The organism is Vibrio eleionomae (genome assembly GCF_009874545.1).
Taxonomy (GTDB): domain Bacteria; phylum Pseudomonadota; class Gammaproteobacteria; order Enterobacterales; family Vibrionaceae; genus Vibrio; species Vibrio nitrifigilis.
Genome location: NZ_WEKT01000027.1, coordinates 1 through 57,671, shown reverse-complemented (window position 1 = coordinate 57,671; position 57,671 = coordinate 1). Strand labels below are relative to the sequence as shown.

Genomic DNA, 57,671 nt, shown 5'->3' with positions numbered 1-57,671 from the left:
TTGGGTCATTGTTGATTTCGTGTCATAGTATGAGTATGCCCAAGCAGACGACAAAAGCTTGGGTATGACTGCCCATGTATGGATACTGAGAGGTTGTTATGAAAATCATTAATGCTCGCCTGCGTCATCAACCAGAGCTGTTTACTATTATCTGTGAAGATGGCTATTTTTCGCAGATCACTGCTCAATCCCAAACCATTCACGAACATGCGGATATAGACGCACAAGGAAAGCTGCTGTGTGCACCGTTTGTGGAACCTCATATTCACCTCGATGCCGTCATGACGGTCGGAGAGCCGCGCTGGAATGAAAGCGGCACGCTCTTTGAAGGTATCGCTTGTTGGGCTGAACGCAAACCCATGCTGACCACAGAAGATGTGCAACACCGCGTAATGAAAGCCGCCCGCCTATTAGCCGATAATGGTGTACAGCATGTCCGCACTCATATTGACGTTACCGATCCTAAGTTAATTGCGTTAAAAGCGATTGTGCCGTTGAAGAAAAAACTGGCACCGTGGATGGATTTACAAATCGTCGCATTTCCTCAAGAAGGCATTCTCTCTTACCCTAACGGTAAAGAGCTAATGAAACTTGCGGTGGAGATAGGTGCCGATGTTATCGGTGGTATCCCTCATTTTGAGTTCACCCGTGAATATGGCGTGGAATCGATGCGCTGGGTGATGGATTTCGCCCGTCAAAACAACAAATTGGTGGATGTACACTGCGACGAAATTGACGATGAAGCTTCGCGTTTTTTAGAAGTGCTTGCGACTGCAGCATTAGAATCTGGTATGGGGAACCGCGTCACCGCAAGCCATACAACCGCCATGCATTCATACAATAACGCCTATTGCTCGAAACTATTTCGCTTGTTGAAGATGTCTAACATCAACTTTGTTTCTTGCCCAACCTCCAACATTCATCTGCAGGGTCGATTTGATACGCTACCTAAACGCCGTGGCATTACTCGCATTAAAGAACTGACTGAGGCAGGCATGAATGTCGCGTTAGCCCAAGATTCCATTCAAGATCCTTGGTATAGCCTTGGTAACGGCAAATTATTACGCGAGCTCGACTTCGCGTTACATGCTTGTCATATGATGGGGTATCAAGATTTCAATCATGGACTCGATTTTATCACCGACAACGGCGCAAAAGTGCTTCATATCAGTGAACAATATGGTATCGAGGTAGGCAAACCTGCCAACTTTATTATCTTAGATGGAGCTGATGATGTAGAAGTGATTCGCGAACAAGCTGAGGTATTGTGGTCAGTGCGTCATGGCGAACTGCTGCTTTCGCGTACTCCTTCGCAAATAAACCACAGACTCACTCTCTAATTGAGCAGCCCCCATTTCAAAGTGGTAATCACAGACACATTCGTTGCCAAGATTACCACTTTACTCAATTCTGTCGGTGGGCGTTAGAGCTTGAAACTTGCTTACTGCCGAAGTTCGTTTCTATTGTGACGATAAAGTTCGGAACTTACTTTGGACAAAGGTGAGTTTGTGAAAGGAAATCAGGCATAGCTCTGGATTTAAGTAAGCATGAATTAGTCGTCCTGACTAAGAAGGTAGGTAGTTTTTATCAAAGCTCGTAGATTAAAGTCTTAGATACTCACAACACTAATTTGTACTAATTCACTTTCATTGATGACTGCACGCACACTTTTACTGTGTTTCGTAACTGATTTGTTTACTTACGTTCTTTAGTTGCACCCCTACCTTATTAAACGCCTTTTGGACAGTTGTTGAGACGTGCTGGCGGCCTTCCCCCTCTAAAAAGTTTGCTCTATCTTGATTCGTTTCGAATACGCAGACTATTTCTAAGCTTTGTGGAAAAGAAGAGAATTTGACCGTATGAGTCACCCAAAGGAAACCATCGTAGCCTTTTAACGTATCTTCACAAACTTCGGTCAACACCTCTCTAATTAGGTTCTCGACCTTCTTATCTGATTTGCGCATGAAGCAAACTTCCTAATTAACACCTTTAAAACGGCTTTATTCTACATTGTCTTAAACGTTAATGTCATCATTCTAATCTTTAATATCTACCAACATTCCTCTTACTCTATTTCAGGTTCAATAGCTTTTGGGTTACAGGTAACCTTCCTAACCAAAAGATGATGTCGTGACGCAAGATATCAAAATTAACCATTTAAAATCAATAATTTAAAAACAAATCGATAGTTAACAGACCTTTTGACCACCAGCAACCCTTCCTAAACAGGAACCTAATGGTGCACAAAAAAAGGGTATGAGGTAGGAGGAGAATTGGTAAAGAAAAGCGATAAGAAAAAAGCAAAGGTATGCAGTTATGTATGGGGTGACAAAAGGCTAAAAGCGACACTCAACTCTGTCATTAGGGGGAGGCGAAAGCAGAGTGCCACTTACCCTGAAATAGGGAACATAGCCAAATTACTCATTATCAAAAAGTTGTACTAATTCGTGAACTAACCAAGAAGAGGCCAGCAGATCAGCACTGCCACCAGGACTTAGGTGCTTGGCGATCAAATCCTTATCAAACGCCATCAGTTCACTCTCTATATTATGGTATCGATACCCGCCTAATTCCAGTAATTGGCTTGCTCTATTCTGAACAAATCGTAAACCCGCGATACCACCGCGATTTACCAAGTTACTGTCATCATTATTGGCCATGATAACCAGCAATGTATGCCACAACGCTTGCTCAGTAGAAACGCCTTCACTTAGGCATTCACGATACGCTGGCAGTGCGTGATTCATAACAGTACTAAGACCAGATGCAGCTTCACCACGAGCACCAGTCAAACCGTATTGCTGATACATTTTCTCTCCAGCCGTTGCCGCTTCACGCTGAGTACATGCTTTTAGCTCATCGTAAACTAAGAACTGGCAAGACTGACGAATCACCTCTTTGATATGCAGCTCATCGACTTTTAAATTTTTACCTTTTAGCCAACCCACAGCGCCGCAAATTAAGCCCAAGTTGAAAATCATCCCTTTATGCGTATTCACACCGTTGGTAGCTTTAAACATAGCTCGTTCGGCTTCAATACCCACTGGGCGTAACACACTCAGTAAATCGGTAACAGGGGTATGGGCATGATGGGAACCTGAAGCAACAAAACGTTCAAGGTAAGGCACAATTGCATCTGCGCTCGCAACGAACGTAGCTAACGTCATATCATCGTGAGAGCCGTTATTGACGGTATCAACAAGACCCGGTTTTGGCGTGAGGTGCACCTCAAGCATCATCGCGTGATATGCCAGATGCGAGACAAGTTTGGGTAAGCTGAATGCCCGTTTACTTGGTGAAGGAGCAGCCACGGTCACCTCTTGGGGAAAGTCTATCAATAACTCAAGCGTAGCATTCATAGTCATGGGTCATTTCCTCAATTTTCGCTAACAGCGTGGCTAAATCATGACGACGTGAACGAGCGCACACTTTAGCATCCTCGTTGCATATGAGACATCGACGTCTTGCCATCTGTGTCCCTTCGCGAGAGATAATTTTTCCATCAACATCAATAACATCGAGATCCATCAACCGACCTAACGGGTGATTAGACTCAATATTCATCATGGCTTTTTTTAGGAGGGAAGCCGAAGGCGCCTGAATAGAGAAGAAAGCTTCTGGTCCGGTGTTTTCAATCACTTTTTGGCTACCAACAATTGTCCAACCTTGCTGTTGGCACATAGACTTGATCGCTTCTAACCCGGTATTCATCACAATCCGGCTGGATTGATTCATTTTTACAGGACCGGGCATATTGACAGTAAATGAAACAATGGGAAGAGAGTGGCGTTTAAGCCACTCTTGTTGTTGTTTCACCCGAGTCTCTTTACGGTCAAGCATTTCATTTAAGCTCACCTCAGAATCGGTTGAAAATGTCATTACTCTTTTACCTGCTTGATTACATCAATGATAGAACCATCACGGTAGTGAACGAAAGCAACAGTACGTTCTTCAAACTCTAAAGGTTCTGGTTTACCTGTTAGCAGTTCAGCGCGTTGTTGTAGTTCAGCCACTTCCATTACTGGTAGACCAGCCGCAATTAAGCGCTCTTTTACTTCAGGGCGGTTAGGGTTAACTGCAATACCTTGGTCAGTCACCAATACATCGATTGTTGAACCTGGAGTCACAACGTTAGTCACTTTTTCAACGACTGTTGGAATACGACCACGAACTAACGGACAAACGATAACAGCTAGATTAGCGGCAGCTGCAGTATCACTGTGGCCACCTGATGCACCGCGGATTACGCCATCAGAACCAGTAATAACGTTTACGTTAAATTGAGTATCGATTTCTAGAGCACTCAAGATAACCACGTCTAGGCGATCCACAACCGCACCTTTTGAAGATGGGTTAGCGTATTCGTTCGCTGAGATCTCGATGTGGTGAGGGTTACGAGACAATGATTCAGCCGCAACAGAGTCAAAACACTGAACGTCTAACAAATTCTCGATCAAACCTTCTTCATGTAGGTCAACCATCGTTGCAGTGATGCCACCTAGAGCAAATGATGCGCGAATATCTTGACGAATCATTTTTTCTTTTAGGAAACGAGTCACAGCCAGTGATGCACCGCCTGAACCGGTTTGCATAGAGAAACCATTGTTGAAGTAACCAGAGTTTTCGATGACGTCTGCACAGTATTTTGCAATAAGAAGTTCACGAGGGTTTTTGGTCATACGAGTGGCATCGCCACCAATTTTGCTTGGGTCGCCAACTTCTTCAACTTGAACAACAGCATCTACGTTGTCTTGGTGAATTGATGCTGGGTACGCAGGATACTCAACCAAAGATTCAGTCAGCATAACCACTTTATCCGCGTACTCTGAGTCTACTTTTGCGTAGCCTAGAGAACCACAGATAGATTTACCTTTGAAGCCATTTGCGTTACCAAACTCATCACAACAAGGTACGCCGATAAAGGCCATATCAATGTGGATTTCGCCAGATTGAACCAGGTGTACACGACCACCGTGTGAGTGAATGTGTACAGGCTCTTCTAAAAGACCACGAGAGATTTCGTCAGCCAATTCACCACGAATACCAGAGGTGTAAATTTTAGACACCACACCATTTTTGATGTGTTTTACTAACGGTGCATGAACGGAAGTTAATGAACTTGATGCTAACGTTAGGTTTTTAAGGCCCAACTCTGCAATCACATCCATAACCATATTGATGGTTTTGTCGCCGCCACGGAATGCGTGGTGGAAAGAGATCGTCATGCCATCTTTTAAGCCAAGATCTTTAATTGCTTCAGCGAGAGAAGCTTTCATTTTACGGCTTTTTTTATCTGACTCATTCGCCAAGTGCGGAGTCAACTTCAGAGCTTCAGTGTAAGGAGTTAAAGAATAACGTTCCATCTCTTCAGCAGTGAGGGGATTATTTAAAGTACTAACACTCATGACACTACCTTACTGTTTGATACCAGATTCAGCACGTTGAAGTGTCCAGCGTGCGCGTTCAATGATTGGGCTATCGACCATTTTGCCGTTAAGAGAAACCACACCTAAACCATTAGCTGCTGCTTCTTCTGCTGCTTCAATCACAGCATTTGCGTAATCCACTTCTTTTTGACTAGGTGCAAAAACGTTGTGAACCATGTCGATTTGACGAGGGTTAATCAAAGATTTACCGTCAAAGCCCAGCTGTTTAATGAGTTCAGCTTCTTTTAGGAAGCCTTCTTCGTTATTAGCGTCTGAATAAACAGTATCAAATGCCATGATGCCAGCAGAGCGAGCGGCTTGGAGAATAGAACAACGAGCAAATAACAACTCAATCCCTTCAGGCGAGCGTTGAGTTCTTAAATCGCGAACATAGTCCTCCGCGCCGAGTGCAATACCAATCAAACGTTTTGAGCTGTGGGCAATGTCCACACAGTTATTGATACCTTGTGCGCTTTCAATAGCTGCCAATAGTTTGGTGCTACCGACTTCACGGCCACAAGCAATCTCAATCTGTTCAATGGCTTTTTCCATTTCGATGATGTCATTTGGACCGTCTGTTTTTGGCAAACGAACACAATCAGCACCACCGCGAACAACAGCGTTCAAGTCTTTTAGACCAAATTCTGATTCAAGAGGGTTAACACGAACCACTGTTTCGATGTCTTGGTACATTGGGTGTTGAAGAGCATGGAAAACCAACATACGTGCGGTGTCTTTTTCACGTAGAGACACAGAGTCTTCCAAGTCGAACATTAGCGAGTCTGGCTTATAGATGAAAGTGTTGCTCAGCATTGCTGCGTTAGCGCCAGGAACAAACAGCATACTGCGACGAAGTTTAATCATTACATGAGGCTCCAATCGATCTCTTGTTCAGCACAAGCACGTAACACGGCAGCTTGCACGCGCGCTTTGATTACACAATCTAACGCACCCTTATCTTCGATAATGATCTTGGCATCTTCTACTTTCATGTTAGAAAGAGTTTCCAATACAACATTTCGAATCGCTTTACCAAACTGCTGCTCGACGGTACTGTCTAGAGACAAATCAATACCGCCACTCACATTAGGTTCGATACGGACCTGAAGATCACTGGATTCCAGTGTTCCCGCAAACGCGGGGTGAGAAATTTTCATTGGTTCGACCTTGATGAATAGTTTGTAAAAAAAACAACCAGCACTACGTTCACAAAAGCATTAGTGACTAAACGGAGACACAATTCGCTGCATTTTGCGTCGGGGCGATGTAGTGCTGATTGATGTACGAATACGTCGTTTGTGGCACAAGACTTCGCACTGCAGGAATGTCTGCCGTACGCAGTAGGTCACGAACTCTTGACGCCGAAATAGGTTCAGCCCCTTGCTGACACCGTTCTATTTCCACCACTTCGATAGCAGGTCCCCCCTTTTCTTCTAGATCTTTTTCCAACCATTGACGCATGGCCTGATTGTAATGACGGGTCACAGGACACAATGGCTCACTACCCACGAAACGATGAGTAATACCAAGCGCAGGTGCAATCGCGTTACGGAAAATTTTAAGATCAAGCGCCGTGTGGGCGTAATTGATCACTTGTTGATCTTTTATGAAGTAAGTGGGGAATGTTACTTTCGAAATAATGTAATCAGAACCGGTGTGAATTGTCAGGTTTTTAAGATGCTCAGTGCCCGCACGAATCATGGCTAGTCGACCGTCAAAGGAGAATTCATTACCTTCTTCTTTAACGGCAAACAGATGAACCCAATCACACTGCTGACACGCTTTCTCAACCAAGTATTGATGACCTAGAGTAAATGGATTGGCATTCATCACAATGCCACCAATGGTATTCCCTTCCACTCTTTTTGCTGAGAGTTCCTGACAATAGGTTTTAAGACGCGAAGAACTGTTTTCCATTAACGCCACATTAGGCTCTACTTTTTCGACTAAGTAAAAACCACATTGGCTGAACATAGGAACATTAGTGGGTTTGGTAAATAAGAACAGATTGAACCGACCTAGCTCGTAAGCCAAATTCGTTAATTCACTCATTAATGTTAAAGCAAACCCTGTGCCTTGCAGTTCGGGGGAAATGGCGATTGACTTCAAAACATTACCTGCCAATCCACCACAGGCAATAATGGTCATATCTTCCTGATAAGCCACTACAAATCGTTCCACATCTTCATCAATCCCTAGATCATGTAGAGACAAAAATTGCCTAACAGCCTGCATTCGTTTGCTCTGCTTGATGGATATCCTAGAAAAAGTGTAACTCTCCAACATCACGTGCCTCACCTATCTCTTTACGGCAGCAATAGTGCTCGGTTTGGACAATAAAAATATCGAGCCGAATCACTTTATTATTCAGAATAAAAGTACTTTATGATTTTAATGTTTTTAATTTTTAAGATACTGAAAAATAAACAAAAATTAATTAAAAACCATAAAAGTCATTGAGACTTTAAACGCCACTTTAATCAATGACAGTTTTCACAAATATCGGGAAATTAATCCCATACATTGAATAGGTGTTATTAACCTGCTGGATAATAAAAATGAACGAAAAAACCCTACATATAAATACAAATGCATCTGCTTCAAGCGGATTTTCATTAAAAGACAGTAAAGTGTTCGGCGTACCTCTACCACTCTTTGCTGTATTAGCCGCTATTATAGCAATTGCACATTTTACCGATACCCTTCCAAGCAATATTGTCGGCGGTTTTGGCTTTATGTTTGTTGTGGGCGCTATATTTGGCGAAATAGGTAAACGACTACCTATTTTTAATAAATATATCGGTGGCGCTCCGGTTATGATTTTCTTAGTCGCCGCTTGGTTTGTCCAAATGGGTTGGCTACATCAAAATGAAATCACGACTGTTAGCCATGTGATGAAAAAAACCGGCTTTTTAAACCTTTTTATTGCCGTTTTAATCACCGGTTCTATTCTTGCGGTTAACCGTAAACTGTTACTTCGCTCTTTAGCTGGCTACATTCCAACCATCCTTGCTGCTGTTGCTGGTGCTTCTTTACTTGGCATACTAGGTGGTTGGGTTTTTGGTATCAGCCCAGCGAAAATGATGATGATGTACGTACTGCCTATCATGGGTGGTGGTAACGGTGCTGGCGCCATTCCTTTGTCTGAAATTTATGCCTCTGTAACCGGTGGTTCAAAAGAACAATATTACTCTGTCGCTATTGCAATTCTAACGATTGCAAACGTCATTGCGATTGTTGCTGCTGCTGTTTTGAATGGGTTAGGCCAAAGATACCCAACAATAACAGGTAACGGTGAATTAATTCGTAATTCAAGCTTTGATGTTAAATCAGAAGAAAAAAGCGTTAACGTAACCCCACGTGAAATTGCAATTGGCTTAATGCTAGCCACTTGTATTTATACGTTCTCTTCTTCTTTATCAAAAGATATTTTGCCAGGTTTTGGTGACGTAAAAATTCATACATTCGCTTATATGGTTATTATCGTCGCTATTATAAACGCGCTTGGCTTATGCTCAGACGAAATCAAAGAGGGTGCAAAACGCTTATCAGCTTTCTTCTCTAAACAACTTCTCTGGGTATTAATGGTGGGGGTTGGTATTGCTTATACTGATCTAGGTGCTGTTATTAGTGCTATCTCTTTCACTAACGTCATTCTAGCTGGCCTAATCGTTGTTGGCGCTATCCTTGGTGCTTCTCTAGGTGGCTGGGCTATGGGCTTCTACCCTGTTGAATCCTCAATCACTGCTGGCCTATGTATGGCTAACCGCGGTGGTTCTGGTGACTTGGAAGTACTGGCTGCTTCTAACCGTATGAGCCTTCTATCTTACGCTCAAATTTCCTCCCGTCTTGGTGGCGGTATCGTATTGGTTATCGCGAGCGTGGTATTTGGCATGTTGATGTAATCACCCCCTTGCTCCACTGGCGCGCTTTGCGCGCCTTTTCTCTCTGTCGGAAAACTTGATATGCAAGAAACATCGTTACTTATGGAAGGCGTTAACCTACTCACCCTCGGGATGGGTTTTGTCTTTATCTTCCTAATCTTTTTAGTCTTTGCGATCACGGTAATGTCTAAGTGTGTTGCGCGTTATGCGCCGCCACCAGCTGCGCCAAAATCGAAAACAAAAACTCAGTCTGCTCCTGTATCTAATCCCGCACAAGATGATCAATTGATCGCAGTATTAACTGCCGCGGTACATCACCACAGAGCTCAAAGACAAGCTAATTAAAAAATACAACAAAGGAGAATTTTGAGATGACTCAGGCAACCAAGCGTGTTGGTATTACTGACGTCGTATTACGCGATGCCCACCAATCTCTTTTTGCAACTCGTCTTCGTCTTGAAGACATGCTTCCTATTGCGGAACAACTCGATGATATCGGTTACTGGTCTCTAGAGTGCTGGGGCGGTGCAACCTTCGATAGTTGTATTCGCTTCCTTGGCGAAGATCCATGGGAACGCCTACGTGCATTAAAGAAAGCAATGCCAAAAACGCCACTACAAATGTTACTACGTGGTCAAAACCTTTTGGGTTACCGTCATTATGCTGATGACGTAGTTGATACATTTGTTGAACGTGCAGTGAAAAACGGCATGGATGTGTTCCGCGTCTTCGATGCGATGAATGACCCTCGTAACATGCAACAAGCCATTCGTGCGGTGAAAAAACAAGGCGCGCATGCACAAGGTACTTTGAGCTACACCACCAGCCCTGCTCACGATTTACAAACATGGGTAAACGTAGCACAAGAGTTAGCTGAAGAAGGTGTTGATTCTATTGCAATTAAAGACATGTCAGGCATTTTAACGCCTTACAAAGCTGCAGAATTAGTCTCTACCCTGAAAAAACAAGTTGATGTTGAATTACACCTTCACTGTCACTCAACAACTGGCATGGCAGATATGACTCTGCTTAAAGCCATCGAAGCAGGTGTCGACCGTGTTGATACCGCTATTTCAAGCATGAGTGGTACTTATGGTCACCCAGCAACTGAATCTTTGGTTGCGACTCTGCAAGGTTCAGGCTACGACACTGGCTTAGATCTGCACAAGCTAGAAAAAATTGCGGCTTACTTCCGTGAAGCGCGCAAAAAATATCATGAATTCGAAGGCATGATGAAAGGCTCTGACTCACGTATTTTGATTGCTCAAGTACCGGGCGGCATGTTAACCAACATGGAAGGCCAGCTAAAACAACAAAATGCCTTGGATAAATTGGATCAAGTACTCGAAGAAATCCCTCGCGTGCGTGAAGATCTTGGTTATATCCCATTGGTCACTCCAACCTCGCAAATTGTCGGTACACAATCTGTTATCAACGTCTTAATGGGTGAGCGTTACAAAACCATCACCAAAGAAACGGCGGGGATTTTAAAAGGTGAATACGGCCGTACTCCTGCACCAGTGAATACCGCTCTTCAAGAACGTGTTCTTGACGGCGGCGAAGCGATCACTTGTCGCCCAGCAGATAAACTGGCACCTGAGATAGTTGAGCTACAACAAAGCGTTATTCAACAAGCCAAAGAAAAAGGCATCCAACTTAGCGACAACGTAATTGATGACGTATTGATGGTCGCTCTATTTGATCAGGTGGCGTGGAAATTCCTCGCAAACCGCAACAACCCAGATGCATTCGAACCTGTACCGCAAGCTAAAACTAAGGAAGAAAAAACCGTGGCGAACTCTAAAGCTCCTGCTGATAACGGCGTTTACACCATTACTGTTAACAACCAAAGCTATGTGGTGAAAGTGACTGAAGGTGGTGATATCAGCCAAGTTTCAGCGGCTCCAGCGGCAGCACCAGTTGCGGCCCCCGCTCCAGCAGCCCCAGTAGGTGCAGGTGAAACAATGAATGCACCTCTTGCTGGTAACATCTGGAAAATTAAAGCAAAACCTGGCGAACAAGTGGCTGAAGGTGATGTATTGTTAATTCTTGAAGCGATGAAAATGGAAACCGAAATCCGCGCACCTCACGCAGGAACTGTAAGCAGTGTTGACGTAAGCGAAGGCGATTCTGTTCAAGTTGGAGATTCTCTGCTGGTTTTAGCGTAATTTAAGGTGAGGTAGTTACCACTATGATGGATAATATCATCGCAATGGTGAATGACTTTGGCTTTTTCCACCTTAATTGGGGTCAAGCCATCATGATAGTGATTGGGCTCGTATTGCTCTATCTTGCTATCGTGAAACAATTCGAACCATTGCTTCTCGTTCCAATCGGTTTTGGCGGCATCTTGTCAAACTTGCCAGATGCAGGCCTTGCCATGTCAGCCGTTGAAAACGCACTATATGCAGCCAAACCAGATGTGTTAGCCGCATTTGCTCACGTATTAAATGTGGGTGCAACAAGCAGCGTGGCTGTATTGAAAGAAGCGATTCATTCAGCAACACCAACACAGTTGGCGAACTTGCATCTTCTCGCTGAACAGTACTCATACACTGATGGTATGTTGCACCAATTCTATAGCGTGATCATCGCATCAGGCGCAGGCCCATTAGTAATCTTTATGGGGGTGGGTGCAATGACAGACTTTGGTCCGCTATTGGCTAACCCTAAAACGTTACTGCTCGGTGCTGCTGCGCAATTTGGTATCTTTACCACTATCTTAGGTGCATTAAGTTTAAGCTCTTTAGGGGTGATGAACTTTAGCGTCGCTCAAGCGGCTGCTATCGGTATCATTGGTGGTGCAGATGGCCCAACCGCGATTTATGTTTCTAGCTTACTATCACCAGAACTACTTGGTGCCATTGCAGTAGCGGCATACTCGTACATGGCTTTGGTGCCTATGATTCAACCGCCAATCATGCGTGCACTAACCACGGATGCTGAGCGTCAAATCAAAATGAGCCAGTTACGCCAAGTAAACAAATTGGAAAAGATCATTTTCCCATTAATGTTATTGGTACTGATCGCCATGTTACTGCCTTCAGCAACACCTCTACTTGGTATGTTCTGTTTCGGTAACTTGATGCGTGAATGTGGTGTAGTAGAACGTCTTTCTGATACAGCGCAAAATGCGTTAATCAATATCGTGACCATCTTCTTGGGCCTTTCTGTTGGTTCTAAATTGATGGCAGATAAGTTCTTGCAACCACAAACCATCGGTATTTTGTGCTTGGGCATTATTGCTTTCTGCGTTGGCACTGCAGCCGGTGTTTTAATGGCCAAACTGCTTAACCGCGTCAGTAAAGATCCAATTAACCCATTGATTGGTTCTGCTGGGGTTTCTGCTGTTCCTATGGCCGCTCGCGTATCCAATAAAATTGGTTTAGAAGCTAACAGTCAAAACTTCTTATTAATGCATGCGATGGGTCCAAACGTCGCTGGTGTTATCGGTTCTGCTGTTGCCGCTGGCGTGATGATCAAATACGTATTAGGCTAATAAATTCAATAGCTTTTTGAGTATTTTGTAAATTTGATTGGGGTTTTAGACCCCAATCAATTTTTATATTTTCTAACCACCGTATACTCCCCTTATGGCATACAATCTTTCGTCTTTTTTGCATAAAACTATCTGTCGTAACCTTTCTTTTCAGCAAAGGGTATTTTTATTACTTCTTGCTGTTGTCGCTACTCAGCTATTTTTGGTGGCTGGATTCTTTCACCAATCGTTAAGTAGCAGCCTTGAACATCAGGTTACAACCAAAGCCCTGATCCAAGCGAAAGAAATTGCTAGTGACCCGAACTTTGTCGCATTACTTGAAGAGAAAAATATCCATAAAATTCAGAAATATGTAGACAGACTTCAGAAAATCACTGATGCTGATTTTATTGTTATTGGTAATAAGAAGGGAATTCGACTCGTTCACCCTGAAAAAGACAAAATTGGGATGCCAATGATCGGGGGCGATAATATTAAAGCCCTCAAATATGGCACAAGTTACACCACCATGAAGAAAGGAAGCCTCGGCATTTCCATTCGTGGTAAGGCAGGAATAAAATCGCCGGACGGAAAAATCATTGGCGTGGTGTCTGTCGGGTATTTACTCGATAGCGTAAGTTATTGGCTAATGTTCTATTCCTACCCGGTAATATTCGCGCTGATTGTACTCATGATTTTTTCTTCGCTCGGCGCATGGCTATTTACCCGCCATATTAAGCAACAAATGTTTGATATGGAGCCAGAAGAAATTGCCATGAATTTGCATTTACAAAACTCTATATTGCAAAGTGTGTACGAAGGAACCATTGCAGTGAGCCGGCAAGGTGAAATTCTTTCGGTCAATACCAAGGCATTAGATACGCTAGGTATTCCGCATCCACCGCAGTTTTTAATTGGCCGTTCTATTCAAGAATATGTCACACCTTGTGAGTTTTTCCTTGGTGCTAATGCCTTCGGTGAGTATGAGTCTAAAGCAGAAGAGCTCATGCAAGATGAGTTGATCACCTGTAATGGTGAAACGTTAGTCGCGAATCGAGTTAATATTGAAGACGGCGACTCCCATATAGGCTGGGTGGTTAGCTTTAGAAAGCGCAATGATTTCAATACACTAACATCACAGATATCACAAATCCGCCAGCACAATGAAAGCTTAAGAGTCATGAGCCATGAGTTTGCAAACCGACTTTCGGTGATTGGAGGATTAATACAAATTGGTGCTTATGATCAAGCGATTAACACCATTCGTAAAGAAACACAGCAACAGCAACAATTGGTCGACTTTATCGCCCAAACCTTTCAATCCAAGGTAGTTGCAGGACTGTTACTAGGGAAATATACCCGAGCTAAAGAGTTAGGGTTGACTCTAGAATTTGATCCAACCTGCCAATTAGAGCAGGAACCTACATGTATGACCCCAGATGAGTTAGCGGCTATTTTAGGTAACTTATTGGATAATGCATTTGAAGCGACACTGAAAAACCCGCAAAGTAATAAGGTGATTACTTTACTGTTAACCGATTCAGGAGAAGAGCTAGTGATGGAAGTGGCAGACAATGGCACTGGTATTCCTCACGAAATCTCTGACACGCTTTTCTCTAAAGGTGTATCCAGTAAAAATCAGCCAGGTCACGGCATCGGACTGTACTTAGTCCATCAATATGTGACCCAAGCGGAAGGTACCATATTAATAGATGAAGCTGAGCCTCAAGGAACAATATTTTCAATTTTTATACCCAATAAGAGCTGAACATGATGGAACACATTGATGTACTTATCGTCGAAGATGAACCAAATATCGCCGAAGTACATAACTTTTACTTACAGCGTATGAATCGATTTAGACCCGTCGGTGTTGCTACAACTGTCGCCGAAGCTCGTAACATGATTCGTATTCTTAAGCCTAAGCTGATTTTACTTGATAACTTTTTACCAGACGGTAAAGGGATAGAATTATTAAAAGAACTGACATCAGTGACTCATCCTGCGGATGTGATATTTATTACCGCAGCCTCAGATATGGATACCGTGCGCGAAGCGGTGCGCTGTGGTGTGTTTGACTATTTACTTAAGCCGATAGCTTATGATCGAATGGAAGACTCTTTAGAGCGTTATTTGAAATACATTAGCTCTCTTAGAGCAAGTGATAACGTCAATCAACGCCATGTCGATGAACTGTTTAATTTCCAAGCCAAAACTCAACATCTCGAAGCCTTGCCCAAAGGTATTGATGAGTTAACTTTAGAAAAACTAAAAGAAATTTATTTACAACATGATCAAGCCTATACCGCAGAATCTCTCGGTAAAGCTATCGGTATCAGTAAAACGACCGCCCGTCGCTATCTAGAATACTGCGTAACTAGTGGTTTCCTAGAAGCGCAAATCCTACATGGTAAGGTTGGTCGTCCAGAGCGTATCTACCAAAAAAGACGTTAAGCCATCATTCGTCTCTCGTGGTATACAATTCAAACACTCACAACGTAAGATCGCAGGGGATCGCTTCAGTTTGATCCCCTATTTCTAACGTACCGGTGAGATTCTTGCAGTGCGCTTCACATAGCGGTATCACAAATATCTTACCTTTATCAGGCCCTGACACACATTGAACCAGCACACCATCTGAAGCGGGTTCTAAACAGTGCGCTTCAGAACAATATACATCGTGGCCTTTGCTGTAATGCTGCCAATACTCCAACCATAGTTCACGTACTTCATGTGTTTTTAAGTCTTCGGATACTTTTTTTACTATCATGGTTCACCACTACTTTAGCAGGTAAATACGTTTTTCTATTAAACGCTTTTTACCCACTAAGAAGTATGCTGAAACTCAAATTTCCTTATGGTCTATAGCTATTTTTTAATTTTTAATTGTTTAATTAAAAAACACTTACCCCATCACAACATGATGAGATTTTAACCGTTATGGCTATTAGCGATTGTTGATAATTTATCAATTAGAGTAATTTCTTCTTCAATCACATTAATACGTTCGTGAGTTTCATGAGCACGTTGTATATCTTGCTCAGCCGTTGCCGCTGTTTGTTCCGAACTTTGCGACATAATGGTTAACTCAGAGCTGAACTTTTCAGAATCGGTTTCAACTTTGCTCAGTACAGTATTAATGCTATCAATGCCTTTATTAATGTCTGAGATAGAATCCGTCACTTCTTCAATCGTTTCGCCTGTTTCCTGCACACTCGTTTGAGTACGTTTTGATAAAGCACGAACCTCATCAGCCACCACAGCAAACCCTCGTCCAGCTTCACCAGCTCGAGCGGCTTCTATGGCTGCGTTCAGAGCTAATAAGTTCGTTTGCTCCGCAATACCACTGATCGACTGAATGATGTTCACAATGCGATCAGCACTGTCTTTCAGCTTATCCATACCTTGCATTAAGTTCTGCCGCTGAGACTGCTGCTGAGCAATCTGAGTCATAAAGGCTTGGAATTGACCGCCAAGCTCTTTCTGTTGAGCTGCCGCACTGGAAGCTTGAGAAGCACTACCTTCTAACTGCGCAGTTGCCGCTTGTAGCATTGGATGAATCTGACTCATATGACTAATAACACTGGCTTGCAATGTATTAATCTTCTTCGTACTCACTAATCTTGAATGCAGGTAATAGCTTGCAAATGAAGCCAAATAGAATGGGAAGTTATCCGCATATTCATCGCGAAAATTATCGTTTTCTCCGACTTTAAAGAACGCAATAGAGGTCACAGTCTGGTTTTGGTGCAGACCTAGAAACTCCCCAAACGTTGAAAAACCAGAGAGGCAGACCCCGGAAAATGTATCAACTTTGCCAAGACTGTCAGCATTATTTAAACGCCTTAAAATACAGTCATTGGCCACCATAGCAACAGGCTGACCTGGTTTGCCATCCATAAATCGCTTGTAATCTGACGTCGTCGTTTGGCTGAAATCTTTGGCTTTAACTAAAAATAGCCGCTCACCAAAAGCAAAATCCCCAAAGAAGCTAATACTGCCATCGGGATTAATCGCCGCGACGGAGCGAATGAATAGCTCACCATTAATATCAATACCAAAAGAGTACTTACCTAATTTGTCACCCACCTGTTCAGGCCCGCATTTAAAATGACGAGCTAACCAATCAACCGGTGACATCAAATCCATACTGTCATCAAGAACAGAATGCAACGTTCGTGTGAATGGGTTGAAATCAACCACATCAAATCCACGCGAAGTGTTCTCAAAGTTGTGGCTTTTAAATATTCCGTAACGATATTCAGGCGCTATTTTGCTAAAGCAGACGAGCACTCGATTGGCTTGTACTTGTCCATCGAAGGCTATTTTGGCACTTTGGAAATCCAACTTACCACCCGCACTTCCCCCAATGAAATAACAGGGGAATTTACGTGTTTTATAGAGTGCTTGGGTAAAGAAATCCTCACTTGCAGTCAAACCGTCAAAGTAAGTAAATGCAATTGTATCGTGGCTATCGACCGAAAAAGGCACTCTAATTTTATTAATCTCGCTGGCTATCTTAGCAATACGATTTTCAGACTGAGTATATAGATTGCTACCACTGGGCGTTTCATTGTTGAAGAGTGGAATGGAATGAATGGAGAGTTTTTTCAAAAGGCGTTTACTAAAAGCGTGAACAACAATCCCATCCCAAGTATTTGGGGTGTCGTGATACAACTTAGTACCCCCCCCCAGCTCACCCGCGGTCATAATGCCAATAACGTGTTCGGCAAAAGGTGTTGCTTGTTTCAGCTTGCTATTGACTGAATTGAAGTCGCAGTGTGGAGAAATAAAGGCAATAACGAGAGCGGTTCCACCAGCTAAGTTAAACGGAGCCATACTCGCTTCAGTAATATCCTTGCTGCTTATCGTTTTCGAGATCGACACTTGGGCAGATTCTGCTAACGTCTTTGCTTGTTGATTCTTTCTAAAAAACATCCCGACTCCCCTTAACACAGTAGGTCGCTCTTTACGTTATGAGTATTGTGCATGTGATACATCACTTCACTTTGAGCATAATAGATAAATAAAACTTATCCTGTGTGGGGGTAATTTTTTATACTCTATAGATATAATTTTCACTCAAGCTGTTAACGGGATCTCATCTACTTCCTATCGATCAGCGAAAAACATACACATTTATGAGTCTTACTGCATTTTTATACTTAACTAACCTAAAGCTTCTGTTTCAGCAACAATGTATTTGTTCTTAGTCACTGATTTGAAAATAGAGTCGTCGTTCAAGAAAACGATCACTTCCATTTATTCTAAAAAAAGTTCGCAATATCGTTCGGACAAGAATAATTTACTAACAAAGCATTAACCTGTCTCATAAGCGACTAAATAGCGTCAAACGACAGCTTTCAACCGATAAAAAATGGCAGAAATCAGCATATCATTCCAATCAAATTTTATTTTCTAGATATAAACCCCAAACATAAAGTCACAGATAAATAGTTTAGCTAGCTTAATACTGGTAATACAATATATCGCTTCAAATTAACTCAAAAGCACAATATATAGATAAAAACCATTCCCATTAATACTTTAAATACTCTAGTATGTGGCACGAAAAACATAATAATCAAAATAATCAAATCGCTTAAATGGGTTCATGTAGCAGGATTGATCTGCCTATAACCGTAATTTAAGTATAAAACACAACAAACAGGGATAATTCTACATGCAGTCATTTGTGGATTTTTTAAATGGTATTATTTGGAGCCCAGCGCTTATTTATTTGTGCTTGGGCGCAGGGTTGTTTTACTCGATTTTGACGCGCTTTGTTCAAGTTCGTCACTTCTTCGAAATGTGGCGCTTACTCTTCTCTGGTAAAAGTTCAACTAAAGGTATCTCTTCCTTCCAGGCACTCGCTGTTTCTTTATCAGGTAGGGTCGGAACAGGTAATATCGCAGGCGTTGCGGCAGCCATTGGTTTTGGTGGTCCTGGCGCAGTATTTTGGATGTGGGTTGTTGCTTTCTTCGGCGCGGCAACCTCTTATGCTGAATCAACCTTAGCGCAAATCTATAAAGAAGAAGATAATGGCGAGTTTCGCGGTGGTCCAGCCTATTACATCGAAAAAGCGATGGGACAAAAGTGGTATGCATGGATTTTCGCTATCGCAACCATCTTTGCTTGTGGTGTGTTACTTCCTGGAGTCCAGTCCAACAGCATCGGCAATGCCGTAGAATCTGCGTTCGGTTCAGGTGGCATGATTGAAACCGCTATTGGTACATTCAGTTTTGCTAAGATCCTAACTGGCACACTGATTTCTATTCTACTTGGCTTTATCATTTTTGGTGGTGTAAAGCGCATTGCGAGCTTCACTCAAGTCGTTGTGCCATTTATGGCATTAGCCTACATCATTACCGCTTTTGTTATCATTCTTCTAAATATCGGCCAAGTACCACATGTGTTTGGTTTGATTATCAGCGATGCCTTTAGCCCAATGGCTGGCTTAGGTGCAGCTATCGGTTGGGGGGTAAAACGTGGGGTTTACTCTAACGAAGCAGGCCAAGGTACAGGCCCTCACGCGGCAGCAGCAGCTAACGTCGAGCACCCAGCACAACAAGGCTTAGTACAATCTTTCTCTATCTACATCGATACATTGTTAGTTTGTTCTGCGACAGCATTTATGATTCTTATCACAGGCGCTTACAATGTGAGTGGCCCAGAAGGAACCTTCCTAGTACAAAATGTGGCAGCGAATATTTCACCCAATGGTCCGGTATTTACCCAACTAGCGATTGAAACTGCCCTGCCTGGCGTGGGTAAAATCTTCGTCGCATTTGCACTGTTCTTTTTCGCCTTTACTACTATTTTGGCATACTACTACATTGCAGAAACAAATATCGCCTACATTCGTCGTACGTTCAAAACAGAAGCTCTAGGCTTTTTGTTGAAAGTGGTACTTTTAGCTGCCGCATTTTATGGCACAGTAAAAACCGCTAACCTAGCTTGGGCAATGGGTGATATCGGTGTGGGCTTAATGGCTTGGCTAAATATCGTTGGTATTTTAACGATCTTCTTCTTGGCAAAACCGACCATGTTAGTGCTGAAAGATTATGAACGTCAGCAAGCAGAAGGCGTTGATGAATACCTTTTTGATCCCAAAGCATTGGGGATTAAAAATGCGACCTATTGGGAAGAAAGATACCAACGAAAAACCGCGCAAACTAACGAGTATGAAACATCAGATCAATGGGCACCTAATCAAGCACTCTCAGCAGAGTCCTAAGGTTTCCATCTCTTAAATACATAAAAAGGTTAGCGTTCGCTAACCTTTTTTTATTTCAAATCTAGATGAGAAAGAAAATCGAATGTTGCCGAAAGAAGCTCAATTAAGCTTGAGCTTCTGCTTTCGAGTTTTCATCACTACCTTCTAAAGGTTTCTTCGCCCAATAACCAGCCAAAATAGAACCTGATAGGTTGTGCCATACAGAGAATAGTGTTCCTGCTACTGCAGATGCCGGAGTAAAGAATTTCATCGCTAACGCAGTCGCCAGACCTGAATTTTGCAGGCCAACTTCAAAAGCGACAGTGCGGCATGTACGTTCTTCAAAACCAACTAAACGGCAAATCCAATAACCTAATGTTAAGCCGATACTGTTATGCAATATAACCGCAACGGCGACAATTGGACCAATTTGAGTTAACTGATGTGAATTTAACGCCACTACAATCGCAATGATGGAAACGATAGCAAGCATAGAAATTAATGGCAGAACAGGCTCTAATTTAGCAGTAAAAGAGTGAGCTAACCGATTGACTAAAATCCCAATAGCAACTGGAACTAATACAATTTTCACTAGGCTAATCAGCATTCCTATCACTGGTACATCAACACTCTTACCTGCTAATGCTTCGACGAGAAGCGGGGTAACCACCACCCCTATTAAGGTTGAAATAGCCGTCATGGTAATAGAAAGCGCAACGTCCCCTTTCGATAAGTAACACATCACATTCGATGAAGTGCCACCAGCAACACTACCAACCAACACCATGCCAACCGTTAGCATCGGATTAAACTGTAATAGTGTACTAACTAAAAGAGCCGCGAGAGGCATGATGCTAAATTGCAGAACAAGCCCCACCCCAATTGCTTTTTTATTTTTCACAACGTTAAGAAAATCTTTTGGCTGCAGGGTTAATCCCATTGCCAGCATAATGACGGTTAATAGTGGGACAATGTCTGATTTGAATCCTGTAAACCAGCTCGGTTGCCAGAAAGCGCAAAGTGAGCAAAGTACGGCCCATAGAGGGAAAAGATTAGTGATAGTCCTTAACATGATACATTCCTGTCGCTTGTTTAGGCAGAGGAGACCAAATGAATACCCCTACTCAACGGCAGTTTTTATCGGTATTCGCATCCCTGCACAACAAGTGTGTTTGTTGTTTAATAAATAAAGAAGTGCCTAGATTCCACTCTTCCATTCCCTGTCAACCAGCAACTAAAAATGCCGATTAACTGGAACTATGTCTAACAATATTAAGCTTCTCGTTAAACTTAATATTGTGACTAAAGAGCAGAGAAAATAACCATCAACGGCTGATGTCAGCTCCTTGCTGAACACTTCAAAGGTGATCGCCTTAACACTACCGCGTTTTGTTTAAATTAACACCTAGTTTTTTACACTTACCCAACAGATCAGAACAGGTCATACCAACAAAAAAGCCAGCAATCATGCTGGCTTTGGTTTCATCAGAGTAATATCGCTATTAATGTGCTGCAGCTACGTTTACTTGAGCATTTTTCTTAGCGCCCACAGGCAATACTTCACGACCGTATTCATTATTTAGAACACTTGCCATTGCAAAGTAGATTGCACTTAAACCACAGAAGATACCTTCAAAACCAGCGATGTGGCCGATAGTTTCGTTACCAGTAAACGCGTGAGCTGTAAGCAGTGCAAATAGAATAGTCAATGAACCAAATACCACTTGCTTCGCCACTGGGTAACATAAAGAGCCAATGAACATAAAGCCAGTAAATAAGCACCAAAGCGCTAAGTACCAACCCATGAATGATGCAGGGCTAGCAGGAAAACCCATTTTTGGCAATGCAATCAAACCAACCAAGGTTAACCAAAATAGGCCGTAAGAAGTAAACGCCGTCGTACCAAATGTATCACCACGTTTGTAACACATAATGCCAACAATAACTTGTCCCAAACCACCGTAGAAGATACCCATAGCAAGGATCATTGAATCTAATGCAAAAAACCCTGCGTTGTGTAAGTTAAGTAAGACTGTAGTCATACCAAAACCCATTAATCCTAACGGAGCTGGGTTCGCTAATTTTGTCGACATTCTGAATATCCTGAAGTAATAAAAATAATAATAAAGCGCGGATTGTAATGAAGCTTTGGATAAAAGATAGCTAGCAAAAATGAAATGTTAGATACAAATATTGATGTTATGAATGTGTATTTGATATTTCTAGGTTTAGTGACGTTTCATTCTGTTTTTAAACGCAAATTTTCACCATATTCATGCCATGACTCGATACATAAATTGAGCGTAGAAATAGGCTTGTTGCTTACACTCTGTAATCCTACATTTTGAGGTCATTTGGATATACAGAAATAAAAAAACCCCAGACTTTCGTCTGAGGTTTATATCTATTCATCAAGTGCTGAGGAGGATTATTCCCACTCGATAGTTGCTGGTGGCTTACCAGAAATATCGTAAACAACACGTGAAATGCCATCAACTTCGTTAATGATACGGTTAGAAACCTTACCTAGGAAGTCGTATGGTAGGTGTGCCCAATGCGCAGTCATAAAGTCGATAGTTTCTACCGCACGTAGCGATACAACCCAATCGTATTTACGACCATCACCCATTACGCCAACAGAGCGTACTGGTAGGAACACAGTAAATGCTTGCGATACTTTGTTGTAAAGATCAGCTGCGTGAAGCTCTTCAATAAAGATAGCGTCAGCACGACGTAGCAAGTCACAGTATTCTTTCTTCACTTCACCAAGAACACGCACACCTAGACCAGGCCCAGGGAATGGGTGACGGTAAAGCATGTCGTATGGAAGACCCAGTTCTAGACCTATCTTACGTACTTCATCTTTGAACAACTCACGTAGAGGTTCAACCAAGCCCATTTCCATATCGTCTGGCAGACCGCCAACATTATGGTGAGACTTGATGACGTGCGCTTTACCCGTTTTAGATGCTGCAGATTCGATAACGTCAGGGTAGATAGTACCTTGAGCAAGCCATTTAGCATTCTTAAGTTTGCTTGACTCTTCATCGAATACTTCAACGAAAACTCGACCGATGGTTTTACGTTTTGCTTCTGGTTCATCGATGCCAGCTAGTGCATCAAGGAAGCGAGCTTCAGCATCGACTTTGATGATGTTCAGACCGAACTTATCACCAAACATGTCCATAACTTGTTGACCTTCGTTCAAACGAAGCAAGCCGTTATCTACGAATACACAAGTCAATTTATCGCCAATTGCTTGGTGAACAAGCATTGCCACAACTGATGAATCAACACCACCAGAAAGACCTAGAATGACTTCATCGTCGCCCACTTGCTCTTTAATGCGAGCAACGGCATCTTCAATGATAGAAGCTGAAGTCCATAGACGATCACAACCACATGCGCCCATTACAAAGTTTTCTAGCATTTTCATGCCTTGCTTTGAGTGAGTCACTTCTGGGTGGAACTGTACGCCGTAGTATTTTTTATCTTCGTTTGCCATCGCTGCGTATGGGCAAGTATCAGTAGTACCGATAGTTACGAAGTCTGAAGGGATCTCAACCACTTTATCGCCGTGGCTCATCCAAACATCAAGAAGAGGGCTGCCATCTTCGGCTAATGCATCTTGTAGACCAGCAAACAGTGCAGACTCAGCAGTCACTTTTACTTGAGCATAACCGAATTCACGTTCTTTAGAACCGGCTACTTTACCGCCCAGCTGCTCAGCCATTGTTTGCATTCCGTAGCAAACACCCAACACTGGCACACCTGAATCAAATACATATTGAGGAGCACGTGGTGAGTTTTCTTCGGTAACACTTTCCGGACCACCAGAAAGAATAATACCATCAGGATTAAATTCGCGGATGTCCGCTTCTTCTACATCCCAGCTCCATAGTTCACAGTAAACACCAATTTCACGTACGCGACGTGCAACAAGTTGAGTGTATTGTGAGCCAAAGTCTAGAATTAGAATACGTTGGTCATGAATGTTCTTAGTCATATTGAGCAGTCTTACCAGCTAAGTTTAGAAACGGAGGCGAGTATAACGCCTCCTTCAGAGTCTTCAAGTAAAAAAGCAAACGTTTACCGTCGCTCTTTTACTGGGCGCGAGTCATTCGCAATTAAGCGCGGTAGTTAGGCGCTTCTTTTGAGATTTGTACGTCGTGAACGTGAGACTCTTTGATACCAGCACCTGAGATACGAACGAATTGAGCTTTAGTACGCAGTGCTTCGATATCAGCAGAACCAGTCAGACCCATACAAGAACGTAAACCACCCATTTGTTGGTGTACAATTTCTTTTAGGCGACCTTTATAAGGAGTACGACCTTCGATACCTTCTGGAACAAGTTTGTCAGCAGCGTTATCAGTTTGGAAGTAACGATCTGAAGAACCTTTAGACATTGCACCAAGAGAACCCATACCACGGTATGCTTTGTAAGAACGGCCTTGGAACAAGATAACTTCGCCAGGTGCTTCTTCAGTACCAGCAAGCATTGAACCAACCATAACAACAGAAGCGCCTGCAGCAATCGCTTTAGAAATATCGCCAGAGAAGCGAATACCACCATCAGCAATGACTGGAATACCATACTCATCAGCAACGGCAGCCGCATCAGCAACAGCAGTTACCTGAGGAACACCTACACCTGTTACGATACGAGTAGTACAGATAGAACCAGGGCCGATCCCCACTTTAACTGCGCTAACACCTGCATCGATCAGTGCACGAGCACCTTCTGCAGTTGCTACGTTACCGCCAATGATGTCCAAATCTGGGAATGCAGCACGAGTTTCACGAATACGTTGTAGAACGCCTTCAGAGTGACCGTGTGAAGAGTCGATAAGTAGTACGTCAACACCAGCTTCAACAAGTGCAGCAACGCGTTCTTCATTACCAGCACCAGCACCAACAGCTGCACCAACACGTAGACGACCATGTTCATCTTTACATGCGTTCGGTTTACGTTCAGCTTTATGGAAATCTTTCGCAGTGATCATGCCTTTCAGTTGGAATTCTTCGTTCACAACAAGTACTTTCTCTACGCGAGCACGGTGCATGCGTTCTTGAACTTCTTCGCGAGAAGCACCTTCAGGTACAGTTGCTAGACGATCTTTAGGCGTCATCACAACAGAAACTTGTTTAGTTAAGTCAGTAACGAAGCGAACGTCACGGCCAGTGATGATACCCACTAATTCGTTGTTTTCAGTCACAACAGGGAAACCAGCAAAACCATGCTTTTCAGTCAATGCTTTCACATCGCTGATTGTTGCTTCTGGGCGAACAGTTACAGGCTTAGCAACCACACCAGCTTCAAAGATTTTCACACGGTGAACTTCTTCAGCTTGCTGCTCAATAGACATGTTTTTATGGATGAAACCAATGCCACCTTCTTGCGCAAGAGCAATGGCAAGGCGAGCCTCTGTCACTGTGTCCATAGATGCTGAGATCATAGGAATGTTCAGCGAAATGTTTTTAGTCAGGCGAGTGCGAAGATCGGCTGTGTTAGGTAGGACAGTAGAGTGTGCTGGGACGAGTAAAACGTCGTCAAAAGTCAAAGCTTCTTTTGCGATTCGTAGCATTTGCAATATCTCACAACATTAGGCGTTAAAAGTAAAAAAATCCGCTTCATCGTTTCGCATAATAAAGGGATTCATATTTGATATTGCGAAGGGATTATACGCCCAGAAGATGAGCTTTACCACACATTTTTTTAATTTTTATTTGCAATCCCCCCCTTGATATGTATTATATTGCCGCTAACTTCCATACTCACGTCTCGGAATATTAGTCTTGCCTTCACTATCGAATCAGAATATCTACACTGTTTCTCGCCTCAATGCAGAAGTTCGCTTACTCCTTGAAAATGAAATGGGAATTGTCTGGTTGGTGGGTGAAATATCCAACTTTTCAGCCCCTGTTTCAGGCCACTGGTACCTCACGCTCAAAGATTCTCGTGCTCAAGTACGCGCCGCCATGTTTAAAGGCAATAATCGCCACGTGCGTTTTCGTCCACAAAACGGCCAACAGGTATTAGTAAAAGCGCGCATGTCACTGTATGAACCTCGTGGTGATTACCAAATCATCATTGAAAGCATGCAACCTGAAGGTGATGGACGCCTGCAGCAAGAGTTTGAACAGTTAAAACTTAAACTGGCAGGAGAAGGGTTATTCGCACAAACCTTAAAGAAACCTTTACCGGAAAACCCTCAACGCGTCGGAATTATTACCTCTAAAACGGGCGCTGCTCTGCACGATATTCTCAACGTTCTTAAACGTCGCGATCCCAGTTTACCTATTGTGATTTATCCAACAATGGTACAAGGCGAAGAAGCCGCAATACAAATTGCGCAAGCAATTGGCCGTGCGAATACTCGTAACGAGTGTGATGTATTGATCGTTGGCCGTGGAGGCGGTTCGTTAGAAGATCTTTGGTGTTTTAATAATGAAATCGTGGCTCGCACTATTGCCGCCAGTCAGATTCCAATTATTAGTGCAGTAGGCCATGAGGTCGATGTGACGATTGCCGATTTTGTTGCCGATGTTCGAGCGCCGACACCTTCAGCGGCTGCGGAATTAGTAAGTCGCGATAACAGCCACAAAAAACAAGCATTTGCTAACTATCAGCATAAATTGACCAGCGCATGGCGCTATTATGTTGCGCAGCAAAAATCGTACATTAATCAATTGCAGTACCGGCTGGATAAACAGCATCCAATGTACCGACTCCAGCGTCAACAACAGATACTTGATGAAAGAGAAAATCGTCTTAAACAAGCGATTACTCATCATTTAAACGATACTCGTCGCCATATTTCCAGCCAAGAATATCATTTACAGCTACAATCGCCTGTTAAACGCATTGGTGAACAAAAACACGCTTTACAGATCGCTCAACAAAAGCTCAATGAAGCGATGCAACGTAAAATGATGAAAAGCCGTTACCAATTTGGGTTACTCGCAGAAAAATTGGATACGGTAAGCCCCCTATCTACACTTTCTCGCGGCTACTCAATTACCCAGACCAACAAAGGTAAAGTCATTCGCCACGCCTCAGACGTAAAAAGTGGTGACCAGATAGTCACCCGCTTAGCGGATGGTGAACTAACATCAACCGTTGACTAACTGGTAATATAATAAAGCACGCCACAAGGAAAACCTTATGGCGTGTTTGGTATGATTTGCATTTCAATTCGTACTGTCGATTTAGATTTCAACTCATTGCACGTTGGACAAAAGTAACTTACCGACCCACACGCTTGCAGTTTTTCTAGTTCATTATCACATGTAGGACAGAATGCGACTTTCTTAAAATGCCGTGCACACTCACCACACAGGTAATGTGGACCTTCCCATGTCAATTCTTTATGGCATATAGGGCATTTATTCATACTCATCACTTATTGCTCCGTTGCATTCGATCTACACCAGCAGATCTATTACCATTAAAAGATCTATGTCACATTTTTATGCAAAAATAGATTAATTTTCAACCCAGGATTTGAGATCTTTGGCAAGATCTTTTATGGATCTAACGCTTTATCTATCTTGATCAGCGATCTGCCCTAAAAAGAACTTTTATATAACCACATCCCGAAAGCATAAGTTACATGTTCTGTTTTTCAATTTATAGTAGATATATATTCTATTTGTTTAATGATAAACACTAGTTTTTAGAATTTAATAAAAGGATCATTTATTCTGATCATTCAGTTACAACAGTGTGTATTTCGATATTCTGGTCACCAGAATGCTCAATGTTTACGCGGATTGATGAATAGTCAGACAATGATCGAGCGTGTGTTCCACCACATGGGATCGTAGCCACACCATCACTCCCTAAATCACACTCCCAATAGCGAGAATCGGTTAAATGGGTTCCACTACAAATCAGCTTAATATCATGATTTAATTCTACCCAAGATTCGAGCTGATGATTCACACTTTGTTCGATCAATGTGAGTTGAGAAAGAAAATCTACCGAGTTAAACCCTCTTTTACGTAATGTTTTACCTAGTCGATATCCCACTCTAGCGCATAATGGCTCAATTGAACTCGATTCTTGAGCATAGCTGTGAAAGTCGTAATGGTTAAGGCTATCTTTTCGATCTGCGTCTTTGCGCCAATACCCTTGTTCAGTCAGCACTTTATTCAATGCAAGACTAGTAAGATGCTCGGCACTGTGGGCAAGACTCAATTGCCATTGATAGGTTTCATCAACCACTAGCCGTAGTTTTTGCCTAGGTTGTAAATCAATCAGACCATCTTCAATACGATGGACAACAACAAATACCCAACCTTCAGTATCACGCTTTACCGGAATGTCTTGAGCCACGTAAAGTGTGCCCGTTGCTAACTCTATCGCGCCGGTTAAACAATCAATAACAACGGCGGTTTGACCATTACACTCAACATAACCTTTATCGGCTGGATGATCAGGCCAAATATGACTCACGGGATGAAAAGAGGTCTTATCGGTAACGATATCGATTGTATTATCATGTGTTTTAACACAAATAATCTCACAATCGATAGGAGCAGAGGAACGAGGAAATATCACCTCAGTAGAGTGGAAGATGAGTGCAGTGTTATCCATTAAAAAGCCCTAATGTGATCGCCATTGAGCGAACCGAAAGAATTAAGAGCTCCAGAATAACAAAAAGCCCAAGAAAACTTGGGCTTTTTCAATGATTCTATCGGTAAAATTACTTTTTACGTGATTTCATTGCTGACATTAAACGTTTACGTTTACGCTCTTGAGACAAAGTTAACTTACCGCCTTTATTCTCAAATGGGTTTTCGCTGCTTTGGAATTGCACACGAATTGGTGTACCCATGATTTCTAATGAACGACGGTAGTAGTTCATCAAGTAACGTTTGTATGAATCAGGCAGTTCATTCACTAAGTTACCGTGGATAACGATAATTGGTGGGTTATAACCACCAGCGTGCGCATATTTTAGTTTCACACGACGACCACGAACTAATGGTGGCTGATGATCTTCTGTTGCCATTTTCATAATACGAGTTAGAACAGAGGTTCCAACGCGTGTGGTTGCTGATTTATACGCTTCTTGAACAGATTCATATAAGTGCCCAACACCAGTACCATGTAACGCAGAAATAAAGTGAATACGTGCAAAATCAACAAAGCCTAAACGGCGATCGAGTTCTTTTTTCACGTGTTCTTTTACATCAGTATCCAAACCATCCCATTTGTTTACTGCAATCACAATTGAACGACCAGCGTTCAATGCAAAGCCAAGTAAGCTCAAGTCTTGGTCAGAAATATTTTCACGAGCGTCGATAACCAATAGCACTACGTTGGCATCTTCAATCGCTTTCAATGTTTTAACAACAGAGAATTTTTCTACAGTTTCATTAATACGTTTACGACGACGAACACCAGCCGTATCAATCAAAACATATTCACGACCATCACGTTCCATTGGAATGTAGATAGAATCTCGTGTTGTTCCTGGCATATCGTAAACAACCACACGCTCTTCACCTAAAATGCGGTTAGTCAGTGTTGATTTGCCAACATTAGGACGACCGATGATCGCCAGTTTGATCGGTTGATTTTGCAAACGAGCAAACTCAGCTTCCGCTTCTTCTTCAGTGTATTCGAGCTTTTCTTCTTCAGAATCAACAATACCTGTAAGATCTTCAAGCGCTTTTTTCTCAGCTTCCATTTCTTCAATAAATGGATTCAGTGCACGCTCAATCAAAGCGCTCACACCACGACCATGTGCCGCAGCAATTTGGTAGATACGATCCATACCAAGCTGCCAGAATTCTGCACTAGCAGCGTCTGCATCAACACCATCGACTTTGTTTACTACCAAGAAAGAAGGTTTTTCTGATTTACGTAGATGGTTAGCTATTGCTTCATCTGAAACTGTTAATCCAGCACGACCATCAACTAGGAACAGAACGACATCCGCTTCTTCAATCGCAGCAAGCGATTGTTCCGCCATTTTGTGTTCTACACCTTCTTCCGTACCATCGATACCACCTGTATCGATGACGATAAATTCATGCTCACCGACTTGAGCGCGACCGTATTTACGATCTCGAGTCAAACCAGGAAAGTCTGCGACTAATGCATCCCGTGTGCGAGTCAGTCGATTAAATAGCGTTGATTTACCAACGTTAGGACGCCCAACAAGAGCAACAACAGGTACCATAATAACCTCTACAAATCTTCGTTCTTATGTAGTTATAGGTAAATATTCTCTTTCGAGGTAATTTTTACCTAAAATCACATGTTATTTTGACAGTAATAAAACGGCTCCTAACCGTCACCAGTCAGGAGCCATTTGTGAATTATATCACGATTTATTGTTTGATCGTCAGTTTCTTTACAGAACCATCACGAGTCACAACAACATAGCCATTATCAACAGTAATCGGTGAAATAGCTAAGCCGCTACTATCGATATTCTGTTCAGCAACAAACTTACCGGTCTCACGATCGATCCAGTACAAATAACCTTGAGAATCACCAACAACGACATAGCCGTTAATCATCACAGGTGCTGTAACTAGACGATTTTCTAACTTGTTGTTTTTCCAAAGTTCAGTGCCACTTCGAGCATCAACAGCAACTAAGTGATCGTTATCCGTCACAAGAAAAATAGAGCTACCATCGGTTGCAATATTTTCAGACGACGAATAGTTGCGTTTCCAAATTGGGTTACCGGAACGTAAGTCCATCGCCACAAGTTGGCCATTGTAACCGACTGTGTACAACGTTGAACCAACCAGCAACGGTGAAGAATCGACATCTACCAAACGATCAATTTCCGTTGCACCTTTAGGTTTACCGATCGGGTGCTGCCAAATTAGTTGACCACGCTCAACCACGGCTGCCGCAAGGCGACCAGAAGGTGTTCCCCAGAACACACCACCAGAAAACGCAACAGGTTGGCTATCGCCACGTAAAGTTAATGTTGGCACTTCAGTATTGATCACCCACTCTTGCTTACCTGTTTTCTGATCTAGAGCGATCAAGGTACCACGACTGGTATTGACCAAGACTAAATTACTATCCGTTGCAGGTGTGGCTAGTACTTCACCATCAACAGGCTGTGACCACACTTGTTTACCAGTTTTTTCATCAAGCGCGATGACGCGACCATTTTCACTGCCGATATAAATCTGACCATAGGCAGCAGCAATACCACCGGAAAGACGCGCACTCGTATCACCTTCTAGATCGGTTTCCCAGAGCGTATCCCCAGTTTTAGGATCGAGAGCTTTTACCAAACCGTCACGATCAGCTACAAATACTTTATCGTAATTGTAGTTTGGTGTTAGCTGTGAAAAGTAATCGCCAACACCAGAACCAATCGATGCACTCCACTGAGTCTCAGAAGAAAGTTGATTTTTCACCTGAGGAACGGGAGCCATAATGACGTTATCTTCCTCACCTGCACAACCCGCAAGCAAGCCGAGTACTGATGCTGATAAAAGCACCTTGTTGAACATCTTCTTCATCAACTTGGCCCTTATTTGGCTAGATCGTCCAGTTTCATTTTGAGCGTTTGGCTTGCATCGTTAGCCTGTTGAGCTTGAGTGTATGCTGAGTAAGCACCCTCTTTGTCACCTTTTGCTAATAAGATATCGCCACGTAGCTCTTCAACACGACCTTTCCATGACTCAGCTTTAATGCTATCGAGAGACTTTATGGCCTCATCCTGCTTACCTTGCTCTGCTTGAATACGAGCAATACGCAGTGTAATCACTGGAGTTAATGCAGAATCATCAGTATGAGCTTGTGCCCATTGCAGCTGTTTCAATGCTTCATCAAGTTTACCCGCAGTAACCTGCGCTTTTGATAACTGTACAGCAGCTAACACTGCGTATTGAGTATCTTTGTTAGCGTCAATATACTGCTGAATTTCTTGATCTGATTTAGCGCCATTTGTCGCTAAAGCTTGAACAATTTTGGTGTAATTCGCCGATGCCGCTTCTTGTTCAGCAACCATAGAATCTTGGTAGTAACGCCAGCCAAATAGGCCACCTAGACCGATAATAGCGCCGATCACTACAGCTTTACCGTTCTCTTTCCACCAATCTTTGATCGCGTCAACGGTCTGTTCTTCAGTATCGTAGAGTTCCACTTCCTGTCCTTTTAAATAAGAGTTCTCAAAAATCAGCGTTTAGACGAGATGAGCCAGTTGGCTTGCAACCTCAGCCTGAGCAATCGTAGTTTGCTCACCACCAGCCAGATCTTTAACTACAACAGTGCTATCCGCTACTTCGTTTTCACCAAGAACGAGCGCAACAGCTGCACCCACTTTATCGGCACGTTTAAATTGTTTCTTAAAGTTACCGCCACCGCAGTGGGTCATAATGCGTAAACCGGGTACTTGTTCGCGTAACTGTTCCGCCAACTGCAGACCAGCAACTAAAGTCCCCTCACCCGCTGTCACCATATAAACATCAACAGCACGGCGTAAATCTAGGTTACCAACAGTTTCCATCATTAGAACTAAACGCTCTAGACCCATCGCGAAACCAACTGCAGGGGTTGCTTTACCACCAAGTTGCTCAACCAAACCATCATAACGGCCACCACCACAAACAGTGCCTTGAGCACCTAGGCTTTCAGTGATCCATTCAAAAACAGTGCGATTGTAATAATCTAATCCACGTACTAAACGTTCATTTACGGTGTATTCGATACCAGCCGCATCAAGAAGTTCACACAAACCAGCAAAATGTTGTTTTGATTCTTCATCTAAGTAATCAGACAGTTTTGGTGCATCACCAAGAATGGCTTGGATCGCTGGGTTTTTAGTATCGAGAACACGCAAAGGGTTGGTGTACATACGACGTTTAGCGTCTTCGTCCAATACTTCTTCGTGTTGTTCTAAGAAAGCAATCAAAGCAGTACGGTATTCAGTACGAGCGTCTAAAGAACCAATTGAATTTAACTCAAGACGTAAATGGTCTGAGATTCCCAGTTCACGCCACAGACGTGCGGTCATCATGATCAATTCAGCATCAACATCTGGACCATCAATACCAAAGACTTCGACACCACACTGATGGAATTGACGGTAACGACCTTTTTGTGGACGTTCATGACGGAACATTGGTCCCATATACCAAAGACGTTGTTCTTGGTTATACAGCAAACCATTTTCGATGCCAGAACGAACACAACCAGCAGTACCTTCAGGACGTAGAGTCAAACTGTCGCCGTTGTCGTCAAAGGTGTACATCTCTTTTTCAACAACGTCAGTAACTTCACCAATCGCACGTTTAAATAGATGAGTCATCTCAACGATTGGCATACGCACTTCGCTATAGCCATAAGCGCTGATTACATTTTTTACAATGCCTTCCACTTTTTGCCAAAGTGGAGACTGAGTTGGGAGGCAGTCATTCATACCTCGGATTGCTTGAATAGTTTTAGCCACAATTCTTACCGTAATTCGTTGAGATTAATCTTTGTCTATTTGCTTTACGTCGATACGATTTTTTTCGTCGAGCACCGCTGCTTTTGCGCGAATTTTTGCTTCTAGTTGGTCCACTAAGTCATCATTGTCAAAACGGACTTTTTGTCGCACACCATCTTCATAGAGAGCACTTTTACGGTTACTGCCAGCTAGACCTAAATGAGCGGCTTCTGCTTCACCAGGACCATTAACAACACAACCGATCACAGACACATCCATTGGTGTTAATACGTCTTCTAAGCGCTGCTCTAACGCATTGACTGTACCTATCACATCAAACTCTTGACGAGAACAAGATGGACACGCAATGAAGTTGATGCCACGAGAGCGAATACGCAACGATTTCAGAATATCAAAGCCTACTTTGATCTCTTCCACCGGATTGGCCGCTAATGATACACGTAAAGTATCGCCAATGCCCTCATTCAATAGCATACCAAGACCAACAGCAGATTTAACCGCACCAGCTCGAGCACCACCAGCTTCGGTGATCCCTAAATGCAGTGGTTGATCGATCTGTTTGGCCAATAAACGGTAAGCATCAACAGCAAGGAAAACATCGGATGCTTTCACACTGACTTTGAATTGATCAAAGTTAAGACGATCAAGAATATCGACATGACGCATTGCTGATTCAAGCAACGCTTCAGGTGTCGGTTCACCGTATTTTACTTGCAGGTCCTTTTCGAGCGAACCACCATTCACGCCAATACGAATTGGAATATTTTTATCGCGTGCACAATCTACAACGGCACGAATGCGATCTTCTTTACCAATATTCCCTGGGTTTATACGTAAGCAGTCCACCCCGTATTCTGCTACTTGTAGTGCAATACGATAATCAAAATGGATGTCAGCGACTAAAGGAACCGATACTTGTTGTTTGATCAATTTAAACGCTTCAGCAGCGTCCATAGTTGGTACAGAAACTCGAACGATATCTGCGCCAACTTTTTCTAGCGCTTTGATTTGAGCGACTGTTGCTTCTACGTCAGTCGTTCTCGTATTCGTCATAGACTGCACGGCGATAGGTGCCCCATCGCCAATGGGGACGTCACCCACATAGATTCGTGTGGATTTACGACGTTTAATAGGAGACTCGTGTTGCATAGTAATATTCTAAGGTAAAGTCAATCGTGCTACTTTGCCAGAAGTATACCGAGAAAGGTCAACTGGTTCACTGGCAAATGTCATTTGAACGGCTTCCGGAGCACCAAGCACGACTTTAAATGGTTTTTCACCATGCAGAGTCAGTGACTGCCCTTCTTTCTTAATTCCGGTTACCAGCGTTTTGCCCGTTGCATCCGTTACTTGAATCCAACAATCCGCAGAGAATGACATCGTCATCGTTTCTAGGTTTGCCGTTGATTGCTCCGGAGCCTCAGGTACTTGTTCAGACTTATCTTCAACTGCAGCAGTATCGTCAGCTGTCGTTGACTGAGTGTCCTCTGCTGCTTGTTCATCCGTTGATTCAGCGGGTTGAGAGGGTTCTGCACTTTCTGGTTCGTCTGCAGGCGCTTGCGCTTCTGTCGACGTGTCTTGTGCATCTTTGGTTAAACCGCTAACCGTTGCAAAATCTTCTTTTTCCTCTGCCGCTGAGCTTTCAGTCGCAGATCCAGCTTCTTGAGGCGTTAACGTGTCTTGATGGCTATTTTGCCACCACCATAAAGAGGACATGCCAATTAATACAATGAGTATGGCCCAAGTAATGGTCATAATGCGGTGATCATGCTTTTCACGTTTGGTCTTTTTGGAAAAGCTTTGCATCGGCTGTTCTTGTACCGGCGGCTTACAATGCTCTTGATAAGAGTGCAAAATTTCTTTATCGGTAATACCAACCGCTTTTGCATAGGAGCGTAGGTAGCCACGAGTGAACGTCGCCACCTGCTCTGAGTCGAACTCGTTACGTTCAATACTCGTAATAATGGACAAACGCAAACGCAAACGGTCTGAGATCTGCTTTTGCGACAATCCTAATTCTTCACGTTTGTTTTTTAGCAACGTCCCTGGTTGGAGGGTGCTTAGTTCAATCGTAGTGTCGTCTTGTTCTATATTCATCCGCGATGTCAATCTCGTGTTTGTGTGCTCAAGTCAAAAGCCTATTGCTAGATCTTTTTTATTAGAGTTAGTCGTAGTTAGGTCGGAAGACTTCAACAAGGTGAAACTATACTATTGTCAATAATAACGCTGTCTCGAAGCTATTTCGAGATTAGTGAATCATTCTAATAGATATTAGACGTTAAACAACAATGAATTGGACAAGAAATCGCAAACTGGTCAAGGTTTTTCGTTAATTTGACAAACTAACTGCTTAAATAATACCTTTCGCAGCGAAAAGATAGCCATAACATGTGTAAAAAAGAATCATAAAAACAAAGGCATTACTATTTTTGATACATACGAAATACGTTTTAATCCGCCAAACTGGGTAAATATTGCCAATAAAAAAATAGGCCAGATAAATCTGGCCTATTTTGTCAATTTGGCATTTAAATCGCCTTAAATGGAATCGCTTGCTCAGCTAATTCTTTGGCTTTAGTTCGTTTTGTACGGTCAATAACATCACCGACCAACTGACCACATGCCGCATCAATATCATCACCACGAGTTTTACGTACCGTAACCGTGTGTTCATATTTCATCAACGTTTTCTGGAAACGGTCAATACGTGAATTACTCGGTTTATTGTATGGAGAACCTGGATACGGGTTAAACGGAATCAGGTTGATCTTACATGGGGTATCTTTCATTAGCTTCGCTAACTCTTCCGCATGTTCTGTACCATCATTAACATGGTCAAGTAGTACGTATTCAACGGTCACTTTACCACGGTTAGCGTTTGACGTTGCAAGATAACGGCGCACGGTACCCAGAAATGTTTCGATGTTCCAACGATCGTTAATTGGCATAATATCACTGCGCAACTTATCGTTTGGTGCGTGTAGTGAAATAGCCAACGCCACATCGATATTATCAATCATTTGTTCTAGGCCAGAAACCACACCCGATGTTGATACGGTTACACGACGCTTCGATAAACCAAAACCTAGATCATCCAACATAATTTCTAGAGATGGAATCAAGTTCTTCATGTTAAGCAGTGGTTCACCCATCCCCATCATCACCACGTTAGTGATAGGACGACGACCCGTTTCTTTTTCTAAACCAATCTCACGTGCAGCACGCCACACCTGCCCAATGATTTCAGAAACACGGAGGTTACGGTTAAAACCTTGCTGTGCCGTTGAACAGAATTTACATTCCAAAGCACAACCTACCTGCGAAGACACACACAAGGTTGCACGATCATCTTCTGGGATATAAACGGTTTCAACGTCTTGATCGCCAACGCGCATTGCCCATTTAATGGTACCGTCAGAAGAGTGCTGAGCAGCAGAAACATAAGGAGCTCGGATTTCACACTTGTGCTGCAGTTTTTCCCGTAGCTTCTTATTAATGTTGGTCATATTGTCGAAATCATCACAGCCAAAGTGATAAATCCACTTCATAACCTGATCAGCACGAAACGCTTTCTCACCCAATTCTTCAGCGAAAAAAGTACGCATACCTTTGCGATCAAAGTCGAGTAAATTGACTTTCTCAGTAGTCATGAAGGCCTCTCAAAGATGGAACAATAATTAAGGGCGCGAATTGTACAGCCTTTACGCAGTTACAACAAGCATTGCAAAGCCCCGTTTTTTCTAAGGTAATGCTAAATCTATGATTCCTCTTACCTCTGTGTTGAATTCTTATCCAACGCTTTGCAAACACTATAGCGTAGAAATCACACAATCAAAAAAGCCTCCTAAAAAGGAGGCTCAAAAATTCGACTCTACGAGTGATATATCAACGTGTACGAGGGCAAATTTCTGCTGCAGGGAAGAAATATTCGATTTCACGAGCTGCAGATTCAGGGCTGTCGCTACCGTGTACAGAGTTCTCGCGCATGCTTAAGGCATAATCGTTACGTAATGTGCCGCACGCTGCTTCTGCTGGATTGGTTTTTCCCATTAATTCGCGATAACGAGTAATTGCGTCTTCTCCTTCAAGAACCTGAACCATGATTGGCCCAGACGTCATGAACGCTTTAAGATCATTAAAGAACGCCTTGCCTTCATGTTCTGCATAAAAGCCGCTCGCTTGATCTTCAGTCAAGTGAACCATTTTTGCAGCGATAATCTTTAGCCCTGCTTTTTCAAAGCGGTTATAGATTTCGCCGATTAGATTACGTTCAACCGCATCCGGCTTAATGATGGAAAATGTTCTTTCTAGAGCCATAAGATGTCCTTTTGTGCTTTTGTTTATTGTTATACCTGCTGATAAAGGAAGAACGAGATAGTGAACAACACTCTCCACAGCGAGGTAACATTCCTCATGCTCAAATAGGAAATAAGCTTCCCAAATCAAGCATAGTGAACAATGGCCATTCAATGTAATGAATATCATCACAAAACCATCGTTTTGTAACCTTTGAGCAAGGTTTTAGTATAAAAACAGGTGACACTTGGCCACCTGCGCTGACTTTATTTATCGTTTTACTATGAAGGTGTTACTTCATTAATAGCGTCGCGAGTGTTTTCACGCCTACGCCTGTGGCACCTGCAGCCCATTTATCTGATGCTGATTTACGGTAAGTGGCTGCACAATCGAAATGCAACCAACCGTTTTTATAATCTTCAACAAAGTAAGATAAAAACGCAGCAGCAGTGCTTGCGCCCGGTACGTAATCACCAGAGGCAATATTTGACATATCAGCAAAGTTAGAAGGCAACATATCTCGGTGGAAATCACACAGAGGTAGAGCCCATAACCCTTCACTCTCTTCTTTAGCACATGCCAATGCTTTTTGTGAAAGCACTTCGTCAAAACTTAGCAATGCATGAAAATCATTACCTAATGCGTTCTTAGCCGCCCCTGTTAATGTGGCACAATCGACAATTAATTCAGGATTTTGCTCACTAGCGTAGATTAAACCATCGGCTAATACTAATCGGCCTTCTGCGTCGGTATTCATCACTTCAACCGTTTTACCATTTTTGTAAGTGATGATGTCGCCAAGTTTTAGAGCACGGCCAGAAATCATATTTTCCGCACAGCATAAAATCAGTTTCACACGCTTATTGCAACCACGCAAAATAGCTAGAGCTAAAGCGCCAGTGACCATGCCCGAGCCACCCATATCAGATTTCATTGAGGTCATAAAATTAGAAGGTTTAATGCTATAACCACCTGAATCAAACGTAATGCCTTTACCTACAAGACACGCATAAACAGGCGCATTTTCATCACCTGTTGGATTGTAATCGAGTTGTAGCATCGCAGAAGTACGTTCTGAACCACGACCTACTGCATAAATCCCTTCCCAACGATCTGTTAGCAGATCTTTATCTTTTACGATTTTGTAAGTAACGTGTTCAGGAGCAAGTGATTTAATAAATTCACCCGCCATAGTCGCTAATTGGCGAGGAGCCACTTCTTCCGCACTTTTATTGATAATATCGCGAGCCCAATCGGTCGCTTTAATTCGTGCTTCAAGCTCCTGTTGGCTTGCCGCATCTAATTCTGACCAAGTTACTTGGTTACGTTTTTTCGGTTCACGATATCCTTGATAGAAAGCCCAGATGCTTTCTAGTGTCCAACCTTCTCCAGTTAGCACAACATTATGTAGACCTTGACCATCAAGTTTACGAGCAGCACGTTGAATCGCCGTAAAATCACCCGTGTCTTTAAGATGAATAACGACACCTTGCTCATTATAAGAAAGTAATGCACCCTCACCCCACTGAGGCTGAGCTGATTCGGTGCTGATAAAAACAGACATCTGTGTAGACATGGTTTCTCCTTGTCTTTAGAAATATGGCTTAATACCACATCTGAATATTCTCAAAAGAGACAACCGATGGGTACAACCTGTGCCATTTAGAGTAATGCCAATGGTGAGACGCATCAATTGTGAAACACCGATTGAAAGCAGTTATTTTTATTGTAAACCTTTGGATAATAGCATTTTGTCTCAGCAAAATGTCAACCCAATAAAAAACGGACCATTAGGCCCGTTTCTATGTTTTATTGTTGCCTATATTTATAAAGGCTTAATCAAGCTCATCCATCCAACATAGGATAATCGCTTCAAGAATTTTTTCATTTGAACGCTCAGGTTCATCTTCAAAATCCTCAAGATCTAGAATCCACTGGTGTAGATCGGTAAAACGTACGTTTTTAGGATCAACATCTGGATATTTTTCACAAAGCTCAATCGCAATATCGAGTGAATCGGTCCATTTCATGATGGTTAACTCCAGTGTTATTACGGCAAGTACCCATTTAAACAAGTACTATTTAACAAGGTAGATGCCGCCTTAATTAATGGTCTTCTTTGGCGTGGTTAAGAGAATACTTCGGAATCTCAACCACTAAATCTTCATCCGCTATACGAGCCTGACACCCAAGACGCGACTCAGGCTCTAAACCCCACGCTTTATCTAACATGTCATCTTCTAACTCATCACTCTCTTCTAACGAGTCAAAGCCCTCACGGATAATGACGTGACAAGTTGTACAAGCGCACGATTTTTCACAAGCGTGCTCAATCTCAATCCCGTTTTTTAATGCAACGTCCAGAACTGATTCACCGGCTTTTCCTTCCAGTTCAGCACCTTCTGGGCATAAATCTTCATGAGGTAAAACAATAATTTTAGGCATGTTATTTATCTCTTAAATCTCGTCAACTGAATGACCAGCTAATGCGGCGCGAATAGATTTATCCATTCGGCGTGATGCGAAATCTTGACTTGCTTTGTCCGTGTCTTTAATTCCCTGTTCAATCGCATCGGCGTCATCGCCGTTACGTAATTCGATCAATTTCTCAATGGCAGCCAGCAATGCACTGCGCTCTTGATCTGATAATAGATCATCACCGTCTGCTTGCATGGCTGAGATTAAGCCTTCGATGACTCGGTCTGCTTCAACACGCTGCTCTACCAACGCTCGCGCTTTCATATCATCTTCAGCAAAACTCATTGAATCACGCAGCATGTTCGCAACTTCATCATCACTTAGGCCGTATGATGGTTTAACTTGAATGTCTGATTGCACTCCAGTGCTCTTTTCCATCGCTGTCACAGAAAGCAAACCATCCGCATCAACTTGATAAGTCACGCGAATATGTGCAGCACCAGCTGCCATAGGTGGAATCCCTTTTAAAGAGAAACGAGCGAGGGAGCGGCAATCATCCACCAATTCACGTTCACCTTGCACAACATGGACGCTCATACCAGTTTGACCATCTTTGAACGTGGTAAACTCTTGAGCTCGAGCAACTGGAATCGTGGTGTTACGAGGAATGATTTTCTCAATCAACCCCCCCATAGTTTCAATACCAAGTGATAGCGGAATCACATCTAAAAGTAACATTTCAGAATCAGGCTTATTACCCGCTAATACATCAGCCTGAAGCGAAGCACCAATTGCCACCACTTCATCTGGGTTAATACTTGTTAGCGGAGTACGACCAAAGAACTCCCCGACCATCTCTCTCACTAGGAGAGTACGAGTCGAGCCACCCACCATCACAACTTCCAATACTTCTTCTTGTGTGACGTCTGCGTCACGCAATGCTCGGCGGCAAGACATTAAGGTTTTCTTCACGAGAGGACGAATAAGATCATCAAACTCTTCACGTGATAAAGAACCTTGCCAACCTAATACGTCGATTTGCGCGACATCAGATTCAGATAAATCAATCTTTGCTTGGGTAGCAGCATTCAAGAGTGCTCGATACTCTTCTTTAGAGAGTTCGCCCACTTTAGCCATTTTCTCTTTCAAACAATCAGCGACTAGATGATCAAAGTCATCACCACCTAACGCAGAATCGCCACCAGTCGCCAGCACTTCGAATACGCCTTTTGATAAACGTAGGATCGAAATATCAAACGTACCACCACCTAAATCATAAACAGCAATCACCCCTTCTTGACCTGAATCCAAGCCATAAGCGATCGCTGCAGCAGTTGGTTCATTCAAAAGACGTAATACATGCAACCCAGCAAGGTTGGCCGCATCTTTTGTTCCGGCACGTTGCGCATCATCGAAATAAGCGGGCACAGTAATCACAACACCAGCAAGCTCACCATTTAATGCTTCTTGAGCACGAGCCCCTAACGCTTTAAGAATATCCGCAGAGACTTGAATTGGGTTCTTATCACCATGAGGGGTACTAATAATAGGTAACCCTTTCTCGCTTGATTTAAACTGATAAGGCAAATTTGGGTAGCGAGTTTTAATATCGTCCAGAGAACGGCCGAGAAGGCGCTTAACTGAACTGATGGTATTGGTCGGATCCAATTTTGCGCGTTCACGAGCGTCATACCCAACACTGACTTCTTCGTCAGAGTAACTGACTATAGAAGGCAAAATGCTACGACCTTGATCGTCATTAAGGGTTGTCGCGGTGCCACTACGTACGGTAGCTACTAGTGAATTGGTAGTACCAAGGTCAATCCCGACGGCGAGTTTATGCTCGTGTGGTGCAGAAGTTTGACCTGGTTCTGCAATTTGAAGTAATGCCATGGATGGGTCCTTGTTGTCGAATTAGCCGAGTAATTTTTCTTCGACTTTTTCTATTTCGTTCTTTAATTTGGCGATGAATTTTAGCTTGCGAACTGTGTCTGCTGCTGCTTCCCACTGAGCTTCGTTAAGTTGCTGCTCAACAGTAGCTAAATACGTTTTTAGCATCTTCGACACTTTGCCATCAAAATCAAACAATGCGCTTTCTGGATCAGAACTTTGAGCTACCGCATCAAGCTCTTCACGTAACTCCATCTGCTCCATAAGGAACATGGGATCTTGCAACGTTTGTTGCTCGCCACGTAATTCGATGCCATGCAATTCTATCAAGTATTCTGCACGACTAATCGGCGTTTTTAATACTTGATAAGCGTCATTGATCTCAGTGGCTTTTTGCACCGCCATAACCCGGTCTCGCTCTGACGCTGATGCGAAATTATCTGGGTGAAAACGTTTTTGTAACTCTCTAAATTGAGAAGAAAGAAGGCTACCATCCAGAGTAAACTGAGTTGGTAGCCCAAATAATTCAAAATAATTCATCGAAAAGCCGGTCCTTGAATTCGGTTTCGGAGCATCAAGCTCCGAATGCCCAAAGATTTAACCGTTAAACATTGAAGCTTTCGCCACAACCACATTCGCCTTTAACGTTAGGGTTGTTAAATTCGAAACCTTCGTTTAACCCTTCTTTTTTGTAATCCAGCTGAGTACCGTCGAGATAAACCAAACTTTTGGCATCAACAATAACTTTTACGCCATTGTTCTCAAAAACCTGGTCTTCCTCATTAAGTTCATCTACGAACTCCAGCACGTACGCCATTCCAGAGCAGCCCGTTGTTTTAACGCCTAGGCGTAAACCGATGCCCTTTCCACGATTATCGAGAAAAGTTTGTACGCGATGAGCTGCGGTTTCTGTCAGGGTAATGGCCATACTACAACCTTAATGATTTAAATTAACAAGGCGAGTGGGAGACTTGCCCCCACTCGAAATAAATATCTACTGCTGTTTTTTCTTGTAATCTGCAACAGCGGCTTTAATTGCATCTTCTGCAAGAATTGAACAGTGAACTTTCACTGGTGGCAATTCAAGTTCTTCAGCAATTTCAGCGTTTTTGATCGCTGCAGCTTCATCAATAGACTTACCTTTAACCCATTCAGTTATTAGAGAGCTTGATGCGATCGCACTACCACAACCGTAGGTTTTAAATTTTGCATCTTCAATGATGCCTTCAGCAGATACTTTGATCTGCAGACGCATTACGTCACCACAAGCAGGAGCACCAACCATGCCGCTACCTATTGCTGGATCTTCTTTGTCAAAAGAACCAACGTTACGTGGGTTCTCATAATGGTCAATAACTTTTTCGCTGTATGCCATGGTAAATTCCCTCGAATTTTTATGTTCCTGGTGGAATGATTAGTGGCTCGCCCACTCAACAGTGCTTAAATCGACACCTTCTTTGTACATATCCCAAAGAGGTGATAAATCACGTAACTTTTCAACAGCGCTACGGATCTGTTTCACTGCGTAATCCACTTCTTCTTCAGTGGTGTAACGACCGAATGAGAAACGGATTGAGCTATGAGCTAGCTCATCATCAAGACCAAGAGCACGTAACACGTATGAAGGCTCTAAGCTTGCTGAAGTACATGCACTACCTGAAGATACTGCGATATCTTTTAGAGCCATCAGCAAAGATTCACCTTCAACAAAGGCAAAACTAATATTCAGGTTATTTGGAAGACGCTGTTCTAGGTCACCATTGACCGTTACCGCTTCCATATCTTTAAGACTGTCTAACATGCGGTCACGAAGTGCTTTAGCGTGATCGTAGTTATACTGCATCTCTTCTTTTGCGATACGGCACGCTTCGCCCATACCTACAATTTGTTGAGTCGCTAACGTACCAGAACGGAAACCACGCTCATGACCACCGCCATGCATTTGCGCTTCTAGACGAACACGAGGTTTACGACGTACATAAAGAGCGCCGATACCTTTCGGTCCATAGATTTTATGCGCAGAAATAGAGATCAAATCGATCTTCATTTCTTGAACATCAATAGGTAGTTTACCTGCAGATTGAGCCGCATCTACATGGAAAATGATCTTACGTGAACGGCACATTTCACCGATTGCTGCGATGTCTTGCACCACACCAATCTCGTTGTTTACATGCATGATTGATACAAGAACAGTATCGTCACGCATTGCCGCTTCAAGTTTTTTAAGATCAATTAAGCCATTAGTTTCAGGCTCTAGGTAAGTCACTTCATAACCTTCACGCTCAAGTTGGCGACAGGTATCCAGAATCGCTTTATGCTCTGTTTTAGAAGTGATGATGTGTTTACCTTGCTTACCATAGAAGTGCGCAGCACCTTTCAAAGCAAGGTTATCAGATTCTGTAGCACCCGATGTGAAGATAATTTCACGTGGGTCTGCATTAATAAGATCAGCCACTTGCTCACGGGCTGTGTCAACCGCTTCTTCTGCCTGCCAGCCATAACGGTGCGAACGAGACGCTGGGTTACCGAAAATCCCATCGATCGTCATGTACTGAACCATTTTTTCAGCAACACGCTCATCAACTGGACAGGTTGCTGAATAATCTAAATAAATAGGCAGTTTCATTTTCTACTCCAATGTAAAATTGCCGCTACGAGCGAGCATTAATACCTACGGGTGCTGCACCAACGGTGACTGAATTTGAATTTTTGTGTGCCAGCCCGTGGTCTACCGTAAGACTAACGTCTTGACGGTCTGAAATTTCTAGTACTTCATTATCAATCATCAGCTCACCAAGAGTGATGTTGTTTAAAAAGTCACTGATACGTGAACTTAGATCACGCCAAAGTGTATGGGTAAGACAACGAGTGCCACCCTGGCAATCACCTTTGCCATTGCATTTTGTTGCGTCAACAGATTCATCAACCGCGGCAATCACAGTACCAACGGAAATCTCTGTTGCTTCAGTCCCTAAGCGATAACCACCACCCGGGCCACGAACAGAGGCCACTAGTCCAGCTTTACGCAGTTTGGAAAATAGCTGCTCTAAGTAGGAAAGTGAAATACCTTGTCGTTCTGATATATCTGCCAAAGGTACTGGGTTTTCTTGCGAATGTAACGCCACATCAAGCATGGCTGTTACTGCATATCTTCCTTTCGAGGTCAGTCTCATATCACACCGTATCCACATTAATTATGTGGATGTAGTTTTTCATACCTGAGTAAATTGGTCAAGTATTTATTTGACTAATTTACTCAGGTATTCACCCCTTACTTTTACATGGGTATTATTTGTTTTGACCACTTTTCTCAATTGCAGACAAAACACCCCGTAAAATATTCAATTCTTGAACTTCAGGGCGAGCTCGACTAAATAAACGACGCAGTTTATTCATGACTTGCCCTGGCTGCTCCTCACTAATAAAGTGAGTATTCACTAACACTTTTTCAAGATGCTGATAAAAAAGTTCTAGCTCTTTTTGGCGTGGATACTCATCTACACTCGCTACTGGGTATTGTGCCGCTTCTTGATTCAAAAAAGCCACACGTATTTCATAACAAATCGTCTGTACCGCCATAGCCAAGTTCAGCGAACTGTATTCTGGATTCGCTGGAATACTCACATGATATTGGCATTTTTGTAATTCGCTATTGGTTAAGCCTGTACGCTCACGACCAAATAAAATAGCCGCTTTATGCTTACGACCTTCAGTCGCAAACTTTTCACCACACTCTCGAGGGTCTAACATTGGCCACTCTAACGTGCGTGAACGTGCGCTAGTTCCCACCACTAGTCCGCAATCTTCAATCGCTTCATCCAGACTCGAAACAATTTGTGCATTTAGCGCGATATCACTTGCACCAGCCGCCAATGCCATCGTCTGTGCATCTACTTCACATTGAGGATTTACAAGTACCATATGGCTCAATCCCATCACTTTCATTGCGCGGGCTGCCGAACCGATATTTCCTGAATGGGACGTTTCAACTAAAACGACTTTAACATTGTCTAACATGCAGTGTGATACCTCTCAAATTATTGCGTTAGGAGTTTATCATAAACCTGAGTAAAATGGTCAGACCCTTTTTCCTATACAATTATTAACTGAACAGAAAATAACCACTTTCTTTTTCTCTTCTATCTGGTATACTCCGCCCCGCTTTTTCGTTCTTTAACATCCGTTGGGAAATTCGTATGCATCCTATGCTAAACATTGCTATTCGCGCTGCGCGAAAAGCAGGCAACCATATTGCTAAATCTTTAGAAAACTCTGAGAAAATCGAATCCACTCAGAAAGGCTCAAATGACTTTGTTACTAATGTAGACAAAGAAGCTGAAGCCATGATTATCGCTACTATTCAAAGCTCATACCCTGAGCACTGCATCGTAGCTGAAGAAAGCGGTCTTATCGAAGGTAAAGATAAAGACGTACAATGGATCATCGACCCACTGGATGGCACCACTAACTTCATGAAAGGCCTACCTCATTTTGCTGTCTCTATTGCTGTTCGCTTTAAAGGCAAAACTGAAGTAGCGTGTGTTTACGACCCAATGCTAAATGAGCTATTCACTGCTCAACGTGGCTCAGGTGCCCAACTAAACAATGCACGTATCCGTGTAAAACAACTGAAAGACCTTCAAGGCACTGTTCTTGCTACTGGTTTCCCATTCAAACAAAAGCAACACTCTGAATCTTACATGAAGATCGTATCTTCACTGTTTGTTGATTGTGCTGATTTCCGTCGTACAGGCTCTGCAGCTCTAGATCTTTGTTACCTAGCAGCTAACCGTGTTGATGGTTACTTTGAACTTGGCCTAAAACCATGGGATATGGCAGCAGGTGAACTGATTGCTCGTGAAGCTGGTGCTATCTTAACTGACTTCGCTGGCGGTACTGATTATATGAAATCAGGTAACATCGTTGCATCAAGCGCTCGCGGCGTAAAATCAATTCTAAAACACATCCGTGAAAACGGTAACGAAGCGATCTTGAAATAATACTAGCTCCGTCACAGCTGAATACACAAAAGCCCAGACACGTGTCTGGGCTTTTTTATTATTTGTCGCCAATAAAATGATGACTTAGCACTTCATCTCAATTACTTATTCAGTAATCCTAATAGCTCTTCGGTAGTACCAATTTCGCCGAGCATAGGGAAAATACCAGTTACTGAATTTTTGTGGTTGTCCAAACTCTTGTCAGTCATTGAATCTTCAATCAATACCACGTTGTAACCTAATTCATAGCCTTGGCGAGCCGTAGACTCAACCCCCATGCTGGTTGCAATACCAACAACGACAATTTGTGTGACACCCGCTTTTTGCAGCTGTTCGTGCAAATCAGTATTAATGAATGCTCCCCAATTGCTTTTCGTAATTAAGATATCACTATCTTTACGTGGCAATTCTTCAATTAAATCCGCCCAGTTAGCAGGGAGCTCACCACCTGAATGAGGTAAACTTGTACGCCCTGGAGCACCACCAGCGACATTTACTAACACAACAGGTTGAGACTGCTCATGGAATGCATTGATAAGTTTGATTGAGTTAACGATCGTTTGAGCCGCATTTTCTTTTGGTGGCAGAACCACAATTCCTTCTTGAAGATCGATAACGACTAGAGCTGTTTTAGAATCTAATTGCGTAATTGCCATAGATTTCTCCTTCACTTATATCAGTGTATTTTATAATTTGTAATAAAAAAGCCACTGCATGCAGTGGCTTTTTTCGGTTTAAGGATGGCGGTCAAACTCCGCGCCTTCTTTTTCAACCTTGACAGGCATGAGATGCTCTTTAGTGATTCCGAGCTTCAATGCCAACGCTGAGGCCACATAAATTGATGAGTAAGTACCAACAGTAATACCTAACAATAAGGCTAGCGCAAATCCGTGAATCATTGCACCACCTTCAACAAATAGAGCAATAACTACGAACAATGTCGTTCCTGATGTAATCAAAGTACGACTTAGTGTTTGAGTAATCGAAGTGTTCATAATCTCCGCAGGTAAGCCTTTACGCAGCTTGCGGAAATTTTCACGAATACGGTCAAATACCACGATAGTATCGTTCAATGAGTAACCCACCACCGTGAGCAATGCCGCTACGATAGTTAGGTCTACTTCAATTTGTAAGAATGAGAACACACCTAATGTGATAGTTACGTCGTGTGCCAATGACAATACAGCACCAGCAGCTAAACGCCATTCAAATCGCGCTGATACGTAAATCAAGATACAAATCAACGAAACTAAGATGGCTAAACCACCGTCTTCGGCTAGCTCACCACCTACGTTTGGACCCACAAATTCAATACGACGCATTTGAACAGCTTTACCTGTTCCTTCTTTGATCGCACTGATGATTTGGTTACCCAGCACTTCGCCTTTCATGTTATCACGAGGACGTAAACGCACCATGACTTCACGAGTAGAGCCAAAGTTTTGTACAGTCGCGTCATCAAAACCTTTAGAGCCTAATGCATTACGTACACTATCGAGGTTAGCAGGTTGTTCAAAGCTAACTTCAATTAAAGTACCACCGGTAAAATCTAAGCCCCAGTTCAAACCTTTTACTGATAAACACGCAATCGATGCGATGATCAATAAACTTGAGAAAACGAAGGCAAATTTGGACCGACTCATAAAGTCGATCATTGTTCCTGGTTTCAGAATTTGAAACATAATGATTCCTAACCTTAGATCGACAATTTCTTAATGCGTTTACCACCATACATTAAGTTCACGATACAACGTGTACCAATGATTGCGGTAAACATGGAAGTCAAAATACCAATGGATAGCGTCACAGCGAAACCTTTAATAGCACCAGTTCCCACTGCAAATAGAATAATCGCAGTAATTAACGTGGTGATGTTGGCATCCGCAATAGTACTAAATGCATTTGCATACCCTTGGTGAATCGCTTGTTGTGGATTGCGTCCATCCTTAATCTCTTCACGAATACGTTCAAAGATTAGAACGTTAGCGTCCACCGCCATACCGACGGTCAATACGATACCCGCGATACCCGGCAAGGTCATTGTTGCCCCCGGAATTAACGACATAATACCGATGATCAAGACTAAGTTTGCGATTAGAGCAATATCAGCGATCAGGCCGAATTTACGATAATAGATAAAGGTAAAGATCATCACGGCAACTAAACCCCAAACACAGGCTTGCACACCCATATCGATGTTTTGTTGACCCATTGACGGACCAATAGTACGTTCTTCAACAATTGAGATTGGAGCAATCAACGCACCTGCACGCAGTAATAGTGCTAAGTTATGCGCTTCAGAAGCTGAATCAATCCCAGTAATACGGAAGCTACTACCTAACGCAGATTGAATCGTTGCTTGGTTAATCACTTCTTCATGTTTCTGAAGAATAACTTTACCTTTTGGTGTTTTCTTACCGCTGTCTTTGTATTCAGCAAAGACGGTCGCCATTAACTTACCAATGTTCTTCTTAGAAAACGCCGCCATCTTGCTACCACCTTCACTGTCTAGTGAGATGTTAACCTGTGGACGACCATATTGGTCAGTACTTGAACTTGCATCTGTAATACTAGAACCGCTTAGAATCACGCGTTTTTTCAGTACAACAGGACGACCTTTTTGGTCGTACTTGATTTCACTACCCGCAGGAGCATGACCAGCTGCGGCTGCAGAAAGATCTGCACTTTCATCGACTTGACGGAATTCAAGTGTCGCGGTCGCGCCTAAAATTTCTTTTGCACGAGCAGTATCTTGAACACCAGGAAGTTCAACAACGATACGTGATGCACCTTGGCGTTGAACCAGAGGTTCAGCCACACCCAGTTCGTTAACACGGTTACGTAAGATAGTGATGTTCTGTTCAACTGCGTAGTTACGAATCTCTTGTAAACGAGCTTCCGTAAACGTCGCGGTTAACACATGATTACCACTGCTTGCTTCAGTAAAGACCATGTCTTGGTGTTTACCGCTTAGCAATGTTTGCGCTTTTTCTAGCTGCTCTTCACTACGTAGGGTGATATCAACAGATTGAGGTTTTGAACGCACAGCACGGTAACGAATACGAGCTTCACGTAACTCGGTACGGAAAGCATCTTCTTGCTGACCAACCAATTTTTCCATCGCAGCATCCATATCAACTTCCATTAGGAAGTGTACGCCACCACGAAGGTCTAAACCGAGTTTCATCGGCGCTGCGCCAATCGCTTGAAGCCAAGTTGGTGTAGACGGAGCCAAGTTAAGCGCCACTATTTTGTCTTTACCGAGAGCTTCTTTGATTGCATCACGAGCAGTTAATTGAGTATCGGTGTCTTTGAAACGGGCCAAGATAGAGCCATTTTCAAAGGCAACAGATTTGTGTGGGATATGCGCAGTATCGAGCGCATTAGTGACAGTATCCAGCGTTGACATATCAACAGAGGCGCCACGCGCCCCTGTAATTTGAACTGCCGGATCTTCACCGTAAATATTTGGAAGTGCATACACAGCTGCAATTAAGATGGCGAATAACACCATCAAGTACTTCCATAACGGATAACGGTTTAGCACAGCGAGGATCCTTGAGCTGTATTATAGAGATTTCAGTGTACCCGCTGGTAACACTGCAGTAACGAAGTCTTTCTTGATTACGACTTTGCTATTTTCATTCAGTTCAATAACGATATAGTCATTGTCTGGAGTGATTTTGTTGATTTTACCAACAAAACCACCACTGGTTAGAACTTCATCACCTTTGCTCATAGAAGACATTAGGTTTTTATGTTCTTTCGCACGTTTAGCTTGTGGGCGATAAATCATGAAGTAAAAGATGACTGCAAACATGCCAAGCATGATAATCATTTCATAACCGCCACCTTGTGGAGCAGCACCTTCACCTGCGGCATGCGCTACAGAAATTAGACTCATTGAGAAACGTCCTCTAAGTTATTGTTTATTTAATCTGATTTAAATTGGGCTGAGCCAAACTAAATTCAAGCCAATCGGTGGGATATTCTAGTCTGGCCCCAAAATCAAGCGAGTTCTTTTTGAAGAGGTGGCACTTCGCGGTTACGGCGTGCGTAGAACTCTTCAACAAATTGCTCAAAACGATCTTCATCAATCGCTTGACGAATACTTTCCATTAAACGTTGATAGTAACGCAAGTTATGAATCGTGTTGAGACGAGCACCAAGAATTTCGTTACAACGATCTAAATGATGCAGATACGACTTCGAATAATTTCTGCAAGTGTAACAGTCACACTCAGGATCAAGCGGTGTCGTATCGACTTTATGTTTCGCATTACGGATCTTGATCACACCACCGGTGACAAACAAGTGTCCGTTACGCGCGTTTCGAGTAGGCATCACACAATCGAACATATCAATTCCGCGACGAACCCCTTCGACTAAATCTTCTGGTTTACCCACACCCATGAGGTAACGCGGCTTATCTTCAGGTAACTGCGGACAAGTGTGTTCCAGCATACGGTGCATTTCTTCTTTTGGTTCACCTACCGCTAAACCACCGACTGCATAGCCATCAAAACCGATATTTGTCAGTCCTTCCACTGAAGTATCACGCAAGTCTTCGTAAACACTCCCCTGCACAATACCAAATAGTGAGTTTGGATTCTCTAGTTTATCGAAATGATCACGTGAGCGTTGTGCCCAACGTAGTGACATTTCCATCGATTTTTTTGCTTCGTCATGTGTGGCTGGATAAGGCGTACACTCGTCAAAAATCATGACGATATCTGAACCTAAATCCTGTTGAATTTCCATGGATTTTTCCGCATCCATGAAAATTTTATCGCCGTTAACAGGGTTACGAAAATGTACGCCTGCTTCCGTGATTTTACGAATATCACCCAAGCTAAATACTTGGAAACCGCCTGAGTCGGTTAAAATTGGGCCTTGCCAGTTCATAAAGTCATGCAGGTCACCATGCAGTTTCATCACCTCTTGTCCGGGGCGAAGCCACAAGTGGAAGGTATTACCAAGTAAGATCTGCGCACCAGTTTGCTCTACTTCTTCTGGTGTCATACCTTTTACGGTGCCGTAAGTACCCACTGGCATAAATGCCGGAGTTTGCACCGTACCGCGTTCAAAAGTCATTTGACCACGACGGGCGTTACCATTTTTCTTTTTCAGTTCGAACTGTAATTTCACAAAGCCTCCAATGTCAGAGAAACAGTCTGACGGGGTAAAAGTCGTTAAGTTTATAACCCTAACAACTTGCTATTGATAATAAACATTATTTATCTAAACGACTCAATTGTCGTCTATTTTATCGTTTTTTTAGTAATGAACATGGCATCACCATAACTAAAGAAACGATAACGCTCTTGTACAGCATGACGATAAGCAGCCATTGTGTGTTCATATCCAGCAAACGCACTCACCAACATGATTAATGTTGATTCAGGTAAGTGGAAATTAGTAATCAACGCATCTACCAGCTGGTATTCGTAACCAGGGTAGATAAAGATTTCAGTGTCACCGAAAAACGGAACCAATTCAGTCCCATTTTTTAGAGCATCTTGCGCAGCACTTTCTAGAGAACGGACCGAAGTCGTCCCTACTGCGATCACTCGTCCACCTTGTTTACGAGTAGCAGCAATCGCGTCAACGACTTCCTGAGGTACTTCAACGTACTCAGAATGCATATGATGGTTTTCAACATCTTCAACTCGAACTGGCTGGAACGTACCAGCACCAACGTGCAAAGTCACGTACGCGAGTTCGACACCTTTTGCCTGAATTTGTTCAAGTAAAGGTTTATCGAAGTGCAAGCCCGCGGTAGGAGCAGCAACAGCGCCAGGTTTTTCGTTGTATACCGTTTGATAACGCTCTTTATCCGCATCGTCATCAGGACGGTCGATATAAGGAGGTAACGGCATATGGCCGATCGCATTAAGAATCTCTAATACCGCTTTATCACTGGTAAAGCGAATTTCAAATAACGCATCATGGCGAGCAACCATTTCTGCTTGGTATTCATCGTTTTCACCCAAGTAAAGTTCTGTACCTGGTTTTGGTGGCTTAGAGCAACGAACATGAGCCAAAATTGAATGCTCATCGATCATTCGTTCGACTAACACTTCAAGTTTGCCACCGGAAGCCTTACGACCAAACATACGAGCAGGAATCACTCGAGTGTTGTTAAACACCAGTAAATCGCCCGGTTTAACAATATCTAGAACATCTTTAAATGTCCCATCAACAAGTTCGCCATCATTGCCATTGAGCTGCAATAAACGACTTGCGGTACGCTCCTCAGTTGGATAACGAGCAATAAGCTCATTTGGGAGGTCAAAATGAAAATCTGAAACGTGCATGACTTCTGATCTTAATTTAGTGAATGTGTGCGATAGATAATTTCGCGGCGCGCTAGTATATACCGAAGTTTTAACAAGATACAGAAAAGGCCTTTTTCTAACCAACAATAGGAAGCGTAACCAACCTCAAATAATCGTATGTTTGTTATTTAAATCTGCTAAAAAGAGCAACAAATAATGATTCATCTCTCATTCAAATTTTTCGTCAATCACTATAGTCAAAAGACAGGACTGACAATAGGAGATGGCCATGATTAAAGTTGAAGATATGATGACTCGCAGCCCACATACTCTGTCGCGAACCCATACTATTTCTGATGCTAACAACATGATGAAAGCACTTGATATCCGCCATATTCCTATTGTGGATAGCAATCATCAGTTACAGGGTGTGGTTTCGCAAAGAGACATTTTGGCAGCACAAGAATCAAGCTTACACGGTACGCCAAACGAGCAGTCTTACACCGCAGATACACCACTGTATGAAATCATGCATACCAATTTAATGACAGTAGCACCACAAGCGGGACTTAAAGAAAGCGCTCTTTATATGCAAAAACATAAAGTAGGCTGTCTCCCAGTACTCAGCAAAGGGCAATTGTGTGGCATCATCACCGAAACCGATTTTATTTCTATCGCGATAACTCTATTAGAACTTCAAGAAGAAACGGAACCTGAAGATTTTGACGACTAATTCACGTTGAAACGCGATGAGATAATGGCTTTCAGTTTTCTATAACTTATAAAAAAAGAGCGGCTTAGGCCGCTCAAATTTGACATCAAGATATCAAAACATATAAGGAAGTTTGCAAAAAGGAAGTGCGGATTAGGTTAGAACTGATCCTCTTCAGTCGAGCCGGTTAGTGCCGTTACTGACGAATTGCCCCCCTGAATGGTATTCGTAACTTTATCGAAATAGCCCGTTCCAACTTCTTGTTGGTGTGCCACAAAGGTATAGCCTTTTTCTGCTGCGGCAAATTCTTTGCGCTGTACCATTTCCACATAGTGACGCATACCTTCCCCTTGGGCATAAGCATGAGCCAATTCAAACATGTTGAACCACATGTTGTGGATACCAGCTAGAGTAATGAATTGGTATTTGTAGCCCATATCGGATAACGCTTGTTGGAATTCAGCAATGGTTTTGGCATCCAAGTTTTTCTCCCAGTTAAAGGAAGGAGAACAGTTATAAGCAAGCAGCTGATCCGGGTATTCTGCTAAGATAGCTTCAGCAAACTTACGAGCTTCTTCCAAGCAAGGTTTTGCTGTTTCACACCATACAAGATCCGCATATGGTGCATAAGCTAGGCCGCGAGAAATCGCTTGATCAATCCCCGCTTTAACGAGGAAAAATCCTTCTTGGGTGCGCTCTCCGACGATAAAATCACTATCATACGGGTCACAATCAGAAGTTAACAAATCAGCCGCGTTGGCATCAGTACGAGCAATCACAAGTGTTGTTGTGCCGGCAACATCCGCTGCTAATCGAGCCGCAACCAATTTTTGTACTGCTTCTTGAGTTGGGACCAGAACTTTCCCCCCCATGTGACCACATTTTTTCACCGAAGCTAATTGGTCCTCAAAGTGCACACCAGCAGCACCCGCTTCTATCATCGATTTCATGAGTTCATAGGCATTAAGCACGCCACCGAATCCTGCTTCTGCATCAGCGACAATAGGTAAGAAGTAATCAATACCACCTTCGTCTTCAGGTGTCGTACCATTCGTCCACTGAATCTGGTCTGCTCGTCTAAATGAGTTGTTGATACGTTTAACTACCGCAGGTACCGAATCCACTGGGTAAAGCGATTGATCTGGATACATGGTTGAAGCCGTATTGTTATCTGCAGCAACCTGCCAACCAGATAGATAAATAGCTTCAATCCCAGCCTTCGCTTGCTGAACCGCTTGTCCGCCTGTTAAAGCCCCTAAGCAGTTCACGTACCCTTTTTTTGCACTCCCATTGACCAACGACCAAAGCTTATCAGCACCACGCTGGGCAATGGTATTCGCTGGTAAGACTGAGCCACGTAAGTTAACGACCTCTTCGGCAGTATAGGTACGTTTCACGTTTTTCCAACGTGGATTAGTTGCCCAGTCTTTCTCTAGTGCTTCGATTTGTTGACGACGAGTCAGTGTCATGGTGTATCCCTCTTATAATGTAGGCTTAGGCCTGCTTCCTTTCGCTACCGATACCAAAGGTATGATATTGAAATGGTGGTTACTGTTTAACGTTATTGGTTGGATTGGTTATGGCAAATAGTCATAGCCGGGTATCGTTAAGAAGTTGGTCAGCTCATCGCTTGTCGTGAGCCTTTCCATCAATTCAGCCGCTTCAGTAAAACGCCCCTTAGCAAAAGCGTCTGAACCAATTTCTTGTTTAACAACCTCAATCTCTTCATTGAGGTACTGGCGGAACAGCGTTTTGGTAATCACCTGATCGTTATCGAGTGTTTTACCGTGCTGTATCCATTGCCAAATAGAAGCACGGGATATTTCCGCTGTAGCCGCGTCTTCCATGAGCCCATAAATTGGCACACAGCCATTGCCCGAAATCCAAGCCTCGATGTATTGCAGAGCAACACGAATGTTGTGGCGCATTCCGTGTTCGGAGCGTGGGCCATCACAAGGTTCAAGTAACTCTTGTGCAGTAATAGGAGCATCAGATAAACGAGTGACATCTAATTGATTTTGACGTTCACCTAGCACCTGATTGAATACATCCATCGCAGTATCAGCTAACCCTGGGTGAGCAACCCAAGTTCCATCATGGCCGTTATTCGCTTCCAAAGATTTGTCATGGACTATTTTCTCTAACACCTTGGCATTTTCCCCAGGATCTTTGGCTGGAATAAATGCCGCCATTCCCCCCATAGCAAACGCCCCACGTCGGTGACAGGTATAAATGAGTAGACGTGAGTAAGCATTGAGAAAAGGCTTATCCATAGTGACGACTTGGCGATCAGGCAGGACACGGTCACCATGTTTTTTCAATGTTTTGATATAACTGAATATGTAATCCCAACGGCCGCAGTTGAGGCCAACAATATGCTCTTTCAACGCAAAGAGGATTTCGTCCATTTGGAATACGGCTGGGAGAGTTTCAATCAATACTGTGGCTTTGATGGTTCCGGTATCAAGACCAAAGAAGTTTTCAGTAAAATGGAACACATCGCTCCACCACTTCGCTTCCTGATGGCTTTGTAGTTTGGGTAGGTAGAAATAAGGTCCACTGCCTTTTTTCAACAATGCTTGATAGTTATTGAAAAAGTACAGCGCAAAGTCCAGTAAGCATCCCGGAATGGTTTGCCCAGCAAATGACACATGCTTTTCAGGTAAGTGCAGACCCCGAACTCGGCAAATAAGCACTGCCGGATCGTCTTTTAGTTGATACTGCTTACCATTGCTCGGATTGGTATAGCTGATCGTACCATTGACGGCGTCTCTCAGGTTTACTTGACCATCAAGAACCTTTTCCCAATCAGGTGACATCGAATCTTCAAAATCAGCCATAAACACTTTGACGTTCGCGTTTAATGCATTAATCACCATTTTTCGGTCTGTTGGACCAGTGATCTCAACACGGCGATCTTGTAGATCATTGGGTATACCTAAAATTTTCCAACTTCCCTCACGTATATCTTGCGTGTCAGAAAGAAATCCAGGTAATGCTCCTTGATCGATTTTTTGCTGAAAAATTTCTCGAGATTTAAGCAGTTGCTCTAAACGAGGAGCATAACGCTCACACAGTTGAGCTAATAAATCTTGAGCGGCAGTGGGGAATATTTCTTGATGCTCAGCATTGAGAGAACCAAGAATCTTCAACTTCGAACGAACTTCTTCCATTGATACGTGTGTACTTTCAGCCAGCATATATTTATTCCTTCGCTGATTTAAATCACATTTGTAATTTAAGAACTACAAAATTCCCTGTTTAATTTGTGAAGTAAAAACACTTTTGATAGTTACCTTAGATAAATAAGTCCCGATAACTAAAAAACATCTCACTTCGATATGTGCCTATAAAACTAATATATAAAAGGGATTTGAGAAAGAGAGAGGAATAGTAAAATGGTAAATTCGAAGTTTTATTCGGTAACTCTATTTATGAATGGCAATATACTTATTTGTAATTAATTACGTAATAAAATTACACACAAAGAAAACGTATTTTTATTTGAAATGGAGGGGAATAGATAATAACCGGTAATAAATATTGGCTGATTTTTCACACTTTTTTTTAAAAGAAAAAGACACCGTATTACTAAGCAACTGCTTCAATATGTGTAAAATTCACATTGTGA

The 57,671-nt window shown here is 42.8% G+C and carries 52 protein-coding genes and 1 pseudogene; 11 read left to right on the top strand and 42 right to left on the bottom strand.

Features of this window, described 5'->3' with window-relative positions:
• The first annotated feature begins 98 nt into the window (after positions 1-98).
• Positions 99-1,340, top strand: coding sequence for a cytosine deaminase (gene codA / locus F9817_RS14325; RefSeq protein ID WP_161156703.1), 1,242 nt, complete (start codon positions 99-101; stop codon positions 1,338-1,340).
• A gap of 330 nt (positions 1,341-1,670) precedes the next feature.
• On the opposite strand, the gene F9817_RS14320 is transcribed toward codA, so the two are convergent.
• The 7 genes from F9817_RS14320 to citC all read right to left on the bottom strand — a co-directional run bounded on the left by F9817_RS14320 (position 1,671) and on the right by citC (position 7,712).
• Entirely contained in the window at positions 1,671-1,964 is a 294-nt protein-coding gene (locus tag F9817_RS14320) for a Fis family transcriptional regulator (RefSeq protein ID WP_161156700.1), read from the bottom strand.
• A 453-nt stretch (positions 1,965-2,417) separates the two neighbouring features.
• On the bottom strand, positions 2,418-3,365 hold the full coding sequence (gene citG / locus F9817_RS14315) for a triphosphoribosyl-dephospho-CoA synthase CitG (protein WP_161156698.1): 948 nt from the start codon (positions 3,363-3,365) through the stop codon (positions 2,418-2,420).
• The gene (citX, locus tag F9817_RS14310) at positions 3,343-3,879 is read right to left on the bottom strand and encodes a citrate lyase holo-[acyl-carrier protein] synthase (protein WP_161156696.1); all 537 of its coding nucleotides are present in this window, start codon (positions 3,877-3,879) and stop codon (positions 3,343-3,345) included. Before citX ends, citG begins: the two co-directional genes overlap by 23 nt.
• Positions 3,879-5,405 carry a citrate lyase subunit alpha gene (citF, locus tag F9817_RS14305; protein ID WP_161156694.1) on the bottom strand — a complete coding sequence of 509 codons (1,527 nt, stop codon included), beginning with the start codon at positions 5,403-5,405 and terminating at the stop codon, positions 3,879-3,881. Before citF ends, citX begins: the two co-directional genes overlap by 1 nt.
• Positions 5,406-5,414: 9 nt before the next feature.
• Positions 5,415-6,290, bottom strand: a complete 876-nt coding sequence (gene citE, locus F9817_RS14300) for a citrate (pro-3S)-lyase subunit beta (protein ID WP_161156692.1) — start codon at positions 6,288-6,290, stop codon at positions 5,415-5,417.
• A complete protein-coding gene (citD, locus tag F9817_RS14295; protein ID WP_161156690.1) occupies positions 6,290-6,583 on the bottom strand; it encodes a citrate lyase acyl carrier protein in 294 nt (97 codons plus the stop codon). The genes citE and citD overlap by 1 nt, the downstream gene beginning before the upstream one ends.
• A 67-nt stretch (positions 6,584-6,650) precedes the next feature.
• Positions 6,651-7,712, bottom strand: a complete 1,062-nt coding sequence (gene citC, locus F9817_RS14290) for a [citrate (pro-3S)-lyase] ligase (RefSeq protein ID WP_161156722.1) — start codon at positions 7,710-7,712, stop codon at positions 6,651-6,653.
• Positions 7,713-7,984: 272 nt separating this feature from the next.
• Here citC and citS point away from each other — a divergent pair, with 272 nt between their 5' ends.
• The 6 genes from citS to F9817_RS14260 all read left to right on the top strand — a co-directional run bounded on the left by citS (position 7,985) and on the right by F9817_RS14260 (position 15,242).
• Complete coding sequence (citS, locus tag F9817_RS14285; RefSeq protein ID WP_161156688.1) at positions 7,985-9,331, top strand: citrate/sodium symporter CitS; 1,347 nt, start codon at positions 7,985-7,987, stop codon at positions 9,329-9,331.
• Between the two features lie 60 nt (positions 9,332-9,391).
• Positions 9,392-9,655, top strand: coding sequence for an OadG family protein (locus F9817_RS14280; protein ID WP_161156686.1), 264 nt, complete (start codon positions 9,392-9,394; stop codon positions 9,653-9,655).
• A gap of 26 nt (positions 9,656-9,681) precedes the next feature.
• A complete protein-coding gene (gene oadA / locus F9817_RS14275) occupies positions 9,682-11,478 on the top strand; it encodes a sodium-extruding oxaloacetate decarboxylase subunit alpha (protein ID WP_161156684.1) in 1,797 nt (598 codons plus the stop codon).
• Between the two features lie 44 nt (positions 11,479-11,522).
• A complete protein-coding gene (locus F9817_RS14270; protein ID WP_408063521.1) occupies positions 11,523-12,809 on the top strand; it encodes a sodium ion-translocating decarboxylase subunit beta in 1,287 nt (428 codons plus the stop codon).
• Positions 12,810-12,903: 94 nt separating this feature from the next.
• Positions 12,904-14,556: an ATP-binding protein gene (locus tag F9817_RS14265; RefSeq protein ID WP_161156682.1), complete on the top strand. Its 1,653-nt coding sequence runs from the start codon at positions 12,904-12,906 to the stop codon at positions 14,554-14,556.
• 2 nt (positions 14,557-14,558) lie between these two features.
• A complete protein-coding gene (locus F9817_RS14260) occupies positions 14,559-15,242 on the top strand; it encodes a response regulator (protein ID WP_161156680.1) in 684 nt (227 codons plus the stop codon).
• A gap of 37 nt (positions 15,243-15,279) precedes the next feature.
• Here the strand turns inward: F9817_RS14260 and F9817_RS14255 are convergent, their stop codons facing one another.
• The 3 genes and pseudogenes from F9817_RS14255 to F9817_RS24530 all read right to left on the bottom strand — a co-directional run.
• Positions 15,280-15,558, bottom strand: coding sequence for a hypothetical protein (locus F9817_RS14255; RefSeq protein WP_161156677.1), 279 nt, complete (start codon positions 15,556-15,558; stop codon positions 15,280-15,282).
• A gap of 161 nt (positions 15,559-15,719) precedes the next feature.
• Positions 15,720-16,541: a methyl-accepting chemotaxis protein gene (locus F9817_RS24535; protein ID WP_427916711.1), complete on the bottom strand. Its 822-nt coding sequence runs from the start codon at positions 16,539-16,541 to the stop codon at positions 15,720-15,722.
• A gap of 18 nt (positions 16,542-16,559) precedes the next feature.
• Positions 16,560-17,627, bottom strand: a pseudogene (locus tag F9817_RS24530) (FIST signal transduction protein); the annotation flags it as partial.
• An 844-nt stretch (positions 17,628-18,471) separates the two neighbouring features.
• Here F9817_RS24530 and F9817_RS14245 point away from each other — a divergent pair.
• Positions 18,472-20,025: an alanine/glycine:cation symporter family protein gene (locus F9817_RS14245; RefSeq protein WP_161156674.1), complete on the top strand. Its 1,554-nt coding sequence runs from the start codon at positions 18,472-18,474 to the stop codon at positions 20,023-20,025.
• A 103-nt stretch (positions 20,026-20,128) separates the two neighbouring features.
• Here F9817_RS14245 and F9817_RS14240 read toward each other — a convergent pair whose 3' ends face one another.
• The 4 genes from F9817_RS14240 to guaB all read right to left on the bottom strand — a co-directional run bounded on the left by F9817_RS14240 (position 20,129) and on the right by guaB (position 25,592).
• Entirely contained in the window at positions 20,129-21,076 is a 948-nt protein-coding gene (locus F9817_RS14240) for a bile acid:sodium symporter family protein (RefSeq protein WP_161156672.1), read from the bottom strand.
• 430 nt (positions 21,077-21,506) lie between these two features.
• Positions 21,507-22,097 carry an acetate uptake transporter gene (locus tag F9817_RS14235; RefSeq protein ID WP_161156670.1) on the bottom strand — a complete coding sequence of 197 codons (591 nt, stop codon included), beginning with the start codon at positions 22,095-22,097 and terminating at the stop codon, positions 21,507-21,509.
• Between the two features lie 335 nt (positions 22,098-22,432).
• The gene (guaA, locus tag F9817_RS14230) at positions 22,433-24,010 is read right to left on the bottom strand and encodes a glutamine-hydrolyzing GMP synthase (RefSeq protein ID WP_161156668.1); all 1,578 of its coding nucleotides are present in this window, start codon (positions 24,008-24,010) and stop codon (positions 22,433-22,435) included.
• A gap of 121 nt (positions 24,011-24,131) precedes the next feature.
• Positions 24,132-25,592 (bottom strand): IMP dehydrogenase, encoded by a 1,461-nt coding sequence (gene guaB / locus F9817_RS14225; RefSeq protein WP_161156666.1) that lies wholly within the window; start codon positions 25,590-25,592, stop codon positions 24,132-24,134.
• Between the two features lie 211 nt (positions 25,593-25,803).
• Between guaB and xseA the strand changes: the two genes are divergently transcribed.
• Positions 25,804-27,135 (top strand): exodeoxyribonuclease VII large subunit, encoded by a 1,332-nt coding sequence (gene xseA / locus F9817_RS14220; RefSeq protein WP_161156664.1) that lies wholly within the window; start codon positions 25,804-25,806, stop codon positions 27,133-27,135.
• A gap of 35 nt (positions 27,136-27,170) precedes the next feature.
• Here the strand turns inward: xseA and F9817_RS14215 are convergent, their stop codons facing one another.
• The 20 genes from F9817_RS14215 to trmJ all read right to left on the bottom strand — a co-directional run bounded on the left by F9817_RS14215 (position 27,171) and on the right by trmJ (position 46,067).
• Positions 27,171-27,407: a zinc ribbon domain-containing protein gene (locus F9817_RS14215; protein WP_161156662.1), complete on the bottom strand. Its 237-nt coding sequence runs from the start codon at positions 27,405-27,407 to the stop codon at positions 27,171-27,173.
• A gap of 308 nt (positions 27,408-27,715) precedes the next feature.
• Positions 27,716-28,606 carry an alanyl-tRNA editing protein gene (locus F9817_RS14210; protein ID WP_161156660.1) on the bottom strand — a complete coding sequence of 297 codons (891 nt, stop codon included), beginning with the start codon at positions 28,604-28,606 and terminating at the stop codon, positions 27,716-27,718.
• A gap of 109 nt (positions 28,607-28,715) precedes the next feature.
• A complete protein-coding gene (gene der / locus F9817_RS14205; protein WP_161156658.1) occupies positions 28,716-30,200 on the bottom strand; it encodes a ribosome biogenesis GTPase Der in 1,485 nt (494 codons plus the stop codon).
• Positions 30,201-30,351: 151 nt separating this feature from the next.
• A complete protein-coding gene (gene bamB, locus F9817_RS14200; RefSeq protein ID WP_161156656.1) occupies positions 30,352-31,512 on the bottom strand; it encodes an outer membrane protein assembly factor BamB in 1,161 nt (386 codons plus the stop codon).
• Positions 31,513-31,523: 11 nt separating this feature from the next.
• The gene (locus F9817_RS14195; protein WP_161156654.1) at positions 31,524-32,138 is read right to left on the bottom strand and encodes a tetratricopeptide repeat protein; all 615 of its coding nucleotides are present in this window, start codon (positions 32,136-32,138) and stop codon (positions 31,524-31,526) included.
• A 39-nt stretch (positions 32,139-32,177) separates the two neighbouring features.
• On the bottom strand, positions 32,178-33,443 hold the full coding sequence (gene hisS / locus F9817_RS14190; protein ID WP_161156652.1) for a histidine--tRNA ligase: 1,266 nt from the start codon (positions 33,441-33,443) through the stop codon (positions 32,178-32,180).
• Positions 33,444-33,467: 24 nt separating this feature from the next.
• Positions 33,468-34,592: a flavodoxin-dependent (E)-4-hydroxy-3-methylbut-2-enyl-diphosphate synthase gene (ispG, locus tag F9817_RS14185; protein ID WP_161156650.1), complete on the bottom strand. Its 1,125-nt coding sequence runs from the start codon at positions 34,590-34,592 to the stop codon at positions 33,468-33,470.
• A gap of 9 nt (positions 34,593-34,601) precedes the next feature.
• Positions 34,602-35,540: a cytoskeleton protein RodZ gene (rodZ, locus tag F9817_RS14180; RefSeq protein ID WP_161156648.1), complete on the bottom strand. Its 939-nt coding sequence runs from the start codon at positions 35,538-35,540 to the stop codon at positions 34,602-34,604.
• A 431-nt stretch (positions 35,541-35,971) separates the two neighbouring features.
• On the bottom strand, positions 35,972-37,093 hold the full coding sequence (gene rlmN, locus F9817_RS14175; protein ID WP_161156646.1) for a dual-specificity RNA methyltransferase RlmN: 1,122 nt from the start codon (positions 37,091-37,093) through the stop codon (positions 35,972-35,974).
• Between the two features lie 235 nt (positions 37,094-37,328).
• Entirely contained in the window at positions 37,329-37,760 is a 432-nt protein-coding gene (gene ndk, locus F9817_RS14170; RefSeq protein WP_161156644.1) for a nucleoside-diphosphate kinase, read from the bottom strand.
• Between the two features lie 271 nt (positions 37,761-38,031).
• A complete protein-coding gene (pepB, locus tag F9817_RS14165; RefSeq protein WP_161156641.1) occupies positions 38,032-39,315 on the bottom strand; it encodes an aminopeptidase PepB in 1,284 nt (427 codons plus the stop codon).
• A gap of 259 nt (positions 39,316-39,574) precedes the next feature.
• Positions 39,575-39,769, bottom strand: coding sequence for a Fe-S cluster assembly protein IscX (gene iscX, locus F9817_RS14160; RefSeq protein ID WP_161156640.1), 195 nt, complete (start codon positions 39,767-39,769; stop codon positions 39,575-39,577).
• Positions 39,770-39,845: 76 nt separating this feature from the next.
• Entirely contained in the window at positions 39,846-40,184 is a 339-nt protein-coding gene (gene fdx, locus F9817_RS14155; RefSeq protein ID WP_161156638.1) for an ISC system 2Fe-2S type ferredoxin, read from the bottom strand.
• Positions 40,185-40,196: 12 nt separating this feature from the next.
• The gene (gene hscA, locus F9817_RS14150; protein WP_161156636.1) at positions 40,197-42,050 is read right to left on the bottom strand and encodes a Fe-S protein assembly chaperone HscA; all 1,854 of its coding nucleotides are present in this window, start codon (positions 42,048-42,050) and stop codon (positions 40,197-40,199) included.
• 21 nt (positions 42,051-42,071) lie between these two features.
• Positions 42,072-42,587: a co-chaperone HscB gene (gene hscB, locus F9817_RS14145; RefSeq protein ID WP_161156634.1), complete on the bottom strand. Its 516-nt coding sequence runs from the start codon at positions 42,585-42,587 to the stop codon at positions 42,072-42,074.
• A gap of 64 nt (positions 42,588-42,651) precedes the next feature.
• Positions 42,652-42,975 (bottom strand): iron-sulfur cluster assembly protein IscA, encoded by a 324-nt coding sequence (iscA, locus tag F9817_RS14140; protein WP_161156632.1) that lies wholly within the window; start codon positions 42,973-42,975, stop codon positions 42,652-42,654.
• Positions 42,976-43,041: 66 nt separating this feature from the next.
• Positions 43,042-43,422: a Fe-S cluster assembly scaffold IscU gene (iscU, locus tag F9817_RS14135; protein ID WP_161156630.1), complete on the bottom strand. Its 381-nt coding sequence runs from the start codon at positions 43,420-43,422 to the stop codon at positions 43,042-43,044.
• Positions 43,423-43,461: 39 nt separating this feature from the next.
• Positions 43,462-44,676, bottom strand: a complete 1,215-nt coding sequence (locus tag F9817_RS14130; protein WP_161156628.1) for an IscS subfamily cysteine desulfurase — start codon at positions 44,674-44,676, stop codon at positions 43,462-43,464.
• A 25-nt stretch (positions 44,677-44,701) separates the two neighbouring features.
• Positions 44,702-45,223, bottom strand: a complete 522-nt coding sequence (gene iscR, locus F9817_RS14125) for a Fe-S cluster assembly transcriptional regulator IscR (RefSeq protein ID WP_161156626.1) — start codon at positions 45,221-45,223, stop codon at positions 44,702-44,704.
• Between the two features lie 115 nt (positions 45,224-45,338).
• Positions 45,339-46,067, bottom strand: coding sequence for a tRNA (cytosine(32)/uridine(32)-2'-O)-methyltransferase TrmJ (gene trmJ / locus F9817_RS14120; RefSeq protein ID WP_161156624.1), 729 nt, complete (start codon positions 46,065-46,067; stop codon positions 45,339-45,341).
• 179 nt (positions 46,068-46,246) lie between these two features.
• Between trmJ and suhB the strand changes: the two genes are divergently transcribed.
• Positions 46,247-47,050 carry an inositol-1-monophosphatase gene (gene suhB / locus F9817_RS14115; RefSeq protein ID WP_161156622.1) on the top strand — a complete coding sequence of 268 codons (804 nt, stop codon included), beginning with the start codon at positions 46,247-46,249 and terminating at the stop codon, positions 47,048-47,050.
• A gap of 101 nt (positions 47,051-47,151) precedes the next feature.
• On the opposite strand, the gene F9817_RS14110 is transcribed toward suhB, so the two are convergent.
• From F9817_RS14110 to queA, 6 genes are all read right to left on the bottom strand, one after another.
• Positions 47,152-47,706 carry an isochorismatase family protein gene (locus tag F9817_RS14110; RefSeq protein WP_161156620.1) on the bottom strand — a complete coding sequence of 185 codons (555 nt, stop codon included), beginning with the start codon at positions 47,704-47,706 and terminating at the stop codon, positions 47,152-47,154.
• A gap of 78 nt (positions 47,707-47,784) precedes the next feature.
• Positions 47,785-48,732, bottom strand: coding sequence for a protein translocase subunit SecF (gene secF, locus F9817_RS14105; RefSeq protein ID WP_161156619.1), 948 nt, complete (start codon positions 48,730-48,732; stop codon positions 47,785-47,787).
• 14 nt (positions 48,733-48,746) lie between these two features.
• The gene (secD, locus tag F9817_RS14100) at positions 48,747-50,597 is read right to left on the bottom strand and encodes a protein translocase subunit SecD (RefSeq protein WP_161156617.1); all 1,851 of its coding nucleotides are present in this window, start codon (positions 50,595-50,597) and stop codon (positions 48,747-48,749) included.
• Between the two features lie 21 nt (positions 50,598-50,618).
• Positions 50,619-50,954, bottom strand: a complete 336-nt coding sequence (yajC, locus tag F9817_RS14095) for a preprotein translocase subunit YajC (protein ID WP_161156615.1) — start codon at positions 50,952-50,954, stop codon at positions 50,619-50,621.
• A 104-nt stretch (positions 50,955-51,058) separates the two neighbouring features.
• Entirely contained in the window at positions 51,059-52,198 is a 1,140-nt protein-coding gene (gene tgt, locus F9817_RS14090; protein ID WP_161156613.1) for a tRNA guanosine(34) transglycosylase Tgt, read from the bottom strand.
• A gap of 113 nt (positions 52,199-52,311) precedes the next feature.
• Positions 52,312-53,367, bottom strand: a complete 1,056-nt coding sequence (gene queA, locus F9817_RS14085; protein ID WP_161156611.1) for a tRNA preQ1(34) S-adenosylmethionine ribosyltransferase-isomerase QueA — start codon at positions 53,365-53,367, stop codon at positions 52,312-52,314.
• A 250-nt stretch (positions 53,368-53,617) separates the two neighbouring features.
• Between queA and F9817_RS14080 the strand changes: the two genes are divergently transcribed.
• Entirely contained in the window at positions 53,618-54,061 is a 444-nt protein-coding gene (locus tag F9817_RS14080) for a CBS domain-containing protein (RefSeq protein WP_161156609.1), read from the top strand.
• A 137-nt stretch (positions 54,062-54,198) separates the two neighbouring features.
• On the opposite strand, the gene aceA is transcribed toward F9817_RS14080, so the two are convergent.
• Both aceA and aceB read right to left on the bottom strand, forming a co-directional pair.
• Positions 54,199-55,509, bottom strand: a complete 1,311-nt coding sequence (aceA, locus tag F9817_RS14075) for an isocitrate lyase (protein ID WP_161156607.1) — start codon at positions 55,507-55,509, stop codon at positions 54,199-54,201.
• A 108-nt stretch (positions 55,510-55,617) separates the two neighbouring features.
• Positions 55,618-57,213, bottom strand: coding sequence for a malate synthase A (gene aceB / locus F9817_RS14070; RefSeq protein ID WP_427916710.1), 1,596 nt, complete (start codon positions 57,211-57,213; stop codon positions 55,618-55,620).
• Between the last annotated feature and the right edge of the window lie 458 nt (positions 57,214-57,671).

What these genes read in the sequence shown, in the direction of transcription:
- iscR (WP_161156626.1), bottom strand. Translation starts at nt 45,223, where the DNA reads ATGAGACTGACCTCGAAAGGAAGATATGCAGTAACAGCCATGCTTGAT.
- F9817_RS14265 (WP_161156682.1), top strand. Translation starts at nt 12,904, where the DNA reads ATGGCATACAATCTTTCGTCTTTTTTGCATAAAACTATCTGTCGTAAC.
- F9817_RS14110 (WP_161156620.1), bottom strand. Translation starts at nt 47,706, where the DNA reads ATGGCAATTACGCAATTAGATTCTAAAACAGCTCTAGTCGTTATCGAT.
- yajC (WP_161156615.1), bottom strand. Translation starts at nt 50,954, where the DNA reads ATGAGTCTAATTTCTGTAGCGCATGCCGCAGGTGAAGGTGCTGCTCCA.
- trmJ (WP_161156624.1), bottom strand. Translation starts at nt 46,067, where the DNA reads ATGTTAGACAATGTTAAAGTCGTTTTAGTTGAAACGTCCCATTCAGGA.
- rodZ (WP_161156648.1), bottom strand. Translation starts at nt 35,540, where the DNA reads ATGAATATAGAACAAGACGACACTACGATTGAACTAAGCACCCTCCAA.
- aceA (WP_161156607.1), bottom strand. Translation starts at nt 55,509, where the DNA reads ATGACACTGACTCGTCGTCAACAAATCGAAGCACTAGAGAAAGACTGG.
- bamB (WP_161156656.1), bottom strand. Translation starts at nt 31,512, where the DNA reads ATGAAGAAGATGTTCAACAAGGTGCTTTTATCAGCATCAGTACTCGGC.
- F9817_RS14235 (WP_161156670.1), bottom strand. Translation starts at nt 22,097, where the DNA reads ATGTCGACAAAATTAGCGAACCCAGCTCCGTTAGGATTAATGGGTTTT.
- F9817_RS14320 (WP_161156700.1), bottom strand. Translation starts at nt 1,964, where the DNA reads ATGCGCAAATCAGATAAGAAGGTCGAGAACCTAATTAGAGAGGTGTTG.
- citF (WP_161156694.1), bottom strand. Translation starts at nt 5,405, where the DNA reads ATGAGTGTTAGTACTTTAAATAATCCCCTCACTGCTGAAGAGATGGAA.
- citS (WP_161156688.1), top strand. Translation starts at nt 7,985, where the DNA reads ATGAACGAAAAAACCCTACATATAAATACAAATGCATCTGCTTCAAGC.
- codA (WP_161156703.1), top strand. Translation starts at nt 99, where the DNA reads ATGAAAATCATTAATGCTCGCCTGCGTCATCAACCAGAGCTGTTTACT.
- pepB (WP_161156641.1), bottom strand. Translation starts at nt 39,315, where the DNA reads ATGTCTACACAGATGTCTGTTTTTATCAGCACCGAATCAGCTCAGCCT.
- F9817_RS14270 (WP_408063521.1), top strand. Translation starts at nt 11,523, where the DNA reads ATGGTGAATGACTTTGGCTTTTTCCACCTTAATTGGGGTCAAGCCATC.
- citG (WP_161156698.1), bottom strand. Translation starts at nt 3,365, where the DNA reads ATGACTATGAATGCTACGCTTGAGTTATTGATAGACTTTCCCCAAGAG.
- iscX (WP_161156640.1), bottom strand. Translation starts at nt 39,769, where the DNA reads ATGAAATGGACCGATTCACTCGATATTGCGATTGAGCTTTGTGAAAAA.
- oadA (WP_161156684.1), top strand. Translation starts at nt 9,682, where the DNA reads ATGACTCAGGCAACCAAGCGTGTTGGTATTACTGACGTCGTATTACGC.
- suhB (WP_161156622.1), top strand. Translation starts at nt 46,247, where the DNA reads ATGCATCCTATGCTAAACATTGCTATTCGCGCTGCGCGAAAAGCAGGC.
- rlmN (WP_161156646.1), bottom strand. Translation starts at nt 37,093, where the DNA reads ATGACTACTGAGAAAGTCAATTTACTCGACTTTGATCGCAAAGGTATG.
- citE (WP_161156692.1), bottom strand. Translation starts at nt 6,290, where the DNA reads ATGATTAAACTTCGTCGCAGTATGCTGTTTGTTCCTGGCGCTAACGCA.
- citC (WP_161156722.1), bottom strand. Translation starts at nt 7,712, where the DNA reads ATGTTGGAGAGTTACACTTTTTCTAGGATATCCATCAAGCAGAGCAAA.
- iscU (WP_161156630.1), bottom strand. Translation starts at nt 43,422, where the DNA reads ATGGCATACAGCGAAAAAGTTATTGACCATTATGAGAACCCACGTAAC.
- F9817_RS14240 (WP_161156672.1), bottom strand. Translation starts at nt 21,076, where the DNA reads ATGTTAAGGACTATCACTAATCTTTTCCCTCTATGGGCCGTACTTTGC.
- iscA (WP_161156632.1), bottom strand. Translation starts at nt 42,975, where the DNA reads ATGGCCATTACCCTGACAGAAACCGCAGCTCATCGCGTACAAACTTTT.
- citD (WP_161156690.1), bottom strand. Translation starts at nt 6,583, where the DNA reads ATGAAAATTTCTCACCCCGCGTTTGCGGGAACACTGGAATCCAGTGAT.
- F9817_RS14245 (WP_161156674.1), top strand. Translation starts at nt 18,472, where the DNA reads ATGCAGTCATTTGTGGATTTTTTAAATGGTATTATTTGGAGCCCAGCG.
- secF (WP_161156619.1), bottom strand. Translation starts at nt 48,732, where the DNA reads ATGTTTCAAATTCTGAAACCAGGAACAATGATCGACTTTATGAGTCGG.
- ispG (WP_161156650.1), bottom strand. Translation starts at nt 34,592, where the DNA reads ATGCAACACGAGTCTCCTATTAAACGTCGTAAATCCACACGAATCTAT.
- citX (WP_161156696.1), bottom strand. Translation starts at nt 3,879, where the DNA reads ATGACATTTTCAACCGATTCTGAGGTGAGCTTAAATGAAATGCTTGAC.
- queA (WP_161156611.1), bottom strand. Translation starts at nt 53,367, where the DNA reads ATGCACGTTTCAGATTTTCATTTTGACCTCCCAAATGAGCTTATTGCT.
- hscB (WP_161156634.1), bottom strand. Translation starts at nt 42,587, where the DNA reads ATGAATTATTTTGAATTATTTGGGCTACCAACTCAGTTTACTCTGGAT.
- der (WP_161156658.1), bottom strand. Translation starts at nt 30,200, where the DNA reads ATGGTACCTGTTGTTGCTCTTGTTGGGCGTCCTAACGTTGGTAAATCA.
- aceB (WP_427916710.1), bottom strand. Translation starts at nt 57,213, where the DNA reads ATGGAAGAAGTTCGTTCGAAGTTGAAGATTCTTGGTTCTCTCAATGCT.
- guaA (WP_161156668.1), bottom strand. Translation starts at nt 24,010, where the DNA reads ATGACTAAGAACATTCATGACCAACGTATTCTAATTCTAGACTTTGGC.
- fdx (WP_161156638.1), bottom strand. Translation starts at nt 40,184, where the DNA reads ATGCCTAAAATTATTGTTTTACCTCATGAAGATTTATGCCCAGAAGGT.
- hscA (WP_161156636.1), bottom strand. Translation starts at nt 42,050, where the DNA reads ATGGCATTACTTCAAATTGCAGAACCAGGTCAAACTTCTGCACCACAC.
- guaB (WP_161156666.1), bottom strand. Translation starts at nt 25,592, where the DNA reads ATGCTACGAATCGCAAAAGAAGCTTTGACTTTTGACGACGTTTTACTC.
- F9817_RS14260 (WP_161156680.1), top strand. Translation starts at nt 14,559, where the DNA reads ATGATGGAACACATTGATGTACTTATCGTCGAAGATGAACCAAATATC.
- F9817_RS14215 (WP_161156662.1), bottom strand. Translation starts at nt 27,407, where the DNA reads ATGAGTATGAATAAATGCCCTATATGCCATAAAGAATTGACATGGGAA.
- F9817_RS14210 (WP_161156660.1), bottom strand. Translation starts at nt 28,606, where the DNA reads ATGGATAACACTGCACTCATCTTCCACTCTACTGAGGTGATATTTCCT.
- F9817_RS14080 (WP_161156609.1), top strand. Translation starts at nt 53,618, where the DNA reads ATGATTAAAGTTGAAGATATGATGACTCGCAGCCCACATACTCTGTCG.
- ndk (WP_161156644.1), bottom strand. Translation starts at nt 37,760, where the DNA reads ATGGCTCTAGAAAGAACATTTTCCATCATTAAGCCGGATGCGGTTGAA.
- F9817_RS14255 (WP_161156677.1), bottom strand. Translation starts at nt 15,558, where the DNA reads ATGATAGTAAAAAAAGTATCCGAAGACTTAAAAACACATGAAGTACGT.
- F9817_RS14280 (WP_161156686.1), top strand. Translation starts at nt 9,392, where the DNA reads ATGCAAGAAACATCGTTACTTATGGAAGGCGTTAACCTACTCACCCTC.
- F9817_RS14130 (WP_161156628.1), bottom strand. Translation starts at nt 44,676, where the DNA reads ATGAAACTGCCTATTTATTTAGATTATTCAGCAACCTGTCCAGTTGAT.